The following is a 57,308-nucleotide window of genomic DNA, read 5'->3' on the forward strand; positions in this document are numbered from 1 at the left end:
GCACGCCCTCCTCCACCAGGTCTTCTCGTTCAACTCTCCCGTCTGGTTCAACGTCGGCACCAAGAGCCCGCAGCAGGTCTCGGCCTGCTTCATCCTCTCGGTCGACGACTCGATGGACTCGATCCTCAACTGGTACAAGGAGGAGGGCAAGATCTTCCAGGGTGGCTCCGGTGCGGGCCTCAACCTGTCGAGGATCCGCTCGTCCAAGGAGCTGCTCTCCTCCGGCGGCACGGCCTCCGGCCCGGTCTCCTTCATGCGCGGCGCCGACGCGTCCGCCGGCACCATCAAGTCGGGCGGCGCGACGCGTCGTGCGGCCAAGATGGTCGTGCTCGACGTCGACCACCCCGACATCGAGGAGTTCGTCGAGACCAAGGCGCGCGAGGAGGACAAGATCCGCGCGCTGCGCGACGCCGGCTTCGACATGGACCTCGGTGGCAAGGACATCGTGTCCGTCCAGTACCAGAACGCCAACAACTCGGTCCGCGTCAACGACGAGTTCATGAAGGCTGTCGAGGACGGCACCGACTTCGGTCTCCGCTCGCGCCTCGACGGCTCGGTCATCGACACCGTCGACGCCCGTGAGCTCTTCGGCAAGATCGCCAAGGCTGCGTGGGAGTGCGCCGACCCCGGCATCCAGTACGACGACACGATCAACGCCTGGCACACGAACCCCGAGACCGGCCGCATCACGGCCTCCAACCCCTGCTCGGAATACATGTCGCTCGACAACTCCTCGTGCAACCTCGCCTCTCTCAACCTGCTGAAGTTCCTGCGCGACGACGACACCTTCGACGCCGAGACCTTCCAGAAGGTGGTCGAGCTCGTCATCACGGCGATGGACATCTCGATCTGCTTCGCCGACTTCCCGACCGAGCCGATCGGCGAGACGACGCGCAACTACCGTCAGCTCGGCATCGGCTACGCCAACCTCGGCGCGCTGCTCATGGCCACCGGCCACGGCTACGACTCCGAGGGTGGCCGCTCGCTCGCTGCCTCGATCACCTCGCTGCTCACCGGAGCCGCCTACAAGCGCTCCGCCGAGATGGCGGCGGTCGTCGGGCCGTATGCCGGATACGCCCGCAACGCTGACGCCCACAAGCGCGTCATGCGCAAGCACCAGGCTGCCAACGACAACATCAAGACGCTCGACGCTATGGACGGGGACATCCACAAGCTCGCGACGAAGGCGTGGGACGACGTCATCAAGTTCGGTGAGAAGAACGGCTACCGCAACGCGCAGGCGTCGGTCCTGGCCCCCACGGGCACCATCGGCTTCATGATGGACTGCGACACGACGGGCATCGAGCCCGACTTCTCGCTCGTGAAGTTCAAGAAGCTCGTCGGCGGCGGCTCGATGCAGATCGTCAACCTGACGATCCCGCGGGCGCTGCGCAAGATGGGCTACACCGGCGAGACCGTCGAGGCGATCGTCGAGTACATCGCCGACAAGGGTCACGTCATCGACGCACCCGGCCTCAAGCCGGAGCACTACGAGGTCTTCGACACCGCCATGGGCGCGCGCTCGATCTCGGCGATGGGTCACGTGCGCATGATGGCCGCGACGCAGCCCTTCCTCTCCGGTGCGATCAGCAAGACGGTCAACCTGCCCGAGGACGCCACGGTCGAGGAGATCGAAGACGTCTACCTGCAGGGCTGGAAGCTCGGCCTCAAGGCGCTCGCCGTCTACCGCGACAACTGCAAGGTCGGCCAGCCGCTGTCCGATGGTGGCTCCACCGCCAAGGACAAGAAGGACGCCTCTGACGCCGCGGCCTCCGAGGTCAAGGTTGAGAAGGTCATCGAGTACCGCCCGGTCCGTCGCCGTCTGCCCAAGCGCCGCTCCTCGCAGACGACGTCCTTCGCCGTCGGTGGCGCCGAGGGCTACCTCACGGCCGGCACCTACGACGACGCGCAGCTGGGTGAGATCTTCCTCAAGTTCGGCAAGCAGGGCTCGACCCTGGCCGGCGTGATGGACGCGTTCTCGATCGCCGTCTCCATCGGGCTGCAGTACGGCGTGCCGCTCGAGACCTTCGTCGAGAAGTTCACGAACCTGCGCTTCGAGCCGGCCGGTCTGACCGACGACCCCGACGTGCGCATGGCGCAGTCGATCATGGACTACGTCTTCCGTCGTCTGGCTCTCGACTACCTCGACTTCGACACCCGCTCCTTCATGGGCATCCACACGGCTGCCGAGCGGGCCCGCCAGGTCGAGACCGGCTCCTACGAGGCGGAGTCCGACGACTCCGACGAGGACCTCGAGGACGAGCTCGAGTCGCTCCAGCAGTCGGCTCCCGTCGCGAAGAAGGCACCCGAGGCCAAGTCCGACGACAAGGTCGAGCTCAAGGCCTCCGAGGTGAAGTCCGGCGCCGGTGCGGCGTCAGCCCGTGAGGTCTCCAGCGAGGTGCACAGCTCGGCCGAGCTCCTCGAGAAGTTCGGCGGCATCACCGCTGACGCACCCATCTGCATGACCTGCGGCACCAAGATGCGTCCCGCCGGCTCCTGCTACGTCTGCGAGGGCTGCGGAAGCACCAGCGGCTGCAGCTGACGCCGTCAGATCGATGTCGAAGGGGTGGCCCACGAGGGCCACCCCTTCGACCGTTCACGTCACATCGTGCTGATCGCCTGTGCCAGCAACGGTGGTCACAGCGGGGTCGCGATGAAGCCGTGCGCGCGCCCGTCGGAGTCGGTCCAGGAGCCGACGACGACCCCGGTGTTGTTGATGTCGCAGACCTCGGTGTAGATGCTGCTGGGCGGGTCGACCTCGGTGGCCGTGGCGAAGGTGGTGTCACCGGCGGGGAGCAGCCACGCCAGGTCGCTCATGCCGCACCCGTTGACGGTCAGGCCTGCGATGGTGCCGCTGTCGTTGATCGAGGACGGCGTTGTCGACCAGCACCAGTTGGCCGGGAACCCCGGGTCGATGTAGGTCGTGAAGCCCTCGCCGGAGAGGAGCACCCTGAAGCCCGGTGTCACACCCACCTGCTCACTGTCGAGGTAGAGGTAGGAGCCGACCACGACGTTGTCGTTGTTGATGTCGAAGAGCCTGGTGCCGGTCCGCGGGTTGTCCTCGGTGGACACGTCCGGGGGGTCGTAGGTCGTGAAGTCGCCATTCCAGCTGAAGCCGTGAGAGACGGTCTTGTCGCATGGCTTGTCGCCGCAGGTCGCGCCCCTGGGGCTGGTCGTGAAGTAGTAGCCGACAACGACGCCGGCGTTGTTGATGCCTTCCGGCACGGTGCCCCAGTAGTCCCGCCTCTCGGTGCTCGCCGCGAGGGGCTCGTCGAGCGCGGTGAACTCGCCCGAGGCCGACTGCATGAATCCGTGTTGGATGCTGCTGCCCGCGGTCACGTAGACCCCCACGACGGTCCCTGCATCGTTGACCGACGTCAGGATGGTGCGCTTCGCCCCGGGCACATTGATGACGGAGACCGATTCACCATCCTTGACGAACCCGTGCTGCCCCTGCCTGTCCCCGTAGTCGCCGACGATCACCCCGTTGTTGTTGATCCCGTTGACGTGCGTGTACTGCACCCCCCGGCTGCCGATGTCGAATGTCTCGTAAGCGACGCTCGCGGCCGGGTAGTGCATGTCGTCCGGCGTCGCAGCCTGGGCCGTCGTGGTCAGTGCCACCCCCAGCCCCACCGCCGCGATCATGCTGAGCCCTCGTCTGATTCGGCTGCTTCGCATGGCTCCTCCTCAAGGATCCGGGGCCCACGACCCCTACATCCCGAGCCTCACCGCGGGGTCGGATCGATGCCAGAGGCGAAGGGCCCGGTGCCGACGGCAGCCACGAGAGCACGCGCCGATGCCTTGGCCGCCTCGGGAGCCTCTGGACTGGCGTCGAGGGCTCCGCTGGCCAGTCCGCCGTCGAGCAGCAGGGTGAGTGACCGGGCCAGGCCTGCCGGGTCGGGCGCACCCGCCTGCTGCGCGAGTTCGCGCACCCAGGCCAGGACTGACGCCTTGTGCGCGACGGTGCGCTCGTGGATCGGTGTCCCCGGCGACGACTCTGCTGCCGCGTTGATGAACGCGCAGCCGCGGTAGCCCTCGCGTCGGCACGCGCTGCCGAGCGCATCGAAGAGGCCGACGAGCTGGTGCGCAGGGTCGGGACCGGCGGCGGCGGCGGCATCGTGCAGCTGGCCGGACCAGATGCCGTCGACCTTGTCGAGATAGGCGAGGACGAGGTCGTCCTTCGCCGGGAAGTGCTTGTAGAACGTCGCCTTGGCAACCCCCGACTCGGCGATGATGAGGTCCACCCCGACGGCCCTGATCCCCTTGGCGTAGAAGAGGCGGAACGCGGTCGCGAGAATGCGCTCGCGCGCGGCGCTCACCCGCGGGGTCGCCGGCGTCGGGTTAGGTCCGAGGTCGACGGTCGGGAGGGGCGAAGGTGTTGCGGGGGTCACCACTCCATTACAACAAACTGGTCTGTCTGCCTACCACTCGACACGGCTTGTGAGTAGACCGAGCTGTCTGCTACGTTATGGCCATCGGGCAGACAGGTCTGTCTAGTTGCGCCCTTCCCCATCTCTCTCAGGAGTACTCACATGAAGATCGCAGTCCTCGGCACCGGCATGGTCGGCCAGGCCCTTGCGGGGCGGCTCAACGAGCTCGGTCACGAGGTCGTCGTCGGCACGCGCGACCCGCAGGCCACCCTGGCTCGAACCGAGCCCGACGGCATGGGCAACCCGCCGTTCAAGGCCTGGCACGGCCAGCATCCGGGCGTCGGACTCGCCACGTTCGCTGACGCGGCCGCAGCCAGCGAGCTGGTCATCAATGCGACAGGCGGCGCCGCCACCCTGAGCGTCCTCGAGCAGGCTGGGCCCGACAACCTCGCCGGCAAGGTGCTCGTCGACATCTCCAACCCCCTCGACTTCTCGGGCGGCTTCCCGCCTACCCTCTTCGTCAAGGACACCGACTCCCTGGGCGAGCAGGTCCAGCGGGCGTTCCCGGACACGAAGGTCGTCAAGACCCTGAACACGCTGAACGCCAACCTGATGGTCCGCCCCAAGGACCTGGGCGCCGACTCGACGGTCTTCGTCTCAGGTGACGACCCGGTCGCGAAGGCCACGGTGTCGGAGCTGCTCACGAACTTCGGTCACAGCGACGTCATCGACCTCGGCGACATCAGCACTGCCCGTGGCACCGAGATGCTGCTACCGGTGTGGCTCCGTCTCATGGGCGCGCTCGGCACCCCGATGTTCAACTTCAAGATCGTGCGTTGACGATGGCCCTCATGACCGGCAAGACGGTGCTCGTCACCGGCGGGACGGGTGGGATCGGCGGCGCGACGGCCGCTGGTCTCGCCGGTCACGGGGCTCGGGTGGGGCTCGTCGGGCGCGACCGGCAGCGTGCCGACGCCACCGCGGGGCGCATACGCGACGCTGGCGGGGAGGCCGACGTCTTCACCGCCGACATGTCATCGCTCCGTCAGGTGCGCGTGCTCGCGGAGGAGGTGCTCACGGCATACCCCAGCCTCGACGTGCTCGTGAACAACGTCGGCGGATACTGGGCGACGCGGCACGCGACGGAGGAGGGCTTTGAACGGACCTTCGCGGTGAACCATCTCGCGCCCTTCCTGCTGACCAACCTGCTTCTCGAGAGGCTCCGCGGGAGCGCCCCCGCGCGCATCGTCACCGTCTCCTCGGGCGCTCAGGCGATGGGACGGATCGACTTCGCCGACCTGATGGGCGCAGAGGACTACAACGGTCAGCGCGCGTACAACCAGTCCAAGCTGGCGAACGTCATGTTCAGCTACGAACTCGCCCGCCGCCTGGAGGGCACGGGCGTGACTGCCACCGTGCTGCACCCCGGCGTCGTCCGCACCAACTTCGGGCGTGAGGACTCCATGGGCTGGATGCGCCTGATGCTTCCCCTGGTGCGCCCCTTCATGAAGAGCCCCGAAGCCGGCGCCCGCACGTCGATCCATCTTGCCTCGGCTCCTGAGGTCGAGGGGGCCACTGGGCTGTACTACGCGAACGCGACACCGAAGCGGTCCTCGCAGGCGTCGTATGACGCGACCGCGGCGGCACGGCTGTGGGATCTCTCCGCTGAGCTCGTCGGCCTGCCGTAGGGGAACCTTCACGCAGCCCGTATGCCGCTCAACTGGCTCTCGGACGCCGGCTGAGCGGCATACCGCTCCTTCTCAGTCGATGCGCGCGATGGGCGCCCCCTGGGTCACGACGGCCTCCTCGGGCACGAGCAGATGGATGACGCCAGCCACGGGGGCGACCACGTCGGCCGACACCTTGTCGACCTGGACCTCGGCGATGAGCTGGTCGGCAGCGACGGCGGCTCCGTCGCTGACGAACCACGTGGCGAGGATGCCCTCGGTGTCGGGCTTCTCCACCGACAGTGGTGGAAAGAGAACGTCGGTCACAGCGCCAACGACCTGCGGATCGCGGCCTCGATGCGGTCGGGCCGCGGAAGGACGGCGTACTCCAGCCCGTGGGCGTAGGGGATGGGCACGTCGGGCACGGCGACCCGGTGGACGGGTGCCTTGAGCAGCATCGGGTCGTGGTCTGTGACGGTGGCGACGACCTCGCCTGACAGGCCGAACGACAGGTAGTCCTCGTCGACGACGACGAGGTGCCCGGTCTTGGCCACGGAGGTCACGATCGCCTCGCGGTCGAGCGGCACCAGACTGCGCAGGTCGATCACCTCGACCTCGACGCCCTCGCCGGCCAGCTTCTCGGCGACATCGAGCGCGTGGTGGACCGAGAGCGAGAGCGTCACGACCGTGACGTCCTTGCCCGACCGTGCCACCGCGGCCTTGCCGATGGGCACGAGGTGCTCGCCGTCCGGCACATCGCCCACCGACCGAGCGTTCTTCGCCATCCAGGGCAGTCCCATGACGCCCTTGTGGAACATGTAGACGACTGGGTTGTCATCGCGGATCGCGGAGGTCATGAGGCCCTTGGCGTCGGCCGGGTTGCTCGGCACGACGACCTTCATGCCGGGCAGGTGGGCGAACGTGCCCCAGAGGCACTGCGAGTGCTGAGCGCCGTCGGAGTAGCCGCCGCCGACCGCAGTGGTCAGCACCATGGGCACCTTGACGTTGCCGCCGGACTCGAAGTGGATCTTGGCCATGTGGTTGTAGATCTGGTCAAGGCACACGCCCATGAAGTCGGCGAACATCAGCTCGACGATCGGACGCATGCCCTCGACGGCCGCGCCGATGCCGAGCCCGATGAAGGCCGTCTCCGAGATGGGGGTGTCGATGATGCGGTCGGGCCCGAAGCGGGCGAGCAGGTCGGTGGTGGAGCTGAAGATCCCGCCGTAGGCGCCGACGTCCTCGCCGAGGTAGATGACGGAGGGGTCGCGGTCCATCTCCTGCGCGATCGCCTCGACCATGGCCTTCGAGGTGGTGAGGCGTCGACTGACCTGCGGGGCGGGGGCGGCGGGGGTGTCGGTGATAGTCATCGTCGTCTCCTCAGGCGAACACGTAGGAGGTCGCCGACGGGGGGTCGGGCAACGGGCTGGACTTCGCATAGGCGATCGCGTCCTCGACGCGCTCTGCGGCTGCGGCACGGATGCGCTGCACCGCGTCGTCGTCGAGCACTCCCGACTCGCGAAGGGTGCTCTCGTAGCGTGGAATCGGGTCATGGGAGGGCACCTCTGCGAGCTCTGGCCGGTAGCCCTGAGCGTCGCCCTCGAAGTGGCCCCACAACCGCAGCGTGTGCACCTCGATGAGCGAGGGGCCGGCGCCCGACCGCGCACGGACGACGGCCCGCTCCGCTGCGGCATACACTGCCTCGACGTCGTTGTCCTCGACGCGCTCGCCCGGAATGCCATACGCAGCAGCACGATCCGCATTCGATGGGATCGCGGTCGCGACCCCGCGCGGCACCGAGATCGCCCAGTCGTTGTCCTCGACGACGAAGACGACGGGGAGCGACCACCGGGCCGCGAGGTTGAGGGACTCGTGGAAGGCGCCCTGGTTGGCGGCGCCCTCACCGGTCACCGCGACCGCGATCCGATCGGTCTGCTTGCGCTGGAACGCGAACGCCTGACCGAGCGCGGGCGGGTAGCCCTCGGCGATGATGCCCGAGCAGGAGAAGTGCGTGGCCGGGTCGAAGAGGTGCATGTGACCACCGCGACCCCGACCGAGTCCGGTCTCCCGGCCGAAGATCTCGGCGGTCATCGCGCGCAGGTCCATGCCGTGGGCGATCGCGAGGTGGTGCGGTCGATGCGTCGCCGTGACGGCATCGTCCGTCGTGAGGTGCGCGCACACACCGGCTGCGACGGGCTCCTGGCCCGCCGAGAGGTGCATCTCACCCGGCACGAGGCCTTTGCCGATGTCGAAGCCCGGCCCCTTGTCGGCGTGGTACTCGCGAAGGATGGCCTCCTCGTACGTCCGGCAGAGCACCATCGTCTCGAAGAGCGCGGCGCGGGTGGGGGCGTCGAGCGCGCCCGACGCCGGCGGCGCACCGGTCGAGGTCGAGGGTTCGGCGTGCATCGTCATGAGGTCCTCCAGATCCCCGGGGCTGGGGCTGGACGCGTCGACCACGCAACGAGCAGCGACGCTCGTCCACAACCAGCGCGGGCGTCCCGGAGGGCCGACTGGCCACCTCCCACAGTAGGCACGCCCACGCAGATGGTCCTCGAAACCACAGACCGCGCCCCCTTTGTGCCGTATGCCGTGTCGCCCGGTGTCGCTGGCGCGCGCCGGCACCGCGCGGGTGGAGGATGGGGGAGTCGGGGACCGCACCGTTGCACCGTCGCAGGAGGACTGCTCATGGCCATGCCGAGTCCCGGCTACTCGATCACCGTCCGGGTCGAGCTGCCCGCAGGAGCCACCGCCACCGCGGCGCTCACCACGGCTGTCGCCTCCGCCGGGGGTGCCCTGACCGCGCTCGACGTCGCCGAGAGCCGCACCGACCGACTCGTCGTCGACGTCACGTGCGACACGAAGGACGAGGACCACGGCGCTCGCATCACGGATGCCATCGCGAGCATGCCCGGCGCGGCCGTGCGCAAGGTGAGCGACCAGACCTTCCTGCTCCACCTCGGCGGCAAGATCGAGGTGAACCCCAAGGTGCCGCTCAAGCACCGCGACGACCTCTCGCGCGCCTACACCCCCGGTGTTGCCCGCATCTGCCTCGCCATCGCCGAGCACCCCGAGGACGCCCGCCGCCTCACCATCAAGCGCAACACGGTGGCCGTGGTCACCGACGGGTCGGCGGTGCTCGGGCTCGGCAATATCGGCCCGCTCGCGGCGCTCCCGGTGATGGAGGGCAAGGCGGCCCTCTTCAAGCAGTTCGGCGGGGTCGATGCCTGGCCGGTCTGCCTCGACACCCAGGACTCCGACGAGATCGTCGAGATCGTGCGCGCCATCGCCCCTGTCTATGGCGGCATCAACCTCGAGGACATCTCTGCGCCAAGGTGTTTCGAGATCGAGGCACGCCTGCGCGAGATGCTCGACATCCCCGTCTTCCACGACGACCAGCACGGCACGGCCATCGTCGTGCTGGCCGCGCTCACCAATGCCCTGCGCGTCGTGGGCAAGTCGATCGAGGACGTGCGCATCGTGGTCTCCGGCGTGGGGGCCGCCGGCCACGCCATCATCCGGCTCCTGCTGACCCAGGGTGCGCGCGACATCATCGGCTGCGGCCGCGACGGTGCCGTGCACAACGGGCACGAGGGGATGGAGCCCTTCCGCCAGTGGATTGCCGATCACACCAACACGGCCCACGCGACCGGCTCGCTCACAGAGGTCCTCGCGGGCGCCGACGTCTTCATCGGGGTCTCCGCCCCCGACCTGCTCACGGGTGAGGACATCGCGACCATGGCTCCTGACGCGATCGTCTTCGCCATGGCCAACCCCGTGCCCGAGGTCGACCCCATCGCGGCGAGCCAGCACGCGACGGTGGTCGCGACCGGCCGGTCCGACTACCCGAACCAGATCAACAACGTGCTCGTCTTCCCCGGCTTCTTCCGTGGGCTGCTCGACGCCGGCGTCTCCGACATCACCGACGCGATGATGGTCGCCGCGGCAACGGCGATCGCCGATTGCGTGGAACCGGAGGAGCTCAACCCGAGCTTCATCATCCCCAGCGTCTTCGACTCCTCGGTGGCGCCGGCGGTCGCTGCTGCCGTCCGCGCAGCCTCGGGCGCGTCCTAGAGCCGAGCCATGGAAACAGGCCGGGTCAGGCGGCGCGTCGCCCCCGGCTGCTGGCGTGCACGACGGCAGCCGGACGGATGATCTCGTCACTCTCGACGCGGGCCGCGTCCCAGACGTGGGCGTCGGCGCCGATCTTGACGCGCGCACCGATCTTGGAGCCCCGGCCGACCACGGCACCGGGGCCGACGTGTGCGGCCGGACCGATCACGGCACCCTCGTGCACGATCGCTCCGCCGTCGATCCACGCTCCTGAACCGATGCGGGCATAGGCGCCGACGATGGCACCGCGGTCGACGTAGGCGGACGGGCCGACGTGGGCTGTGGCTGCCACGCGAGCGCGTGACTCGACGAAGCCGCCGCCGTTCTCGTGCCGGCTGTAGCGCAGCGCGGTGCCGTTGTCGGCGTCGAACTCCTCGTACTTCCTCTGCCTCACGATGTGCCCCCTTCAGGCCGGGCGGTGGACCTTCGTGTCCACGGTGCTCTCAGCCGACCAACGAGCGAGGCCACGTGAAGATTCCGCCGATTCGGCCAAAACCGGTAGTGCCGATGACGTTCACGCCCAGCGCCGGCGCGGCTCCGTGACGACTGTCACCTCCGCGTATGCCGGTCGCTTGGTCCGCCTCTCACCTGGGCACGCCGGGCCGGCCGAATGGGAGGGCGGTGGGGAGGCTGACACTCTGGCGAGTGCTGGTCTCAGGGGACTGCTGGCACGACGCCAGAGGGCGCGACGGAGACGTACCTCAGAAGGGCGGTGGATCGTCGTCGGTCGGCGGGAGGGATCGTCTCTCCGGAGCTCTCGACGGAGCTCTCCCGGGGCGCAAAACCTCGAGCCAGTCCTTGGGCTTGGTCTCGTAGGTGCGCCCGGCCTTGGTGCGCCAGCGGACGGTGTCGGCGCCGTCTCGCCCGACGCGCCAGTGCCCATGCGTGTGCGCGTTGTGGTGCGGACGGTGCTTGCTCGTGAGGTTGCTGACGTCGGTGGGGCCGTGTGGCCAGGGGATGTCGTGGTCGAGGTCGCAGCGTGACGCCGGCACGGTGCACCCGGGAGCCCTGCACGTGCCGTCGACGGCCTCGACGTGCTCGCGCATCGCCGCGGTGGGTCGATAGGCCTTGGTCTCGAGGCTGATGGCCCTGCCGGTGTCGGCATCGACGGCGAGCCGGTGCCACGTCGAACCGGAGTTGAGGATGATCTCGCGGGCGTGATCGGCCACCACCCAGCCGTATCCGGGCAGCTCGCACGGAGCGTCGGTGGCCCCGACGGCGGTGGTGAACGGGACGATGATGCGGACGCTGGCGGCCGGGTGCTGCCCGAGGCGGGTGAACCAGTCCTCGATGACGCGAGGCTGATCGAATCGGCCGACGGAGCCCTCCGCTCGTCCGGCTCGCCCCGCCGAAGCTCGACCGGCCCCATCGGTGCGACCTGGCTGGCCACCCGTCGTCGACGGGTCACGCGTTGTGGGCCCGGAGGTCTCTGCCGCCGACCCCTGCTCCGCGTGTAGGGTGTCTCGACCTGCCACACAGTCGGGGCTGCAGCCAAGGGATGGTTGGTCATCACCGAAGGCCGGCATCTCGGACGTGCTCGGCCAGCCGAACATGAGGATGTCGGTGATCACCTCGGCTCGCAGGGTGTCGAGGTCGCGCGAGTCGCCGCCCTGCCGGGCTGCCCGCGCGATGGCCTCGACCCGCTCCATCGCCGCGATGATCTTGTCGGCGTCGTTGGTCACGTGCAGGGAGCCCAGACCGTCGGGGTCGATCTCGGCATAGGCACCGCGGCGCCGCTGCCGGGCGGCACGGCGCCGCTCGGCCGCCTCGCGGTCTGCTGCCAGGCACGCGCGGCTGAGTCGCTGGCGGAAGAGGCTGGGCGACGGGGGAGCGCCGTCCTTCTCGCGAAGCACCGTGTCGATGATCTCGAGGCCGACGTCGTCGGGCAGGGTGCGCGTCTCGGCGTGGATGGTGGTCGCACGGTGCAGGCTGACGTAGCCGGATTGCAGGCGTGATCGCAGCTCGGCTGCCGTGGCGGTGCGGGCCGTGGCCAGGCCCAGGCGAGCGTGGATGTCGTGGCTGCCCAGCCCGGTTGCGGTGGTGACCTCCATCGCTGTGAGCTCCGCAGGGTCGAGCCAGCCCGGTGGCACCCGGCCGCCGAGCTCGGCGAAACGGGCGTGCTCACTCGACTCGATGTCGGTCTGCAGCCGTGCGAGAGCCTCGAGGCCCACGGCGTCGAGCACGGCCTTGCACCGCTCCACCGCCTCGAAGACGCGAAGGTCGGCGTTGGCTGCCGTCTCGATGTCAGTCGGGGGCGGCGAGCCGACGTCGTCGGCGGCAGCCTCGAGCAGCTCTGCCACCAGCCGGGGCAGCTGATGTGCGAGCAGGTGCTGGGCGATACCGGTGCGCACCACGCGCTCGACCAGCGTGAGGTCCTGCTGGGTGAGCGGGGCGCGTGTCGCGTCGCGTCGACGGTAGAGGTCAACGAGGTCCTGGACGTCGATCACTGCGTCCGAGGCGGGGGCCTGCGAGTGTGAGGCGCCGTCGCCATGGAGCAGCACGTGGCCTGCCGTGGTCATGCTGCACCTCCCCGACATCTATCCCCTTGACTCCCAATTAGAACATAAGTTCTAATTGGGAGTCAAGGGGATAGATGCACCAATACCGCTGTCCACCAACGGAGTTGGCGCGGTGGTGGTCGCCAGATCCCGGTCCGTCGGGCCCACGTCGAGGGGAGCAGCAGGTCAGCGACGCGCACGAGACGGGGCTCGTGAGCCGACCCAGGCGGCCAAACCGCAGACAAAGCGCCCGGCGAGGAGCAACGTGGAGTGGTCAGATCACTCGGGGCTCTCTCGAGGAGGAGAGACATGAGACACCGATTGGTGGTTGGCGCCGTCGTGTGCGCCACCACAGCCCTGCTTCCCCTGGCCTTCAGCATCCCGAGCGCCGCATCCCCGACCGTTGACTACGCGGTGACCGATGACGGCGCCTACACGCGCCATGACGGCGGCACCGACCAAGCCATCGCCCACTGCGGCGACCCAGCGACCGATTCCGCGCCCGACGACGTCGCGGGCGACGGCGACGCGGACTCGAACGACGGCGGCAACCGACGGCAGGGCAACGAGCCCACGGTGGCCATCGACCCGACCAACCCCGACGTCGTCGTCGCCGGTTGGAACGACTACTGCATGACCGACCTCGCCGCCGGGTGGATGGGACTCGGCTTCTCGACCGATGGCGGGCGTAGCTGGCTCAACTCGTCCCTGCCGGGCTACCCGCTCGACAGCTCGATCGAAGGCCTAGCCTCACCGCTCAAGGGCCGCACCGACTCCGGTGACCCGCTCGTGGCCTTCGACAACGACGGCCGCCTCTTCGTGGGCGGGATCGCGTTCAACCGGGCGATGCCGCAGAACGGCTCCGTCTTCGTCTCCACCTATGCCGCCAACCCCGGGCCCGCAGGTCCGACCGGCCAGCTGCCGAAGGACTACGTGAGGACGCGCATCATCGACAAGGCCGGCACGCCGTCGTTGGCCGGCATCTTCCAGGACAAGCCGCTGATGGAGGTCGACCGCAGCACAGCCAGCCCGTTCGAGGACAACGTCTACTTCTGCTGGACGAAGTTCCAGGGCAACGCCGGGCGCAGCAAGATCTACTTCGCGCGATCGACCGACCACGGGGCGACCTTCCAGAACGGCGAGATCGTCTCCGACGGCGCGGTGCAGGGCTGCGACATCGCCGTGGAGCACGACGGCGACGTCTACGTCTCGTGGCGTTCGTTCGCCGGCATCGGCGGCGTCCAGGTCAACGGCATGCGGGTCGTGCGGTCGTCGGACGGGGGAGCGACCTTCGGCAAGCCACGCCAGATCGCTGCCTTCACGAGCTACTTCCCCAACATCGGCGGGGCTCGTGACTGCGGCGACGGGCCATTCGTGTGCGCACCACCGAGCTACGTCTTCCCGCGAATCCCGTTGGAGCCGAGACTGACTGCTGATCAGACCGGTGCTGTCCCGGGCGTGTTCGCCACGTGGAACGCCATCGATCCGGCCAGTGTGGTGCCGAGCGAGACCGCGTTCGCATCGGCCAGCGCCGGCACGGTCGGACGATCGCTCGCCTACGTGACGACGTCGACCGACGACGCCAGCACGTGGACACAGGCGGTGCCGGTCGACCCGTCGCCCGGTGACCCCGGCCACCAGTTCTTCCCGGACGTCGACGCCTACGGTGGCAGGCTCGTCGCCATCTGGCAGGACAACCGAACCGACGACGCGTACTCCGTCCAGCGGCCCCTCGGCAACGAACTCGACACCCAGGGCAGGGCGGTCAGCAGTGGCATGGACGTCGTCGCCACCTACGGCGCGACCTCGACCAACGGCGTCACGTGGACACCGATCGGCAGGATCTCGGCCGTGACGCACCAGCCCTCCTACGAGATGTTCGGCAGTCGCGACATCCCGTTCCAGGGCGACTACAACTGGGTCGCGATCGCCGACGGCAACGGTGCCGCTCCCGGCGGTCTCTTCGCCTACGCGGCGTGGACCGACAACCGTCAGGTCGTCCCCGGCGAGGACCCGCGGGAGACCGAGGCGCAGGCCGGCTTCGTCGACGGCTTCGACGTGCAGCAGTGCCGCATCGACCTCGGTCGCACCACGGCGGAGGTCAACCGGGATGTCCCGCTCGCCCGAGCGGATGCGCCCTACACCGGCGACAACTGCGGCAACGGAGGCGGCCTCGACCAGGACATCTTCGGCGCACGCATCGCCCTCGACTGAGAGGGGACGGTGTCCCGCAGGTGACTCCCGGCTCCACGTCGAGTGGACGTGGAGCCGGGAGCGCGCCCCACGGCATACGCCGGCGGTGCCTGGGGAAAACTCGGCGGCCGGATCGCTCATCAGGGCGACGATGACCGGCATGACCTTCGAAGACCTGCCCAAGGACGTCAGGAACATCCCGCTCACCGACCGTCGCATCGCGGCCGACGTGATCGACCTGTTGATCGGCGACGGCGATCGCAGGGACGGCTGTGTGGCCCTCATGGTGTGCGACGAGGAGCACCGCGGCATCCTGCCCATCGTCCTGTCGGACGTGCCGCACGACGCCGACCTCAGTGCGCTGGTCTCGCTGCTCGACCTCCTCCTGCCGCTCGTGGTCGAGCGCGGTGGGTCGTTGCTCATGGGCCGTGGCCGGCCGGGCTGCGGTGTGCCGACCGACATCGACCGGGCCTGGCACCAGCGCGCGATCGACTCCTGCCGAGCGCACGGTGTCAGGTTGCTCGGCTTCCACGTCGCCACCCGAGACGGCGTGATCGCACTGCCGGAGCCGCTCACCGCGGCCTCGTGACGCGGCCGCGACTAGCGTGGAGCGGGTATGGGAGCAAGCGTTCTCGACACCAGCCACAAACCCAGGAGCACTCATGCGCATCGCCGTGACCGGCGGGACCGGCAAGCTCGGTCGCCACGTCGTCCGCCGTCTGACCGACAACGGGCACACCGTCGTCAACCTCGACCGCGAGGGGGAGCGGGCCGGTGGCTTCATGCGTGTCGACCTCACCGACTACGGGCAGGTCATCGATGCGCTGAGCGGTGCCCGAGACGGCGACCAGCCGGCCACCGTCGACGCGCTCGTGCACCTCGCGGCGATCCCGGCTCCCGGGCTGTCGCCCGACATAGAGACGTTCCGCAACAACATCGTGACGACGTTCAGCGTCTTCCACGCCGCGATCCGCCTCGGCATCCGCAACATCGTCTACGCCTCGTCCGAGACGGTGCTCGGGCTGCCCTTCGACACGCCGCCGCCCTACGTGCCCGTCGACGAGGAGTATGCCGCGCGGCCCGAGTCCGTCTACTCGCTCGTCAAGCACCTCGAGGAGCAGCTGGCGATCGAGCTCTGCCGCTGGCACCCGGACCTCAAGATCTTCGGGCTGCGGTTCTCCAACGTCATGGACGTCGAGGACTACGCGGACTTCCCCTTCGACTCGGACGCGCGCGACCGCAAGTGGAACCTCTGGGCCTACATCGACGGGCGCGACGGCGCGCAGGCTGTCGAGAAGGCGCTCGAGCTCGACGCCCCGGGCTTCGACCGCTTCATCATTGCGTCGCCCGACTCCGTGATGACGCGTCCCAACGCCGAGCTGCTCGACGAGGTCTTCCCCGGCGTGGAGCGCAAGGGCGAGATCGGTGAGCACACCACCCTGCTCTCGATCGACAAGGCGCGTCGGGTGCTCGGCTACGCGCCGGAGTTCTCCTGGCGCGACACGAAGACCATCAACGCCTGAGAGCCAGACAGAGGCCTCACCCGTCGGCGAGCTGGCGACCCTGCTCCAGCTCGTCGGCGCGCTTCTGCTCCTCCTTGTCGATCTTGGTCGTGTCACGCGGCGGCAGCTGGATCGAATCCTCGGCGGGCATGCCGGCCTGGAGCTCACGCGCCCTCTCGAGCTCGGCGTCGAGCTCGGCACCGAAGAGCATCGCGAGGTTGGTGATCCACAGCCACAGCAGGAAGACGACGACTCCGGCGAGCGTGCCGTAGGTCTTGTTGTAGTCGGAGAAGTTGGCGACGTAGACGCCGAAGGCAGCCGAGGCCAGCACCCACGTGAGGATCGCCACGACGGCGCCGACGCTGACCCAGCGGAACTTCGGCTGCTGGACGTTGGGGGTGGCGTAGTAGAGCAGCGCGATGATGAGGGCGACGGCGAGGATCATGACCGGCCACTTGACGATGTCCCAGACAGTGACGGCCACGCTGCCGAGCCCGATGACGTCACCCACCGCTTCGGCGACGGGGCCGGTGAGCACGAGCGCGAGGGCCACCGCTGCCGCGAGCACCACCGCGACGAGGGTGAGCAGGAGCATGAGGGGCCGCAGCTTCCAGAACGGCCGGCCCTCCGGGATCTCGTAGACCCGGTTCATCGCCCGCCCGAACGACGACACGTAGCCGGACGCCGACCAGAGGGCGGCGAGCAGGCCGAGGACGAAGGCGAGGCCCGCACCCGATGACGTGCTGAGCGACTGCAGCGTCGGCGTGATCGCCTCCGCGGCGCCGCCTGCCCCGACGCTCTCGAGGATCGAGGTCACCGTGGCAATCGTCTGGTCAGCCTGGCCGACCAGCCCGACGACCGAGAGGAGCGCGATCGCAGCGGGGAAGATCGCGAGCACCGAGTAGTAGACGAGGGCCGCGGCGAGGTCGGTGCACTGGTCCTTGGAGAACTCCCGCACCGTGCGGCGAGCGACGTATCTCCACGAGTCACGGCGGAGGTCGCCGAGCGAGTCGGGCTTGGCGGGGTCGTCGGGGTCGGCTGACTCGTCGCGCTCCACCGGTGGGGAGGGCTGCGCGTCGGCGGGGGTATGGGCGCTCATGGGGCCGGAGTACCCGTTGTCACCGCCCCGGAACCACCGAGTCCGTCAGGGTGCGGGACCGATGACGGCTCCGAGCGTCACGAAGGAGTAGCCGCGGTCGCGCAGCGCGTCGATCACCCGGGGGAGGGCGTCTGCGTCGAGGGTGGAATGGTCGGTGGGGTGGGCGCCCACGTGCATGAGCACGATCTGGCCCGGCACGAGGGAGGCAGTCACCCGAACCACCACCGTGGCGACCGACTGGCCACCCGAGGTGCCCTTCCACCCGAGTGTGTCCACGGTCCAGCGGAAGGGCACATAGCACTCTGCGTTGACGACCGAGACGGTGCGCGCGTCGACAGCTCCGAACGGGAACCGGAACCACGGGCGAGGATCCTGCCCGGTCACGGTCGTGATGCGCGCGGCTGCCGTGCGCACCTCGGTGCGGATCGCCGACGACGACAGCGTGGTCAGGTCGGGGTGGTGGTAGGTGTGGTTGCCGACCGGGTGACGCGCGGCGATCGCCTTGGCGCTCGCCGGGAACGCGTCGACGAACTCCCCCGTGAGGAAGAACGAGCCGGGCACGCCCTCGGCCGCGAGCGTGCGGAGGACGGAGGCCACGCCCTCGTTGCCGCCGCCGCCGTCGAAGGTCAGGGCGACGACCTTGCGCGTCGTGCCGAGCGTCGTCAGGTCACGGCCGAGGAGGGCGGACGGGATCGAGCACGTCGGCTTCGGCGTCGCCGTGGTCGTGACGGGTGGCGCCGTGGTCGCGACGGGTGGCGGCGAGGGCGTGACTGTCGGACGAGTGGCCGTGACCGGTGGCGGGGTGGGTCCAGGGCGCGAGCTGGTTGTCGTGGTGCTCGTCGGCGCCGTTGTGGCCGTGCTCGTGGGGATCTGGGCACGCGTCGTCGACGAGAACACCGGCGTGGGCGAGGGCGACGCCGGGGCGGCCTGCTCCGGGGAGCCCTGGCACGCTGCGACCGACAGGGCGACGGCGACGACCACCGCCCAGATGCGCTGCCGGAACCCTCCTGCGCCCTCCATGGCTCCTCCTCCCTCCATCCCACACCCGCGAGCGGGCCGCAGCAGCGAACTGTGCGAGACGAGACACCCCCCGAGCCGCGCGCGGCCGAGCGGCATACGGTGGGTGACATGGAATTCCGATACCTCGGCAACAGCGGACTCAAGATCTCAGAGATCACCTACGGCAACTGGCTCACCCATGGCTCGCAGGTCGAGAACGACGTCGCCACGCAATGCGTCCAGGCCGCGCTCGACGCCGGCATCAGCACCTTCGACACGGCCGACGTCTATGCCAACACCAAGGCCGAGTCGGTCCTCGGCGAGGCCCTCAAGGGTGAGCGTCGCGAGAGCCTCGAGATCTTCACGAAGGTCTACTGGCCCACCGGCCCCGGCGGCAAGAACGACACAGGCCTCTCGCGCAAGCACATCATGGAGTCGATCAACGGCTCGCTCGAGCGGCTCCAGACCGACTACGTCGACCTCTACCAGGCCCACCGCTACGACACCGAGACGCCGCTCGAGGAGACGATGCAGGCCTTCGCCGACATCGTCCGCCAGGGCAAGGCTCTCTACATCGGCGTCAGCGAGTGGACCGCCGAGCAGATCCGTGAGGGTGTCGCGCTCTCCAAGGAACTCGGCTTCCAGCTCATCTCGAGCCAGCCGCAGTACTCCATGCTCTGGCGCGTCATCGAGGGTGAGGTCGTGCCGACGTGTGAGGAGCTCGGCGTCAGCCAGATCGTCTGGAGCCCCATCGCGCAGGGCGTGCTGACCGGCAAGTACCAGCCCGGCCAGCAGCCGCCGGAGGGCTCGCGTGCCGCCGACGAGAAGGGCGGCGCCGACATGATCAAGCGCTTCATGAACGACGACGTGCTGACCCGCGTGCAGGGCCTCAAGCCCATCGCCGACGAGGCCGGCCTGACGATGGCGCAGCTCGCCGTCGCGTGGGTCCTCCAGAACCCCAACGTCGCTGCTGCGCTCGTCGGTGCCTCGCGCCCCGAGCAGGTGGCCGAGAACGTCAAGGCTGCCGGCGTCACGCTCGAGCCCGAGCTGATGGCCCGCATCGACGAGGTGCTCGGTGACATCGTCGAGAAGGATCCCGGCAAGACCACGGAGACCGCGCCCCAGCAGCGCGTCGCCTGAGCTCGTCGCACCCTGACGACGGGGGCCGTATGCCGTGCGGCCCCCGTCGTCCCTTGCGCTCCCCGCGTGCCCCGGAGGAACGTGCCTCCCATGACCGACGACCTGGTGCACCTGCTCACCACGGCGGCGCAGGTGGGTGCCCGCCACCGCGAGACGGTGGCAACGCGTCCCGTCCATCCGGCGCCTGATCCCACCGCGCTGGCCGCAGCCTTCGGGGGCGACCTCCCGGCCGGGAGGACCCGGCCCGACGACGTGCTCCGCCAGCTCGTCGCAGCGGCAGAGCCGGGGCTCGTGGGCACGGTGGGGCCGCGCTTCTTCGGCTTCGTCATCGGCGGGTCCTCACCGTCCGCGACGGCGGCCGACATCCTGGCCGCCGGATGGGACCAGTGCGCCTACAACGAGGTGCTCTCGCCGGCAGCGGCTGCGGCCGAGCGGGCGGCAGGCGCCTGGGCCAAGCAGCTGCTGGGCCTGCCCGCGACTGCCTCGGTCGGCTTCGTCACCGGTGCCCAGGCGGCCAACACCGTCGGTCTTGCCGTTGGGCGCCACCGCGTGCTCGCCGACGCCGGTTGGGACGTCGAGCGCGACGGGCTCTGCGGAGCACCACGCGCGGTGATCGTCGCGAGCGAGGAGCGGCACGCCACGATCGACCGCGCCGCCCGGCTGCTCGGCCTCGGCACGTCGTCCATCCGTCCCGTGGCCGCGACGGCGCAGGGTGCCATCGACGTCGACGCCCTGGGTCACATCCTCGCCACCCTCGCGGGGCAGCCGGTGATCGTCTGCCTGCAAGCGGGCAACGTCAACACCGGTGCCTGCGACGACCTGCGTCGCGCCATCTCTCTGGCGAAGCGGCACGGTGCGTGGGCGCACGTCGACGGAGCCTTCGGCCTCTGGGCCGCTGCCAGCCCCCGCACCGCTCACCTCGTCGACGGGGTCGAGGAGGCGGACTCGTGGGGCACCGACGCCCACAAGTGGCTCAACGTCCCCTACGACAGCGGGCTGGCCTTCTGCGCCGACGCCGCACTCCATGCCGAGACGATGTCGTATGCCGCGTCGTACCTCACCGGGTCAGGCGCCGGCTCCGACTTCGTGCTGGGTGATCTAACGCCCGAGTCGTCAAGGCGAGCAAGAGGATTCGCTGTCTGGGCCGCGCTGCGTGAGCTGGGCACGGAAGGCGTCGCCGACCTCGTCGACCGGTCCTGTGCCCTGACCCGTCGCATGGCCAGCCGGCTGCAGGCAGGCGGAGCGACGGTGCACAACGACGTCGTGCTCAACCAGCTCCTCGTGAGCCTCGGCGACCCCGCGCACACCGACGCGATCATCGCGGCGGTGCAGCGCGACGGCACCTGCTGGGTCGGCGGCACGACCTGGCGCGGTCAGCGGCTCATCCGGGTCTCCGTCTCCAACGCGACGACGACGGAGGACGACATCGACCTCTCCGCCGACGCCATCCTCCGCGCCGCCGCATCGGTCATGGCAGCCGCGGCGCCCTCGACGTGACGGGGAGCGCGACCGCTGGGTAGGAAGCACGAGGAGGCACACGGCATACGACAGGAGGAAGGTCATGCCCAGCAAGCGCAGGAGTGACGACGACATGCCCTCGACGATCGAGCGCTCATCGGCCAAGGCCCAGGACACCTGGCGGGCCACCCACGACGCGGCGGTGGAGCAGTACGGCGAGGGTGAGCGGGCCCACCGCACCGCCTTCGCGTCGCTCAAGCACAGCTTCGAGAAGGTCGGCGACCACTGGGAGGAGAAGGCCGAGAAGGGACCCAGCGACGCGCAGGCCGCGCGGCGCGGGGCCGACGCTCGCGCCCACCGCGACGACGGCGACTCCCAGGGCGGCGTCGACGCGTTCGCCAGCAAGGCGCACCTCTACGACATCGCGAGACGCCTCGATGTCAAAGGTCGCTCCTCGATGAGCAAGGACCAGCTCGTCGAGGCGATCCAGAAGGCGAACGACCGAGCGACCGCGGCGGCCCGAGACTCCTGAGTCCGCCTCGGGTCCGCTCCCCGGCTGTCCATCAGGTCACATGTCTGACACGTCACGACTTGCCTCCCAGCCGCCCGGAACGCGCGATGATGGGAGTGGCCGGGAGCAACGGCCCCGGCCTTCGCGAGGAGGCGTGCTCATCATGAACGGCCAGGGAACGGACCGCACGACGGTCACCACCGAGAACCCCACCGAGGCTGCCGACGCCCCGACCGCCGACGAGTCCGGCCGTCACCACACTCGCACTGCCGGTGTCGTCATCGGCTACGACGGATCGCCGGAGTCGCGGCTGGCCCTCAGCTGGGCGGCTGCCACGGCGCGTCGGCGCGGAAGCCGCCTGACCCTCCTGCACAGCGTCAACCTCAGCTTCATCCCGGGCTTCCCGGCCTTCGACACCTCCCAGGTCGAGCCGGAGCTGCAGGACGCCGCGAAGCGGCTCGTCGACGACGGTGCCATGCGCGCCGGTGACACGCTCGACGCCTCGCGCATCCAGACGCAGTACTGGCTCGGCAGCCCGGCCGCCCAGATCGTCGAGGCGTCCCACGACGCCGAGCTCGTCGTCATGGGCAGTCGCGGGCGCGGGCGCATCACCGGGGGTCTGCTCGGGTCGACGTCGTATGCCGTCGCCGCGCACGCCCACTGCCCCGTCGTCGTCGTGCGGCCGAGCCACGAGGCAGCAGCGTCCGCCGACGCCGAAGTGCCCGAGACGGCCTCCCTCAGCGAGGGGCTGCCAGAGGTCGTGCGACCTGATGCCACCCACCCGGTGGTCGTCGGTTTCGACGACTCGGAGCCGGCGCTGCGTGCCGTGCAGGCGGCAGCCGACATCGCGATGGAGGAGGGCGCCGAGCTGCGCATCGCACACGTCGTGCAGGTGCCCTCGATCGACAGCTGGGCCTACGAGGAGACGGCACACGCCGGCACGGTGCACGCGCACAGCCTTCGCGAGCACGCCGACGACGCCCTCTCGGCGGCGGTCCGGCTCGCGAAGTCCAAGCACCTCGAGCTCAAGGTGTCGACGGAGGTGCTCTACGGAGACCCTGGGCAGGCGATCGCCGATCTCGGCCGCACCGCCGGTCTCGTCGTCGTCGGCTCACGTGGTCGGGGCGGCTTCAAGGGTCTGTTGCTCGGCTCGGTCAGCCACAACGTGATCCACAACGCCGAGTGCCCCGTGATGGTCGTCCGGTGACGGCCCTGCGCTGATCGTCCCTGCGAGCCCGTCAGCTCTTGACGGGCTCGCCGGCCACCCAGACGCCGGCGACGTCGGCCGGCCCGGCGAGGGCGAACGTCCGTGCCAACGCCTCCGAGGCAGAGTCGGCGTGACGCAGCGCGAGGGCGAGGGGTGAGGTCTCGGCCGGCCGCAGCCACAGGGCATCGAAGGCCTTGCCCACCGACAGGTCACCCACCTCGTCGTCGAGGCCGAGGGCGAGGGCGCCCGAGCGCGTCGCGAGGTGCAACAGGTCGGCTGGCCCGAGAGGGAGGCCCGCCTCGCCGAGCAGCTGCTGGACGAAGTAGGCCTGCAGGCCCTCCTTGAAGAGCGAGAAGCCGGTGCCGGCCCCCACGTCCGACCCGAGCGCGACATGCACCCCGTGGTCGACGTGCGCCCGGAGGGGGAAGAGCCCGCTGCCCAGGGCGGCGTTGCTCGTCGGGCAGTGCGCGACGGTGGCGCCCTGGCCGGCGAGCAGGCGCAGCTCTCGATCGGTCGGGTGCACGTTGTGGGCGAGGACGGAGGACGCGCCCACGAGACCGTGCCGGTCGTAGGTGTCGACGTAGTCCGTGGCATCGGGGAAGAGCCTTGCCACTGCAGCGATCTCGGCTTGACTCTCGTTGACGTGCGAGGTGAACCACGAGCCGGGCACGTCCTTGAGCACGGCTTGGCAGGATTCGAGCAGCGCGTCGGTCGCGCCGTAGGAGAAGCGCGGTGTCACGGCATACCTCGTGCGGGGGGACGAGCCCGCGCCGGCGGATTGATGCCATCGCCGGGCGAGGGCGATGGACTCCGCGTAGGCGCGCTCGGGCGTCGTCAGCAGCGCCTCGGGCAGGCCGCGGTCGCCGACGACGAGCCCCGCAGTGACCCGCAGCCCCACCCGCTGCGCTTCGTCGAAGAGCGCGTCGACGGCGGTCGCGAAATGGGATCCGAAGACGAGGGCCGTCGTCGTGCCGGCGCCCGCGAGCCCTCCGATGAACTCCCTCGCCACCGCTCGCGCGTAGTCGGGGGACGCCAGCCTGGCCTCCTCCGGCAGCGCGACCGCGTCGAGCCACTCGAGCAGCGGCATGCCGAGCGCACCCGTCACCCGCACCTGCGGGTAGTGCACGTGGGTGTCGACGAGCCCCGGGAGCACGAGCCCGTCGCGCAGGTCGAGCACGTCGTCGTCCGTGTGCCGCCCCCCGAGGTCGGCCCACGCGCCGCGTTCGACGATCGTGCCGTCCACGACACGCAGGGCGGCGTCGGTGGCAGCCCGCAGCTCGGCTCCCATGGCCGTCTCACCGGTCGGGGTGTCGAGGAACGTGGCCCTGACGATCGTCATGACGGTCGCCCCGATCCGCTTGCGGCAGAGCGGGACTCGACTCGAGCCAACAGCTCGGCGGCGACGGAGAGCGCGATGGTCGCGGGCTCCTTGCCGGCGAGGCCGCGCTGCCCGATGGGGCTGCGGATGCGTCCCACCGCTGTTTCGTCATGGCCCTCGCGGCGCAGGAGCGCCTCGAACCGAGACCACTTCGCCGACGATCCGATGAGACCGATCGAGCCGAGGTGACCGCACCGCAGCGCCGCGTCGCACAGGGCAGCGTCCTCAGCGTGGTCGTGCGTCATGACGAGGACGTGGGTGCCGGCCGGCACCTGGCCCAGCGCGACCTCGGGCACGGGGGAGTGGTGCACGTGGACCCGGGCGACGGCGTCGTCGAGGACGGCGAGGCGTGACGGCTCGAGGGCGACCGCGCGCGAGTCGACCAGGTGCAGCTCGAGGTCGTGCCGGGCCAGGATCCGGGCGAGCTCGAGACCCACGTGCCCGACGCCGAAGATCGCGACGGCTGGGACGACGCGCAGCGGCTCCAGCAGGACGACGACCTCGCCGCCGCAGCACTGCTGGCCGTGCTCGCTGAGAGCCTTGTCGCTGAGGGACACCGTGAGGGTGGCGGGCTCCACGACGTCGGCGGCGAGCATGGCTCGTGCGCGCTCGAGGGCGGTCGCCTCGAGGTTGCCTCCGCCGATCGTGCCCCAGGTGTCGTCCGAGGCGACGACCATCTTGGCGCCGGCGTCTCGGGGTGCGTGACCACGCACTGCGGTGATGGTGACGAGGACTCCGGGACGACGTCGTTGGCGCAGCGCCTGCACGGCGCTGAGCCAGCTCACGGTGCCGCCCCCGTCTCTGCGAGGCGCTCCGACTCCGGGTCGAGGGGCGGCGCGTCTGCGTCGGGCTGGTCCGGCTCGTCCACGACGCGCGCCCGGCGGCCCACGGTCACGCGGGCATGCTCGGCCCGTCGGGCGTCCGCATCGTCGGAGGACTGCGACCGGGCCGACTCGATGGCCCACCACACCGCCTCCGGGGTGGCCGGGATGGCGAGGTCGACGGCTGCACGGTCGGGTCCGAAGGCCGCCGCCGCCTGGCGCAGTGCCTCGCGCACCGAGAAGGCCAGCATGAGCGGTGGCTCGCCGACCGCCTTGGAGCCGTAGACGGCTCCGTCCTCGTGCGCGTGCTCGAGGAGGGAGACGTTGAAGACCTCGGGCATCTCGGACATCGACGGCAGCTTGTAGGTGCTCGCCGACTGCGTCGCGAGCCGGCCTCGAGTCGGGCCGTCACTCTCGTCCCATCGCAGGTCCTCGAGCGTGAGCCAGCCTGCACCCTGGACGAACCCACCCTCGATCTGCCCGATGTCGACGAGCGGAGAGAGGCTGTCGCCGACGTCGTGCACGATGTCGACGCGGCGGGTGCGATAGGCGCCGGTGAAGCCGTCGACCTCGACCTCGGCCGCTGCCACGCCATAGGCGAAGTACTTGAAGGGCGAGCCCTGCATGGCCGTCGAGTCCCAGTGCAGGCCCTCGGTGCGATAGAAGCCGGCCGCCCACAGCTGCACGCGCTGGGCGTAGGCGAGGGCGACGAGCGCCTCCCACGTCAGAGGCTCACCGCTGCCGCCCGACACGATGCCGTCCGTGATCGTCACGGCTGCGGGCTCGACGCCGAGGTGCTCGGCCGCCACCGCGAGAAGCCGTCCGATGATCTGCTCGCAGGCGTGCTTGACGGCGCCGCCGTTGAGGTCGGCGCCCGAGCTCGCCGCAGTCGCAGAGGTGTTGGGCACCTTGTCGGTGCGCGTGGGCGCGAGCCGGATCCGCGACAGGGGGAGCCCGAGGCTCGTGGCGGCGACCTGCAGCATCTTCGTGTGCAGGCCCTGCCCCATCTCGGTGCCGCCGTGGTTGATGAGCACGGAGCCGTCCGTGTAGACGTGCACGAGCGCGCCGGCCTGGTTGAACGTCGTGAAGTTGAAGGAGATGCCGAACTTCACCGGGGTGATCGCGAGGCCGCGCTTGGCGTGGGGGTGGCTGGCGTTGAAGTCGGCCACCTCGCCGCGCCGCCTCGCCAGGTCGGCGCGGGCGGTGAGGTCGTCCCAGGCGTGTCCGAGGCGCTCTGCGTGGCGCACCGGCTGGCCGTAGGGAGTGGACTGCCCGTCGACATAGAAGTTGCGACGTCGCAGCTCGGCCGGGTCGATGCCGAGCAGCGGCGCGCAACGGCCGAGGATGTCCTCGATGACGAGCATCCCCTGCGGCCCGCCGAAGCCGCGGAAGGCGGTCTGGGAGGTCTTGTTGGTGCGGGCTATCCGCCCGTTGACCCGCACGTCGGGGATCCAGTAGGCGTTGTCGACGTGGCACAGGGCGCGTGCCAGCACCGGCTCGGAGAGGTCGAGGCTCCAGCCGCCGTCGGAGGTCAGGGTGGCATCGAGGGCCTGCAGCCGTCCGTCGTCGTCGAAGCCCACGCGCCACTGGGCGTGGAAGCCGTGACGCTTGCCGGTCATCGTCATGTCCTGCGTGCGGTTGAGACGCAGTCGCACCGGTCGACCCGTGACAGTCGCGCCCAGGGCGGCGACGGCGGCGAGCCCGTGCGGCTGCATCTCCTTGCCCCCGAAGCCTCCTCCCATCCGCAGGCACTGCACCGTCACGGCGTTGTTGGGGAGCCCCATCACGTGGGCGACGATCGCCTGGGTCTCGCTCGGGTGCTGGGTGCTCGACTGCACGAAGACCTGACCTGCCTCGTCGACGAGCGCGAGCGACGAGTGGGTCTCGAGGTAGAAGTGCTCCTGCCCGGCGATGTCGAGCTCGCCGGCGAAAACCCTTGCGGACCGGTCCAGCCCGAGGTCGACATCACCACGGTGCAGTGTGGGCTGGCCACCCTGGAAGGCGTCTGCGGCGATCGCCTCGCGCACCGTGATGATCGCCGGTAAGGGCGCGTAGTCCACCTCGATGGCCTCCGCGCCGAGTCGGGCCGCCTCCAGCGTCTCGCCGAGCACCCAGCAGACCGCGTGACCGACGTAGCAGACCTCGCTGGGGAAGAGCGGCTCGTCGCCCTTGACCCCCGCGTCGTTGACTCCGGGCACATCGGCAGCCGTGAGCACGCGCACGACACCGTCGACGGCGTATGCCGCCTCGACCCGGAGCGCTGTCACGCTGGCTCGCGCGTGTCGGGACTGGACGGGCCACGCGTGGAGGACACCGGCTGTGCGACCTACGAGGTCGTCGGTGTAGAGGGCGGCACCGGACACGTGCAGAGCGGCGGACTCGTGCGGGATGGACTGCCCCACAACGGCATCCGAGGGACGGTGGGAGAGCGAGCTCATGCGCGGCCTCCGTCGCTCGGCGCTGGCTGAGGGTGATCTGCATGGAGCCGCAGCAGGGAGGTGCCGAGCATCGCCCGGCGGTAGGCCGCGGACGCGCGGTGGTCGTCCAGCGGCGTGCCCTCCTCGCGTAGGGCTGCAGCCGCGTCGTGCGCGGTCGACTCGGACCACGGCCGACCCTCGAGGCGTCGCTCGGTGGCCAGCGCGCGGATGGGCGTGGCGGCGACGCCTCCGAGACCGATGCGTGCTTTCGTGACCACGCCGTCGCGGACGTCGATCGCGCAGGCGACAGCCACCCCGCTGATGTCGTCGAAGCGTCGCTTCGCGATCTTGTGAAAGGCCGCGATCGGACTGAGCGGCAAGGGGATCCGGACGTGACGGATGATCTCGTCCGGCCGTCGCACCGTCTGTCGGTAGCCGGTGAAGAACTCGCTGAGCGGCACGCAACGCTCGCCGGACTTCGAGGCGAGGGTCACGTCGGCCTCGAGGGCGAGCAGCGCGGGGGCGGCATCCCCGATGGATGAGGCGGTGGCGAGGTTGCCGCCGAGGGTGGCTCCGTTGCGGATAAGCCTTGAGGCGAACTGGGGGAGCAGGTCAGCGAGCAGGGGCACCCGGTTGCCGAGTCGCTGCTCGATCTCCGAGAGCGTCAGCGCGGCTCCGACGACGACGCAGTCGTCGTGCTCCTCGAGGGTGCGCAGCTCGTCGACGCGGTCGATGCCGATGACGAAGGGGGAGCGGGCGGCGCGGAGGTTGACCTCGACGCCCCAGTCGGTCGAGCCGGCGACGAGCACGCCCTCAGGGTGCTCAGCGACCAGGGCGAGCGCGTCGGACAGGTCGGCGGCCCGCGCGTAGGTGCCGGTCGCACCCGTCAGCCGGGTCGGCACGGCGTCGGGGGCCGCAGCCTCACGGCGCCGGGCGTGCGGGTCGTCACCGGACGGCATACCGAGGGCGTCGGCGGCATCCTTGATCGGGCGGTAGCCGGTGCAGCGGCACAGGTTGCCCGAGAGGGCGTGCGGGTCGCACCCGGGTGTCGTGCGGTCGGCGCGGTAGAACTCGGCGGCGAGGCTGCAGACGAAGCCGGGCGTGCAGTATCCGCACTGCGACCCACCCCGCACGGCAAGCTCGCGCTGCACGGGGTGGAGGTCGTCGGGTGAGCCGAGACCCTCGGCGGTGACGATCTCCTGACCGTCGAGCGACGCGGCCGGCACGAGACAGGCGTTGATCGCGGTCCACTCGGTGGGTTGGCCCGTGCCGGTGGCGCTGGGCCGGGCGACGAGCACCGCGCAGGCGCCGCACTCGCCCTCGGCGCAGCCCTCCTTGGCGCCCGTCAGGCCGCTCGAGCGCAACCAGTCGAGGGCGTTGGTCGCCGAGGTCACCCCCTCGAGAGCGAGGGGGGCACCGTTGACGAAGGCGGACGGCATACGCGATGACATGGTGAGAGATCTACCCGATCAGGGAGTGGCACCGCGACGGGGGGTGCCCCGAGCGGTCCGCGGTCAGGGCAGCGTCGACACGAACCGGCCGAGGGCGTCGTCCCAGCGGCGCTTGTCACCCGCGCCGTCGGCGGCGATGCCCTCACCTTCGTGGTAGAGGTCGAGGCGGGTGCCGTCGGCGTCTCCCTTGAGCTGGAGGTCGACGATGCTGAGGGGCCCGTCCTCGTGGGGGTGCCACGAGACGCGGATCTGCTCGAGCGGGTGCCAGCTGCGCACGACGCCGTGGGGACCGTCCGCGCTGTGCCACGACTCGCCCTTGCTGCCGAGCGTGACGCCGGGTCCGAGAAGCGCTTCGGTGCCGCGGGCGCTGATGAGGTGCTGCCACACCTCGTCGACGGGCGCGGGGACGGTCGTGGTGGCGTGCACGCCTGCAGGCGCCCCCTCGAGCTCGGCGTCCTCTGCCTGCTCGGGGACCGACTGGGTTGAACTGCTCATGGGCACCTCCGGTTCGCTCGGACCGGCCCCGGATGGGCCGGACCCACCACTCACAGTCGATCAAAGGTTGGGCCCGAGCACAATGGCCCGAACGGGTGATCTCCGTCTGGTCCCGGACTGTCGGCGGCGGGGCCTACGGTGCGGGGATGATCGATCACTTCGGCATCAACTGCTCCGACCTGGAGGCCAGCGCCCGTTTCTATGACGAGGTGCTGGGGGTCCTCGGCTACTCCCGCCAGATGGACGTGGGTGTGGCCATCGGCTACGGCAGCGACGGGCATCCGGAGTTCTGGATCTCGTCCTTCAGCGGGCAGGGGCCCGCCCGCGAGATGCACTGCGCCTTTGCGGCCGACAGCGTCGAGGCGGTGCGTGCCTTCCACGACACCGCGGTCGGGCTGGGTGCCGAGTCGCTGCACGCGCCGCGACTGTGGCCCGAATACCACCCTGCCTACTACGGGGCGTTCGTGCGCGACCCCGACGGCAACAACGTCGAGGCGGTCTGCCACCGCGGCACGCCCGAGGGCTGACACCCCCTGAGGGTGAGCCGGGGGTGAGCCGAAGGGTCAGGGGATGGGCCACCGGGGCTGTGCGCTCTCGGGGCGATGCTGCTCGAACCAGTGCAGGGCCGCCAGCACGCCCACGTCGTCGAACCGGCGTCCGGAGACCTGCAGTCCCACCGTGCGCCCGTCGGCGGTGAAGCCGGCGTTGACGGTGCCTGCCGGCTGGCCCGAGAGGTTGAACGGGGCGGTGAAGCCGATGTGCGACATCGCCTCGTCTGCGTCACCCCACGGCATCGGCCACTCGGCGGGGAAGGCCGCCATCGGCGCCACGGGCGAGATCACAAGGTCGTAGGGCTCGGTGGCGGCCACCGTCGCCTGCTGGATGGCGAGGATCGCGGCGTAGTCACGCATCAGCTCGCGGCCGTCGACGTCGCGCGAGGCCTCGGCCCAGCGCCGGACGAAGGGCAGCACGCGGTCCTGGGCAGCGGCACCGAGCGTCTCGAGCTCGACGAGGGAGCGGACCCGCCAGAACTCGTCGAGCCTGCGCAGCAGCTCGGGCGTCATGAACGGCTCGAGCGGAACGACCTCGGCGCCCGCGCTCGCGAAGACACCAGCCGCTGCCTCGACGACCGCCCGCACCTCCGGGTCGAGCGGAGTGCCGCAGCCCGCATCGAGGAGCAGGCCTACGCGGGTGGCTGACAGGGTGGTCGGCAGAGCGGGTGGGTCGGTGTGGAGGACCTCAAGGTCGAGGCGCTCGGGCGGCAGCGCCGTCCAGTCACGGGGATCGGGGCGGCTTGTCACCGACAGCAGCAGGGCTGCGTCGGCCGCGGTGCGCGTCATCGGTCCGGCGACCCGGCCCAGATAGGGAGTGTCGAGCGGCACGCGACCGGCGCTCGGCTTGAGGGTCGTGAGCCCGAGCCAGGTGCCCGGGAGGCGGATGGAGCCGCCGATGTCGGTGCCGACGTGAAGTGGACCGTAGCCTGCGGCTGCGGCGGCGCCGGCACCTGCGGACGAGCCCCCTGTCGTCAGCCGGTGGTCCCACGGGGAGCGGGTGGTGCCGTGCAGGCTCGAGACACCCGAGCTGAGCATGCCCCAGTCGGGCATGACGGTCGAGCCGATGATGAGGCCACCCGCCTCCTCGACACGCTCGACGACGGGGGAGCTCCGGGTGGGGAGCACGGGCGTCACCCCGGCGTTGCCCGAGGGCATCGACACCCCTGCCCGAGCGAGGTTCTCCTTGACCGTGACGGGGACGCCGTCGAGGGGCCCCACGGGCGCCCCGGTGGCCCAGCGACGCTCGCTGGCCTGGGCGGCATCCAGCAGGGCCTGGGGACGGGTCTCGAGGTCGTTGACCCACAGGGCGTTGAGCGTGGGCTCTCGCGTGCTGACGATGTCTGCCACGTCGCGGAAGACCTCGACGGGCGAGAGGGTGCGCGCGGCGTAGGCCGACAGCAGCTCGGTCGCCGACAGCGCTGCGGGGCGGCGGTCCTTCATCGTGCGAGCCTCCTTCCACAGCGGGCCTATGCCTCGCTCCTCTCACGATAACCGTGTGGATATCGCCGGCTGACTGTCACTGGCGCCGGGCATGCTCGAGCACATGAGCTTCCAGGACCTGCCCGCCGACTGGGCCCAGCGACCGATCACCGACCCTGACGTCTTCGAGGGCGTCGTCGACCTCATCGTCGCCGACCAAGCCCGACGCGAAGGCTCGACCTACGTGCTGCTCTGCCACGAGGGAGGACGATTGATGCAGCCGCTCTGCCTCCCCGACGATCCCCGCACTGCCGACGTGGGCCGGGTGCAGAGCGGTCTGAGACGGCTCTTCACCGAGGCCGCCAGCGAGGGCGTGCGCGACGTGGTCGTCGTCATCGGACGGCCGGGCCATCCGGCCCCCACGCCTCGCGACCACGACCTGCGCGCTGCCTTCGAGAGCGCGTGCCGATCGGCCGGTGTGCGGCTGCTGGGGGTGGCCATCGCGGCGCCCGAAGCAGTGGCCGCCTTCCCGTCCGACGGTCCGGTGGCTGCCTGAGGCTCAGCGCGCGGCTCTGGCTGCCCCCGTCGCCGGAGCGACGGGGGTAGCGTCGCCTGTGCTGGATGCCGCGGGGCGTCCTCAACGACGTGGGAGGCGCAGGGTGACGGCGATGCAGCAGGATCCTCACGGTGATTCCGAGCAGGACCCGGCCGAGGGATTCGGGGGAGAGGCGACGAGCGTGACCCCGGATGGCACGCCGTCGTCGCGATGGGACCGGGACGCCGCGGACGAGGACGCCCTGATCGGCGGAGTGTCGGGGCAGCCAGAGCAGCCGGGGCAGCCGGCGCAGGACGACCTCATTCCCGACGTGCCGGACATCCCGCCCGTGGAGGATGCTCGGCCGAACGGTGACGTGGCCGGACTGTGAGCACGCTGGAGGGCGTCAGCGGCTGACGAGGACGCCCTTGGCCTCGCGGACGGTGATGGTGGTGGACGGGCCGGGCACGGTGACGGTGGAGGGGATCTCGTCCCAGGCGGCGCCGTCCAGGCTGAAGTCGGCTCCGAACGTCGTCTCGACCCGCACCGGGAACTCGCCCTTGGCCCGGTAGACATGGGTGACGTCGCCGTTGGGATAGACGCCACCGGTCGAGGTCGTGGGCCCGAGCGTCGTCCCGTCGCCGAAGACGTAGGTGAAGCCGACGAGCTTGGGGCGGATGCGGACGGGTATGCCGCGAAGGACGGAGCGGTCGACCTCACCGGGTGCGAAGCCGGCCGGCGCCCAGTTGACCTGGTAGAAGGTCGGAAGGTTGACGAGCGTCGTGTTGCCGGCAGGCTGGCTCGAGATCTGCGGCTTCGACCACGGGGTGCGCATGAACTGCGCCTTGATATCCGCCATCGACAACGTCGGCCGCGCCCCAGGAGCCACATCCGCCGCGCACGTCAGTCCTTCCAACGTCCACGGCTGGGTAACCACCTCGCCCTCCACGGTGCGTCGCCAGATCCGCAGGAGCGGGCCGACTTCTCCCTCCGGACACGCGCGGAGTGCATGCGCGCATGAAACCTGTTCCGTCGGAGAGTCCGGTCGGGCCTGAGGGCAGTCATTGAGCGACCGATAGGCATATCGCGGCGCATCATCGGGCCGCGGAGCCACAATGGTCGATCCATCGTCCTTGGGGTATTTGGGCAGAGCCAACACTTGACTGCGACTCAGCAGGCCGACTGTGACCACCTCTACGTCGGTCTCGCATATGTCGAGTTGGGTGCAGCCCCCGCTCGCGGATGCAGGGACGGCGCCGAGCACAAGCGCCGCGACGGCAATCGCCAGTGTGCTTATCGCGATGCGGTGAAGAGTCACGACGCTGCCTTCTGGAGGCGTGTGATGACCCACCGCTCGTCGTAGTCCATCGTGGCTACGAAAGACAGGTTCGCTGCTCGAGTCGTATCGACTTTGTCTCCAGCCGAGTTCACGATGGGAATCCGGCGTTGACTCAAGCTGATGAGAACTTTTCGCGACGTAGGGGTGAACTCGCTCGTGGAGGCGTAGTTCACCTTTGCGAGATCGCCGTCGTAGCGATTGCCTGCTGCGCGTACATCAGCCACGCCTTGGGCTAGTGACGTGCACATCGTGCAGGAGGTAGTGGCAAGGCCCTGCAGGACGGCGGGGTCGGCTGTGCGAAAGGCATCGTTAAGACTTTTAAAGTAGAACGTGGCGAAGGCGGCTGCACCTTCGATGGTCTCGGGGCGGGCAGCGGCAGGGATCTTGGCGATCACCGGGTCGACCGTGGGGGTGGGCTTCGCGGTCGTCGTGGGAGTTGCCGTCGCTGTCGTCGTCGCGCTGCTCGACGTCGTCGTCGGCACCGCCGTGGAGGCGTTCGGGGTGGGCGTCCCGGCCGTGCACCCGGCGGCGATGAGCAGCGCTGCCAGGCTCGCGGCATACAGCAGCGGTCGTCGGGTGGCGGTGCCACGGTCGGCGAAGGTCATCGGCATCCCCTCATGCAGATCTGAGACGTTCGACAGTGCTGGTGACTGCTGGTGACTGCTGGTCGGTGCTGGTCGTTCGGTGACGGTGCGTCCTGATTCGTTCCGCACGGTCTCATGATCTTTGCGCAGTCGCACCTCGAGCGATCCCCGTCATCCACAGGCTCACCGCCCACCCAACAGGGCCCGCGCGTGCCCGGCGAGCAGCCCGCGACCCGGTTCGGACCACGGGCGACCGACAGGTAACCTTTGGCCCGGTCCTGCGCGACCTCCACGCGCGCAGCAACTGAGAACGCCCGAGAACTGTGGCGTGTGCAAGGGAGCCCCATGACCCGCAGCGACAGCGTCGACGTCAAGCGTTGGCGTGCGAAGTACGCGCTCATCGAGCGTGCAGCAGAGTCGGACAAGGACGCCCAGGCCCTCTTCGCCGAGCTCGACTCCGGGCGTGCTGCCCGCAACGGCGAGCTGCGCGAGATCCTCGCCGACCTCGTCGCCAGCGGCGACCTGCTCGCCTTCAAGGAGGCGATGAACCACTGGGCCCGCAAGGACGGTCCCTACGTCGGCTTCGGCCCGATCGGCAGCCCCTGGCTCGCGGCCGTCGTGCGGCGCGCCGAGGACGACCACACCGAGGTCGTCGACCTGCTCAAGGTCACCCTGCAGACCCCGGCCTCGCCGCAGGACGCCGCCGACAAGCTGCAGTCCGTCGACGCGTTCTTCGCCCGCGGCGGCTCGCGAGGCCAGCGTGCCCCCGGACCGGCTCACACGGCATACGTGCTCTCCCTCTTCTGGTCGACCGACGACGCGGGGGCCTGGCCCCTGATGTGGGAGAACGCACCCCACATGCTCCAGCGGCTCGGCTGGCTCGAGCGCGGCCTCAGCCATGCCGAGCGCTACGTCGCCTTCGCGGACCTGTGCCACGCGCTGCGTCCCGACGACCCCCGGTATGCCGCCCGGATCCTCTGGCACTTCAAGGAGACCGAGGGCTTCGTCGGCATCGCACCCAAGGTCCTCGACGTGTGCGTCGAGGCTGCCGAGCTCGCCTCCGACTTCCGGCCCTCCTCCGGCTACGCGAAGCCCGCCCAGGAGGAGCGCGCCGCCGACCTGGCCCGGCAGCTGCGCGGCGAGGCCGACCACATCAGCGACAGCCTCATCGAGCGGCTCTCGGCCGAGACCGGCCTCTACCTCGAGGCGCCCACCCTCGCGCTGCAGCAGCACGTGGGGGAGGACAGCGCCTACCGCGCTGACCTGTATGCCGCGTGGATCCTCGTCGGAGGCGCCGGCGCCCCCGGCTTCCGCCTCTGGGTGACGCCCTCGGGCGTCGCGTTCGGCGTGCACGGCGGCTGGGAGGGCGAGAGCGACCAGCAGCACCGCGAGGTCGGCGCCCTCGTGCAGGAGCACCTGCCTCGTGGGCTCAACTTCTTCCGGGTGCACGAGGACGCCCGTGCCGACCCGCTCGAGCTGGCCGGCCGTGACTACCCGTCGGGCGAGACCTTCGTGGGCAGGTGGTGGAAGGGCGAGGAGGCCCTCGGGAGAGCCGATTTCGCTGATGACATCGTCTCCACGGCGCGTGCCTTGACCCCGTTGCTGCGCTTCCTCAGCTCGAGCCAGCGGGGCGACGACCCGACCCTGGAGCTCGCCTCGATGGTCGACCTCGCGAGCGAGGTCGAGATCTTCCGCACCGAGCGGCCCTACCCGACCGAGCGGGACGCGTGGCACCAGGAGCAGCGGCGCGTCTTCGCGGCCTGCCTGTCGCGTGACGGGCTCGAGGACTTCGACCTGCCGACCTTCAAGCGCATCGTGTCGACCCGCGGTTACGGCGATATCGGCGCCCAGTCGGTGCTCATCAGCTCGATCAACGCCCTCGACGCGAGTGGCATCGAGCAGCTGCGCAACATGGTGCGCGAGCTGCTGTGGGGAGAGGGGCGCGACGAGGAGCGCATCAACCGGGTCCTCTCGACCGACGACGTCCCCGTGCAGGGCTTCGGCGAGACGGTGGTGCTCAAGCTCTTCGCCATCGCCCACCCGGAGCACTGGCTGCCGCTCTTCAGCCTGGGTGGCGACTCGGGCAAGGTCGCGATGCTCGCTCGTCTCGGAGGCCCGGCCCGCTGGACCGAGGGCAAGTCACGCGGCCGCATGCACGTCGAGACCAATGCCCTGCTGCGCCAGACCCTCGACCCGCTGCTCGCCGACGACCCCTGGGGCCAGGCGCAGCTCGCCCACTGGCTCATGCGTCGCTCCGACAAGGCGCTGACGCCCGACAAGGACGCGCTCGGCGACGCGGCCGGCGACCTGCTCATCGACGAGTCCTTCCTCCGCGAGATCAAGGGCCTGCTCGAGGAGAAGAAGCAGGTCATCTTCTACGGTCCGCCCGGCACCGGCAAGACCTACCTCGCCCAGCGGTTCGCGACCGCCCTGCAGCCCGACCCGGCGAAGCGCGACATCGTCCAGTTCCACCCGAGCAGCAGCTATGAGGACTTCTTCGAGGGTTTCCGCCCGCAGATCGACCACCAGGGACAGATGGTCTACGAGCTGCGCAAGGGGCCACTGGCCCTGCTCGCCGAGGCGGCCGAGGCCGACCCCCTGACTCCGCACATCATGATCATCGACGAGATCAACCGCGCCAACCTGCCGCGTGTCTTCGGTGAGCTGCTCTTCCTGCTCGAATACCGGTCGCACTCCGTCAAGACGTCCTACCGTCCCGACGAGGGCTTCGAGCTGCCGCCCAACCTCTACTTCATCGGCACGATGAACACCGCCGACCGCTCCATCGCCCTCGTCGACGCGGCGCTGCGACGGCGCTTCGACTTCGTGCCCTTCATGCCGCACGACGGGCCCATGCAGGGCCTGCTGCGGCGCTGGCTGGAGGCGCACGACGGGCCGGTCTGGGTCGCCGACCTGGTCGACCGTGTCAACGAGGACCTGCGTCGGGCCCTGCGCGGGCCGCACCTGCAGATCGGTCACTCCTACTTCATGCGGCCCGGGCTCGACGACGAGGCGACGTTGCGCCGCATCTGGGACTACAACGTCTATCCGTTCATCGAGGACCAGCTCTACGGCCGGGAGCACGAGCTCGCACAGTTCCGGTGGGAGAACGTGCGCGCCCGCTACGGCCAGATCGACGTCGTCCGGCCGTAGGGGCACCACCGGTGCGGGGGCAGCGCCCTCCGCACCGGGCCATGATGAGGCGTCAGTCCGGGCAGGCCGGGCAGTTGGGCGGGGTCTCCGCGACCACGATGCGCGTGGTGACGGGAGGATGGTTGTCGGGGTCGGGCGGCGTGGGGTTGTGACCCCAGGTGACGGTGACGTCGGCCGAGAAGCCCTGCTGCGCACTGTTGCCCGACGACGCGACGAACTCGGCGATGACCGAGCCGCCCGCGGGGACGGCCACCGGCAGCCCGGGCACGGAGAACGCGAAGGTCAGCGGAGTGCCCGTGACGCTCGTGATCGACACCGTGTAGATGTAGATGGTCTTGCCGGTCGGGTTGTCGATCCTGAAGAAGAGGGAGTACCCCTTGGGTCGCGAGCTGCAGCTGCCGCCCGGATACTTGCAGGCCGACTGCAACGTCAGCACGGGCGGTGCGCCCGACGCCGCGAACGCGGGTGCTGCCGAGGCCACCGCCACGGCGGGCACGGACCACGCGAGTCCCTTGGCGACGGATCGACGGGACACGCCCGACGGCGGGCGTGACGGATCAGCATTCATGGTTTTGCCCCCGAGAAGTAGAAATCCAGCACCAGATGGTGTCAATCGTCACTCTAGTTCACAGGACCGGTGCGCTGCCCCGACTATGCTCTAGCCCGTCCCTCCACCCCTTGCCGGATCGTCGTCGATGCCCCCTGCCGCGAGCGCCATGCCCCCCTCCACCATCGAGCTCCCCGCCATCCCCGAGCACGGCCGCTCGGGTGCCGTGCGGCTTCCCCGCGACACCCGCGCCGCCCTCGTCGCCGCGGCGGGGGAGCGCCTCGTCATCCACGCGACCGCCGACCCCGACGTCATCACGATCGGCGCCACGAGCTGGGTCGGGGCCCTCGCGGTGCCCGGGCTCGTCGTGCGGGTCATGCCCAAGGTCTCGGTCACCAACTTCTTCGCGATGCTGGGCGCCGGAGTCGCGCCAGAGGCCTTCGAGCACGAGCAGGTCACGTGGAGCGACACCGATGAGCTCATCGACGGCGTGGCCTACTTCGCGATCCGGCTCATCGACAGCGCGACCATGCGCGGACTCGTGCACGGCTACGTCGCCCGTGACGAGCGGATGCGGACGATCCGCGGGCGTCTGCTCGTCGAGGAGTTCGCCCGGCGGCCGTGGGCCGCTGCGGAGCCCCAGTGCCGCTACGACGACTTCACCGCCGACATCGTCGAGAACCAGCTCTTCCGCTGCACGCTCCAGGCCATGCTCTCCTGGCCGCAGCTAGCCCCTCAGGTGCGTCGGGAGGCGCTGCGTGTCATGGGCCGCTTCGAGGGTGTCTCGGACACCCCGGCCACGCGGCACACCGCCCCCGTCGCCGTGACCCGCCTCAACGAGCACTACGAGGACGCAATGCGTCTCTCTCGCCTTGTCCTGCAAGCGATGTCGCTGAGCCACGAGGCGGGGGACCAGCAGGCCAACAGCCTGATGGTCGACATGGACGACCTGTTCCGGCGGTGGATCGTGCAGGAGCTCGACCTGCGCCTCGCGCTCGACCTGCGCATCGACGGCGAGGACGTCTGGCTCGACGAGGCGCGCGCAGTCACGATGGCTCCCGACCTCGTCGTTCGCCGGGGGAGCGAGGTCGTCCTCGTGGGCGACGCGAAGTACTCGGTCGGCGCCGACGGCTACCTCGCCTCGCGCGACTACCTCGAGCTCATCGCCTACACGACCGCGATGGGGCAGCCCACCGGACTGCTCGTGCACTGCAACAGTGCTCGCTCCCCGGAGTCCGAGATCGTCATCCGCAACGCCGGCACCCGCATCCTGTGTCGTCCGATCCGGCTCGACGGGTCGTATGCCGCCGTGTGTCGTTCGCTGGACAGGCTCGCTGACCTGGTGCGTGAACTTGCTGAAACACCAAGTGAATTCGAGGTCCCCACACTCCTGAGTGTCCGCCAGTGAAGTGCGGTCGGCTGACGGCTGTCGAATCCTGACGTGGCGCAATGCGTTTGGTCGGTGACAGCGGGCGACTCCGAGTCCTACGCTGTGTAGTGCCGACAGGGATCTGCCGGAGACCACTCGACGTCGGGAGCTGATCACATGAGCACCACCCATCGAGACATCGCAGAGCCCGGATACGGCAGTGCCGACGGATCCGGTGTCATCTACCAGGAGGACGTCGTCCGGTCGGTGTGGGCCCGCCGGCTCCTCGCCGCATTCCGGCTCGTCCTGGGCTTCACCTTCCTGTGGCCCTTCCTCGACAAGCTCTTCGGCCTCGGCTATGCCACGCCGAGCGCCCGGGCCTGGATCAACGGCGGCACCCCCGCCCAGGGCTTCATGAAGAACGCCGAGGGCCCGTTCGCCGAGCTCTTCAAGAGCATGGCCGCCCCGTGGGCGGACTGGCTCTTCATGGCGGGTCTGCTCGGGATCGGGGTCGCCCTGCTCGCCGGGGCGGGCCTCAAGCTCGCTGCGATCGCCGGCGCGGTGCTCCTCTTCATGATGTATCTGGCGGAGTTCCCCCTCGGTCAGGAGGGCATGACCAACCCACTCATCGACAGCCACTGGATCGAGGCTCTCGGCATCGCCGTGTGTGCCGCCACCTACGCCGGCGACACGTGGGGTCTGGGCCGGTGGTGGGGTCGGATCGTCGGCAACGGCATCCTGCGCTGACCCACGAGTCGCCAACACCGACCCACCATTGACCCAACACCGACAAGGGCATTCCCGGACCACACGGTCCGGGGATGCCCTTCAGTCGTCGGGAGTGAAGGCGCAGAACTCGTTGCCGGCCGGGTCGACCATGACCGTCCAGCCGATGCCGTCCTCGCCCTTCTCGCGCAGCGGCATGGCGCCCTCGGCGACGAGCGCGCCGAGGTCATCGGTCGAGACGTCGATGTGGATGCGGTTCTTGGTCGTCTTGTCCTCGGGCACGGGCTGGAAGACGATCGACTCGAACGGCAGCCCTTCGATGCCGTCGACGTAGCTCCACTGCTCCTCGCGCACCGCCTTGCCACCCAGGACGGTGGCCCACCACTGCGCGACCCGGTGCGCGGCGTCGACGTCGCCGGTGACGTCCCAGACGAGCTCGTAGAAGCGGTCGCCGACGGGCCCGTCACTCTCGAAGACGCAGAACTCCTGGCCGTCCGGGTCGCTCAGCACCGTCCATCGCGGCTGCTGGTCGACGACGACGGCCCCGGTCGCGAGCGCCGCGTCGAGTGACTCGGCGCGGATGTCGAGGTGGAGCCGGTTCTTGACGTGCTTGGGCTCGCTCACCTCGTTGACCCACACGATCACCCGGTCACCGGCGCTGAGGCGCGCTGAGCCGTCGTCGTCCAAGTGGGCGTCGAAACCGAGCCGGTCTGCCCAGAAGCGGGCGAGAGCGTGGGCGTCGCAGGCGTCGATGCACAGGTCCTTGTACGTCGCGAGGGGCATGGCCCGAAGGTAGCGCCGGGCACTGTCCGAGGCCAACGGCATACTCGCTTGCATGCAGCGCATCGACGGCCACCTCGTGCTCAGTCCGACCGACCTGACCAAGCACGTGGCCTGCGCGCACATCACGACGCTCGACCTCGAGGCCCTCGACGCCGGGGCGGCGCGTGCGTCCGGCGTCGACGACTCGCTCAACCTCGTCTTCACCAAGGGCCTCGCCCACGAGCGCGACTACCTCGACCGGCTGCGCGCCGACGGGCGTCACGTGGAAGACATCGCCGCACTGGGTCTCAAAGGTGCAGCGGCCGAGGCTGCGACGGTCGACGCCATGCGCCGCGGCGTCGACGTCGTCTACCAAGCCACCTTCTTCGACGGGCACTGGGTCGGGCTCGCCGACTTCCTGCTGCGCGTCGATCTGCCCGCGGGCGAGCGCAGCGCCTTCGGCGCCTGGCGCTACGACATCGCCGACACCAAGCTCGCCCGTCGGCTCAAGGTGCCGGCGCTGCTCCAGATGGCCACGTATGCCGCCCGCCTCGAGACGCTCCAAGGCGTGCCGCCGCAGTGGCTGACCGTCGTCACCGGCGACCAGGAGCAGCACCCCTGGCGCCTCGTCGACGTCGCGCCCTATGCCAGGCGTCGTCGGGCCGAGCTGCTCGATGCGATAGCCAGCCCGCGCGAGACCGAGTCGTCCCGCGTCCAGCACTGCGGGCAGTGCCGGTGGAAGGACCGGTGCGCGCAGGAGTGGCTCGATCGTGACGACCTGATCCAGGTGGCGGGCATGCGCTCGGATCATCGCGCCGCCCTCATCGACCTCGGTGTGCCGACGCTGCGAGCCCTTGCCGAGTCGAGCGAGGACGAGCTCGCTGGGGCGCTGTCGCTCGCGACCCGTCGACGCCTGCACCAGCAGGCTCGTCTCCAGCTCGCCGAGCGACAGACCGGCATCGCCCAGCACGAGCTGCTCGACCCGGAGCCGGGGCGCGGTCTGCAGATGCTTCCCGAGCCCGACGAGGGCGATGTCTACCTCGACTTCGAGGGCGACCCCTGGGCCGAGGGCGGCGCCGGCCGCGAATACCTCGCCGGCATCTGGACCCGGCAGGGCGAGTTCGTCGAGTTCTGGGCGCACGACTTCGAGCAGGAGGGTCGTCTGACGACCGAGCTGCTCGACTGGCTCACCGACCGCTGGTCGCGCTTCCCGGGGATGCACGTCTACCACTACGCGCCCTACGAGACGACGGCGCTCAAGCGACTCGTCGGTCAGCACGCCACGCGCGAGGCCGAGCTCGACCAGCTGCTGCGGCACGAGATCTTCGTCGACCTCTATGCCGTCGTGCGACAGGGCGTGCGCATCAGCAAGGGCTCCTACTCCATCAAGAAGCTCGAGGAGTTCTACTGGGGTCACGCGCGGTCCAGTGACGGCGCCGGAGTCGCCGACGGTCTCTCCTCCGTGGTCGAGTACGAACGCTGGCTCGCCGGCCGCGACGACGGCGGCGCCGACCAGACGATCCTCGACGACATCCGGCGCTACAACGAGGAGGACGTGCGCTCGACCCTCGCCCTGCACGTCTGGCTGGAGCAGCGTCGCGCCGACCTCGAGGCTCGCGGCCACGTGCTCTCGCGTCCCCTTCCGGAGCAGCCCAAGGATATCGGCGACGCGGAGCGCGCCGAGATCGAGCTCGCCGAGCGGCTGGTCGCGAGCGGACACGAGCTGCTCGCCGGCCTGGTGGGCTGGCACCGGCGCGAGAAGCGGCCCGAGTGGTGGGACTTCTTCCGCTACAAGGAGCTCGAGACGGCTGAGCTCGTCGAGGACGGCACCGCCATCGGCGACCTCGGGGAGCCGCAGGAGGTCCGGCTCGTCAAACTGTCGAAGGTCTGGCGCTACCCGTTCCCGCCGCAGGACTGCAAGGTGTCGATCGGCAAGTACGTCCCCGATGTCGACACCCACCAGCCGGTCGGCAAGGTGGTGGCCCTCGATGCCGTCGACGGGTGGGTCGAGCTGTCGATGAAGAAGTCGCTCGACCCGCCACGACCGCGGGGGCTCGGAGGGCCGGGGCCGGTCATGGACCAGGTCCTGCGCGAGAGCATCGCCCGCACGGGCCGGCTGGCGCTCGCCGGTGCGGGCAACCTCGCGACGCGGCTCATCGACCGGGTGGTCCCACCGGCTGCCGCGCTGGCCCCCGGGGAGGACGAGACGCCCAAGGACGTCGTGGTGCGGGTGGGGGCCGGCCTCGATGGAGAGGTGCTCGCGGTGCAGGGTCCGCCCGGCACCGGCAAGACCTTCGCCGGCTCCGCGCTGATCCGCGAGCTGCTCGACTCCGGACTGCGGGTCGGCGTCACCGCGCAGTCCCACGCCGTCGTGCTCAACCTGCTCGACGAGGTGGCGCGGCCCGCCTGGCACAAGGACGGCACCAACGCCGAGGAGGCCGGTGACGAGCCACCTGACCCCAACGCCCTCATCCACCACACGACCGACAACACCGCGATCGCCGAGGCCCTCCGGTCCGGGACGGCCACCCTCGTCGGAGGCACGGCGTGGCTCTGGTCGCGTGACGACATGGTCGACGCCGTCGACGTGCTCGTCATCGACGAGGCCGGCCAGTTCTCGCTGGCCAACGCTGTCGCCGTGGCACCGGCCGCGAGATCCCTGGTCCTCCTGGGCGATCCACAGCAGCTGACGCAACCCACCAAGGCCGTGCACCCCTACGGCTCCGGTGTCTCCGCCCTCGACCACCTCCGGGTCACGGTCGAGAGCGGTCAGGAGGTCGTCCACGACGTCATCCCGTCCGATCGCGGCGTCTTCCTCGATCGCACCCACCGCATGCACCCGAGTCTCACGGCCTTCGTGTCCGAGCTCGCCTACGAAGGTCGCCTCGAGTCCGCTCCCGGACGAGAGCGGCTCGCCATCGACGCACCCGGAGCGCTCTCGGGGGATGGCCTGCGATGGGTGCCGGTCGAGCACACCCGCGTCTGCGATCAGGGGAGCGCCGAGGAGGCGGCTGTCGTCCGCGCGCTGGTCGACGACCTGCTCCGGGGGGAGTGGACCGACGCAGCCGGTGTCACGTCACCGATGACGCTCGACGACATCCTCGTCGTCGCCCCCTACAACGCCCACGTCGCGGCCCTGCTGCACGCACTGCCGAGCGGCGCTCGGGTGGGCACGGTCGACAAGTTCCAGGGCCAGCAGGGTGCCGTCGTCATCTACACGATGGGCAGCACGAGCGCCGCCGTGGCGCCGCGGGGAGTGGGCTTCCTCTACGACCTGCACCGGCTCAACGTCGCGGTCTCCCGGGCCAAGGCTCTCGCCGTCGTCGTCGGGAGCCCGCTGCTGCTCGACGCCGAGGTGCACACGCCGGAGGAGCTGCGCGCCGTCAACGCCCTGTGCCGCTACGTCGACGAGGCCAAGACGGTCTGAGCAACAGCCGAGGGTGAGTCAGGGTCGCTGCGGCAGGGTCTCGAGGTCTGACTCGATCACTCCGCGGTCCTCGTCCTCGGCGATGGCGGCACAGGCCGCCCGCGCCCGTGCGGCGAAGTCCTCGGCTGCATCCCAGTCGCCGGCGACCGCGGCGGCGCGCGCCGAGGCCTCGAGAGCCGCCGCCAGGTCCCAGTCGCCCACCGGCTGCGACCGGGCGATCGTCATGTAGCGGTCGGCGTGGTAGGCCGCGGCGTCCGGCTGGGCCATCACGGCATGCACGCGGGAGCAGAGCCAGTGGCCGCGCCCGAGGTTCTCGGGCTGCACGCCGTCGACCTGGCTCCAGTGGTGCATCGAGGCGTGCGCGGCGGCGATCATCGCGTCGTCGTCCTCCGTAGTGCGGTCGTCCCGGTCGAGCAGGGACCACGTCGCGTTGTAGAGGTCGACGGCGAGCCGCCGGTGGTCCACGTGACTCGTCTCGGTCTCGCCCATGGACGGCACGGTAGACCTCTGCAGCCGCCGGGTGGAGGTGATCGCGGAGGTGAGGTGGGGTGCGGGATCACCTCGAATCGGGGGAGGTTGACGTGCTCAGGCGCCGTGACCGGCCACGTGCCAGAGGCGGCCCTCACCGCGGATGTGGGGCATCGCCTGACGGATGGACCGCTCGGCGAGCTCGGGAGCGACACCGAGGTCGACGGCATACCGCAGGGCGACGGCGGGGGTGCGCTGACCGCCCTGACGGCAGTGGACGAGCACCCGCTTGCCCTCGGCGCGGAACTGGCGCAGCGCCGACGACACGTCGTCGAGCACGAAGTCGAGGTGGGGGTTGGACTCCTCCTCGTCGTCGTCGTTGATCCAGAACTCGATGTGGTCGCGTGAGCTCATGCCGTCGGCTGGGATGTCGTGCAGTCCGAGCGGGCACAGCGAGACCACGGCCTGCACCTCGAGCTCGCGCACCCGCGACAGGTCGGAGATCGTGCCGAGCACGATGTCGGGGTCGATCGGGTGGGCCAGCCCGAGCATGGGGATCTCGGTGTCGCTCATCGACGCCACCGACGGCCACTCGCCATGACGGCGCCCACCGGCATAGGTCGACACGGCGAGCTCGACGAGGTCGTGCGCGCGCAGCCCGGGCCAGCCGTGGACCATGCGGCGCCACTGCGTGGGCACCGCCGAGGCGCCGTAGCGCGCCCCGAGCAGGGCGCCGGCGATGGCGGCCACCGTGTCGGTGTCGTGCCCCGCCCGCACCGCCGCCTGCAGGCCACGCTGGAGGTGCATGGCGGAGGCGTCGCCTCGGTCGGTCGAGGTGATCGCCGCCCACGCGGCCTGCAGCGCGGTGACGGTGTAGCCGTTGTTGGGGAACTGCCCCGGCTCGGCGGCCGTGGCCTCCTCGATCCAGTCGCCCCACCGGCCGGCATACGTCGGGGTGACGAGGTCGAGCCCGGCCGCGAGGTCGAGGCGTCCCTCGGTCACGGCCAGGCGGATGGCCTCGGACCACAGCACCGACGAGTCCCCGGCCAGGGGGTCGGTGTGCGTGAGCTCTGCGACGGCGCGCGCCGCCCGGGCCGTCGCCTGCCGGTCGTGCACCCGCGCGAGCCCGACGATCGAGGTGCGCATGAGGGCGCCGTTGCCGGCCGTGCGGCCCGTGCTGGCATGGAGGTCCTCGCTGGCCCGCGACAGCCTCTCGTGCGCGCGGCCGGGCAGCCGCTCCGCCTCCGTCAGCACCGCCCGCGTCTGCGTGCCGACGTCGGTCGCGCCGCCGGCGAGCCAGGACGTGAACGCCTCGGCGACCTGGTCGAGCGCGTCGGGCGCGGTGAGATCGCCGCCCTGAGCGGCGACCTGGGCCACACAGAGCGTCATCTGGGTGTCGTCGCTCCACTCGCCCGGGTCGTAGGGGCCCAGGCCGCCGCCCTTCATGACCGCCTCGCCGACGGGCGGCGCCGCCATCTCGTAGGGCACTCCGAGCGCGTCGCCGCAGGCCTGACCGAGCAGCACCCCGGCGGCGCGGTCGACGGTGATCGAGCGGATCGGCACTGCGGCTCCTGCGTGGTCGTGACGTGGGATGACGTGGCTTGACGCGTCGAGACGTGTCGGCACGGTTTGTGACGTGTCGTGACGTCGGGGCTGGCTGGGGCCCGGTCGTGGCTCGCGACCGGCGCCTGCTGCAAACTACCGCGTGCTGCTGACGCGCCGGGCGGGCATCCTCGCCCAAGGTGCGCGACGTAGGATTCGCGGGTGCTCCAACCGCTGACCGTGGTCGTGCTCGTGGCGACCGGATTGCTCGCGCTGCTGGCGGGCCACCACCTGCTGCGGCGCCGGCTCGTGGACGACCCGATCGTGCTGCTCGGCGCTGCCATCGAGGTGGCGCTGCTCGTGCAGCTCGTCGTCGGCCTCACCAACGCCTCGGCGATCGCCGACGGCGCGGAGCGCGCGACCTTCATCGCCTACCTCTTCACCGTGCTCGTCGTCATCCCGGTCACCGTCGTCATCGCCATCAAGGAGAAGACGCAGTGGGCGATGGCGGTGGTGCTCGGTGGGGCGGTCGTCGTGGCCATCCTCGTCGCCCGGCTGCAGCAGGTCTGGAGCCTCCATGGCTGAGCAGCAGCACACCGGCCACGGCTTCGGCCGCGTGCTCGTCGCCGTCTATGGGCTGCTCGCGCTCGCCGCCACGGGGCGCTCGATCCTGCAGATCAGCGAGTACTTCGACCGCGCCCCGGTCTCCTACGTGCTCTCGGCGCTCGCAGCCGTCATCTACCTCGTCGCGACGGTCGGGCTCGCGCGCGGGGACCGCAGCTCCGTGCGCCTCGCCAGGGCCGCGCTCGTCGTCGAGCTCGCCGGTGTCCTCGTCGTCGGCGCCATCTCGTATGCCGTGCCGTCGGCCTTCCCGGACCGGACCGTCTGGTCGCACTTCGGGTCGGGCTACGGCTTCGTGCCGCTGCTGCTGCCGCTCGTCGGGCTGTGGTGGATCCGGCACACGAGTCGCGCGTCCGACAGTGCGCCGTCAGCGGTCGCTTCAGCCGCCGAATCGGAGTCCTGAGCTCGCGTCGATAGGGTGGCCGCCATGACTGAGCAGACCCCGGGATCGGGGCCGAGCACGACGGCGGGCGCGTCGTCCGCCACCATCCGCCTGCCGCTGACGGTGCGACCCGTCACCGCCGACGAGGCGACCGAGACGCTCCTCGAGCTGGGCGGCAGCTTCCTGCAGACGCCCAACTGGGCCCGCTCCAAGCAGGGCTGGCGGCGGGCCCACCTCGGCTGGTTCGACGCCGACGGCCGCCGTGTCGGCGCCGGTCTCGTGCTCTCCCGGAGCATCCCGCGCCTCAAGCGGTCCTACGCCTACCTGCCCGAGGGCCCGGCCCTGCCGTGGGAGGCCGTCGCGAGCGACCCGAAGGCGTGGCTCGACCCGCTCGTCGCCTGGGCGAAGCAGGACGGCGCGTTCGCGCTGCGGCTCGGCTTCCCCATCGTGTCGCGGGTCTGGGACCGCGAGCCGGTCAAGAAGCAGGTCGCCGAGGGTGGCCTGCTGAGCTTCACGACGATGCCGAGCGCCGTCGACAACCCCGTCGCAAGGAGCATGGAGGCCTGGCTCGACGCGAACCAGTGGCTTTCCATCGGCGGTGACGGGGTCGCCGTGGGCCAGCCCCGCCTGCTCTGCGTCGTCGACCTGCGCGGCCGGGCCGTGCCTGAGCTGCTGCGGTCGATGAACCAGCAGTGGCGGCGCAACGTCAAGAAGGCCGAGAAGTCCGGGGTCGAGGTGCGCACGGCGCTCGCCGAGGGCCTCGACACGTTCTACGACCTCTACGTCGAGTCGGCGGAGCGCGACAACTTCCTGCCGCGACCCAAGGCCTACTTCGACCTGATGGCCCGCTCCTTCATGACGGAGGGCGCTGACAGCCCTGTGCAGGCGCGCTTCTACGAGGCGCATGTCGACGGCGACGTGCTCGCCTCGGCGCTGATGATCCGCTTCGGCCGCACCTTCTCCTACCTCTACGGCGGCTCCACCGAGCGCAACCGCGACGCCCGGGCCTCCAACGCGTTGCAGTGGAAGGCGATGCAGGATGCCGCCCTGGCAGGGTGTGAGGCCTACGACTTCCGCGGCTTCAACACCTCGCTCGGTGCGACGAGCCCCCTGACCGGGCTGCTGCTCTTCAAGCTCGGCGCCGGGGCCGACGTCGTCGAGATGGTGGGGGAGCGCGAGCTCGTCATCAGCCGCTTCTGGCACTTCGCGTTCGAGAAGGCGATGGCGGCACGGATCGCGATCAACAAGCGTCGCAAGGCTTCTCGCGCCGCCGAGGAAGCCGCCGACATCTGACGTGAGTCCCCGGAAGGCCCCGGTGTCGGGTCACCAGGAGACGGTGCAGGCCACCTTGCCGGTGGTCGATGTGTCGAGCGCGACGAGCGTCTCGCCGGCGTAGACGCGGCACTGCAGCGACGCGGTGCTCTCGGTTGGGCTCGAGACGGTGACGTCGAGTGATCGCGACTCCGGGCCGGTGTGGACCTCTCTGAGGATGGGCGTGCTCGCCGGGGTCTCCTCGTAGAGCCCTGCTCCGGTGGAGATCTGGGTGAGGACGTCCTCGGGGGTGGGAGCCGTGACCTCGACGCGGAGCACGCTCACGCTGGCCGGAACCGGTGAGACCCGGCTGTCGGCGGGGATGGGCGGTTTGACCGTGCTGGGGTCGGCGGAGGAGCTGATCCACCCCACCTGTGACGGATCGGGCGGGTCGGCCCACGGGTCCTGGGACACACCCCACTGCTGCTCGGAGTAGCCGCCGTCGCCATAGAGGCTCGGATCGTCGTGGCCGGTGCTGACGTTGCTCATCACGAGGAAGACCCCGACGATCGCGGCGTAGGGGAGCCACCCAGGCCGGCGCTGACCCGCCCGGTGCGCCGGCCGTGTCGGTGGCGTGCTGAGGATCGTGGGTGGCGGCAGGGTCGGCGCCGGGCCCGTCGTCGGCTCGGGACGCGCCCAGGCGTCGGGCGGCAGACCGGGCACCGGCGGCGGCTGCGCGTCGGAGCTGGTCGGGGGCGTCAGCTCCGGGAAGGCGACATGGCGGTCCTGCTGGGGGTCGGGGAGGGCCGGGCGCTCTGGATCGGACACGACGATCCTCAGCCTCCCGTGTTCCAGGCGGAGTCCGTGACGTTGCACTGGACGCTGCGGATGCCCACCGACGTCGTCAGCACGACGTCGCCGGCATAGACGGTGCAGCGCATGGCGCGCGGTCCTCGGTAGCCGTAGTCGTTCGCCGAGATCGACACGTAGGCGTCGTTGCTCGTCACCGGGATCGTCGCGCCGAAGGGCAGCGGCGTGTCCTCGAGGCGCGTCACCGCCGTGTCGCTGTAGAGGCGCACGTCGGCGATGCGCTCCGACCCCTGGATCTCCACGCGCAACTCGGTGACGGTCGAGGGGAGGGAGGGCACCACGCTGGGCTCGCCCGTCAGGGGGGTGTAGGCCACCTGCTCTCGCTCCTCTCGCTCCACCGACGCGCGGTCGGAGCTGTTGCTCACCAGGGCGATGCCGATGGCGAGCACCATGGGGATGCCGACGAGCGCGACGAACACGGCGGTGAAGGCGATGGTGGCCTTGCGACGCGCCGACCTCGGCGGCTTGGAGCCACCCGTGGCCCGAAGGGGGACGGAGGTCTTGGCCGTCGAAGGAGTCGTCGCTGTGGACGCGCGATTCGGCGAGGGGCGGCTGGAGGCGGGCTTCGACCGGTTGCGACCGCGACTGCGGCCCGCCTTCTTCTTCGGCGCCGTGGGCGGGGGCGGCCCGTCCGGCTGGTCGAAGGCAGAGAACCGGTCGACCGTCGGGTCGGGCGCGACGGGTCGGGCCCCCGCGGCGGCGGTCCCGGAGGAGCCGTAGTCGGGTGCGAGCGGGTCGGGTCGCGATGGCGCGTCGGTCACAAATCCCCCTGAGTCGGTCACGGTGCGCCCATCCAACCACCGTGGCATGGTCGAGATCGGGCGGAGGTGCACCCGTCTGAGGGCGTCGGGCACCGGGCGGTTCCAGCCACCCCGACATCCGGCCTGCGAGCGCCGAGGAAACCCGTGCGACCAGCCGGCGGGAAGCCACCTATCCTGACGGGCATGCCCGACGAGACCTCGCCCCCCCGCGCCCGCGGGGGCGGTCGACGCTCTCGGGGCAGACGACCACCAGCGGGGCAGGGCGGTCAGCCACCGCGCCCCGAGCATGGCCGGCGACGCGCCGAGCCGACCCCGGAGCAGCGCGAGGCCCGCCGGGCAGCGCGGGCCGCCACCCTCCCGCCCATCACCTATCCGGAGCACCTGCCCGTCGTCGAGCGACGCGACGACATCGCGGCCGCCATCCGAGACCACCAGGTCGTCGTCATCGCCGGCGAGACCGGCTCGGGCAAGACGACCCAGATCCCGAAGATCTGCCTCGAGCTCGGGCGCGGACTCGACGGGGTCATCGGGCACACCCAGCCGCGCCGCATCGCGGCACGAGCCGTGGCCGAGCGACTCTCCGAGGAGCTCGGCGTCGAGCTCGGCACCGCCGTCGGCTACCAGGTGCGCTTCACCGACCAGAGCAGCCGCGACACGCTCGTCAAGGTGATGACCGACGGCATCCTGCTCGCCGAGATGCAGCGTGACCGTGAGCTGCGCCGCTACGACACGATCATCATCGACGAGGCGCACGAGCGGAGCCTCAACATCGACTTCATCCTCGGCTACCTCAAGCAGCTGCTGCCGCGCCGACCCGACCTCAAGGTCATCATCACCTCGGCGACGATCGACCCGCAGCGCTTCGCGGAGCACTTCGCCACCCCCGACGGCACGCCCGCGCCGATCATCGAGGTGTCGGGGCGCACCTTCCCCGTCGAGATCCGCTACCGCCCGCTCGTCGACCCCGACCGCCCCGAGGCGGAGGAGCGCGACATGGTCACGGGTGTCTGCGAGGCCGTCGAGGAGCTCTGGACCGAGCGGCACTCGGGCACGAGCAGCGACATCCTCGTCTTCTTCTCCGGGGAGCGCGAGATCCGTGACGCTGCGGATGCGCTGAACGGCATGAAGCTGCCGGTCACCGAAGTCGTCCCGCTCTACGGCCGGCTCTCCGCCGCCGAGCAGCACCGCGTCTTCGCATCACACACCGGCCGGCGAATCGTCTTGGCCACCAACGTCGCCGAGACCTCACTGACCGTCCCGGGCATCCGCTACGTCATCGACACCGGCACCGCCCGCATCAGCCGCTACAGCCAGCGCACCAAGGTGCAGCGCCTCCCGATCGAGCCGGTGAGCCAGGCCAGCGCCAACCAGCGCTCGGGCCGCTGCGGCCGCGTCTCCGACGGCATCGCGATCCGGCTCTACTCCGAGGACGACTACGACAGCCGCCCGGAGTTCACCGACCCCGAGATCCTGCGCACCAACCTCGCGTCGGTCATCCTCCAGATGACGAGCCTCGGCCTCGGCGACATCGCGCGCTTCCCCTTCGTCGACCCGCCCGACTCGCGCCAGATCGCCGACGGCGTGCGGCTCCTCGAGGAGCTGCAGGCCTTCGCGCCGGAGGAGGAGACCCCACCGAGCGGACGAGGGCAGCGACGCCCGGGACGCCGCCTCACGGCATACGGCCGCACCATCGCCACGCTGCCGATCGACCCACGGCACGCTCGCATGGTCATCGAGGCCGACCGGCGCGGCGTGCTGCGCGAGGTGCTCGTCATCGTGTCCGCCCTGTCGATCCAGGACCCCCGCGAGCGACCGCAGGACAAGCAGGAGCTCGCAGCCGCCTCGCACAAGCGCTTAGCCGACGAGACGAGCGACTTCCTCGGCTGGCTCAACCTGTGGGCCTACCTCAAGGAGCAGCAGCGAGAGCTGAGCTCGTCCGCCTTCCGACGCCTGTGCAAGGCGGAGTACCTCCACTACCTGCGCGTGCGTGAGTGGCAGGACCTCCACAGCCAGGTCCGCCAGGCGGCCAAGCAGGCAGGGCTCGACGTCAACCGCGGTGACGCCACCACGGCGCTGGGCGAGATCGACGCCGACGCCGTCCACCAGTCGCTGCTCGCGGGGCTCCTCTCGCACATCGGCGTCCGGGACGAGCAGAAGCGGGAGTATGCCGGCGCGCGGGGCACGCGCTTCGGCATCAGTCCCGGGTCGGCGCTCTTCCGCAAGCAACCGCAGTTCGTCATGGCCGAGGAGCTCGTCGAGACGAGTCGCCTGTGGGCCCGGATGAACGCCCGCATCGACCCCGTGTGGGCCGAGCAGCTCGGCGAGCACCTCGTGAAGCGGCAGTACTCCGAGCCGCGCTGGTCGGGCAAGCGGGGGTCGGCCGTCGCGACCGAGCGCGTGACGCTCTACGGCGTGCCGCTGGTCGTCGGGCGGGTCGTGGGGCTGGGCAAGCTCGACCCCGAGCTCGCCCGTGACCTCTTCATCCGGCACGCCCTCGTCGAAGGGGACTGGCCGACCGAGCACACCTTCCTGCGCGACAACGCCGCGCTCATCGAACGGCTCGGCGAGCTCGAGGCCCGCACCCGGCGTCGCGACATCGTCGTCGACGACAGCACCCTGATCGCCTTCTACGACAAGCGGATCCCCGCGGACGTGGTCTCCGGTCGACACTTCGACTCGTGGTGGAAGAAGGCGCGCCGGCAGACCCCGGAGCTGCTCACCTTCACCGAGGAGCTGCTGCTGCGCGAGAGCGCCGGCAGCATCGCCGACAAGGACCACCCCACGACGTGGACGCAGGGCGAGAACGTGCTGCCCATCACCTACCAGTTCGAGCCCGGGTCGGAGCAGGACGGCGTGACCGTGCACATCCCGGTCGACCGGCTCAACCAGGTGACGCCCGACGGCTTCGACTGGCAGGTGCCCGGCTTCCGCGAGGAGCTCGTCACCGCGCTGATCCGCTCGCTGCCCAAGGGAATCCGCCGCAACCTCGTGCCGGCCCCCGACCACGCCCGAGCGGTGCTGCCCGAGCTCGACCCGACGAGCGGACCGCTGCTCCCGGCGCTCGCCCGGGTCCTCCAGCGTCGAGCCGGCGCGCCCGTCGCCCCGTCGGACTTCGACGTCGAGCGGGTGCCACCGCACCTGCAGGTCACCTTCAGCGTCGATGGTCAGGGTGGCCGGCCGGTCGCCACGGGCAAGGACCTCGAGGCCGTGCGTGACGTGGCGACGCCGCAGCTGCGGCGGCAGGTGAGCCGCGCCGGGGCCCGCATCGAGCGCGCCGGGCTCACCGCCTTCCCCGACGAAGGGGTGGCCGAGACCTTCGCGAGCTCCGCGGGGGTGCAGGGCTACCCGGCTCTCGTCGACACCGGGTCCGGCGTCGACCTCCGGGTGCTGCCGACGCGGGCCGAGGCCGAGGCGGAGCACCGACTGGGCGTGCGCCGACTGCTCCTGCTCGGCATCACCCCGCCGTGGAAGCAGATCCTGGCGCGCCTCACCAACACCCAGAAGCTGGCCCTCGGCCACAACCCGCACGGCAGCGTGCCGGCCCTGCTCGACGACTGCCTCGCCGCGGCCATCGACGCCATCCGCGACGACGCCGTCATCGACCGGGCCGACCACGCCGTGCGCACCCGCGAGGACTTCGAGTGGGCGCTCTCCGCCGTGCGCGCGCACACGACGGCCAAGGTCGTGCAGGTCGTCGGTCTCGTCGAGCCGATCCTCGCGAAGCACCTCGCGCTGACCAACCGCCTCGCCGACCTCGACCGCTCGAGCAGTGCCGCGATCCGTCCGATGCTCGCCGACGTGCGGGCACAGCTGCGCGAGCTCGTGCGCCCGGGCTTCGTCGCCGACACCGGACTGCGGCGCCTGCCCGACCTCGACCGCTACCTCCGTGCCATCGCGCACCGCATCGACAAGGCGCCCGCCAACCTGGCTCGCGACGCGCAGGCCCTCGAGCAGGTCGACCTCGTCGAGGGTCGCTATGCCGACCTGCTCGACTCGCTCCGGCCCACCCAGCGCGGCGCCGCCGACGTCGTCGACATCGGCTGGATGATCGAGGAGCTGCGGGTCTCGCTCTTCGCGCAGACGGTGGGCACGGCCTACAGCGTCTCGCCCCAGCGCGTGCTCAAGGCGATCACCAAGGTGGGTGCCTGACCCCGATCGCTCCCGTTCTCGCGTGAGCGGCACGTGGGGCCCCCGGAGTGGGAATCTTGACGTGGAGCAGGGCGTTGCACGAAGCGATCCCTGACGACGAAAGGCCAGACCCGTGCAGGACCCGACCGAGCTCTTCCAGTTCGAGAGCGACACCTCACCGAGCATGCTGCAGGAACTGCAGGCCTCGGTGCTCGTCGTCGCCCTCGGTGGATTCATCGACGCCGGCAACACGCAGCGCCTGATGGCCGACCACCTCCTCGAGCACCACGAGTCGCGTGTCATCGCCTCCTTCGACGTCGACCAGCTGCTCGACTACCGCGGACGCCGCCCGGTCATGGTCTTCGACCGCGACCACTGGAGCAGCTACGACGACCCGAGCCTGCTGCTCCATCGCGTCGTCGACAAGGAGGGCGTGCCCTTCCTGCTCCTCGTCGGACCCGAGCCCGACTACCAGTGGGCCCGCATGGTCGAGGCGACGACCCAGCTCGTGCGCACCTTCGGCGTCGGTCTCACCGTCAGCGTCCACGGCATCCCGATGGCGGTGCCCCACACCCGTCCGCTCGGGGTGACCGCCCACGGCACCAACCCCCGCCTCATCACCGGCAACGACCCGGCCTTCGGCACCGTGCAGGTGCCCGCGAGCTTCTCTTCACTCCTCGAGCTGCGGCTCGGCGAGGCCGGCCACGACGCGATCGGCTTCGCGGTGCACGTGCCGCACTACCTCGGCCAGACGGAGTTCGGCGACGCCGCGGTCATCGGGCTCGAGCGCGTGCGGGCCGCGACCGGTCTCGACCTCGACGTCAGCGCGCTGATCGCGACGGCAGGGCTCAACCGCGCCGAGATCACCCGGCAGATGGAGGAGTCCGACGAGATCACGGCGGTCGTGCACGCCCTCGAGCAGCAGTACGACACCTTCCTCGAGGGCCGGCAGCAGCGCAACCTGCTCGCCACCGACCTCTCCGACCTGCCGACCGCCGACGAGATCGGCGCGGAGTTCGAGGCCTTCCTCAAGGACGTCACGGACGACGACCAGTCGTAGCGGCTGTCTGACGGCCTCACGGCCCACGGGCGGGCACGTTGTGCCACAGCGCTCGCGGGGCGCGACGGTGCTCGCGGCGTGGAGCGTCGGCGGCCGTCCTCGCGCTACACCACTGTCGTATGCCGGTCGGCCGCCGCCGATGCCGCTCGCGCCGTCGCGCCCCGCTCCCTTGCCTGCCCCAGCACCGCTGCGCCCGCTCACGGATGCCGCTCGGCTGGCGACGATGCCGGTCCACGGCCGCGAACCGCTCCTTTCGGTCAAGGGGGAGGGGTGGTGGTCAGGGCTTGGCTTCGCTCCAGCGGCGGACGACGGAGGTGTCGGCGACGAAGCGCACCTGGTCGGTGCCGGCCCAGGTGCGGGCGGCGCTCGTCAGGGAGCCCTCGACCGCCGCCACGGCGGCGTGGGCCTGCTGCTCGGGCACGTGGACGAGCAGCTCGTCATGGAGGCAGAGCACGATCTGGCCGCCCAGCGGGCGCACCGCGTGGCGCACGGTCGCGGCCCAGGCCTTGAAGAGCTCTGCGGCCGACCCCTGGATGATGGCGTTGCGCGCGTAGCGCCCGCGTGAGCCGTCGGTGCCGGCCGACCTCTCGGGGCTGCCGGCCGGCGCGTCCGGCTCCGCGCCCTCGCCGAGCTGCGGGGGAGCCGCCCCGAAGCGGATGAGGCGACCGCCCCAGGTGCGCACGGCCCGGCGTGCGACGCCGTCGTCGTAGGCGCGGTCGAGCAGCCCCATGGCGACGGGGTAGGCGCGTTCGAGGTCCTTGAGCGCCTCACCGGCCGCGCCGGAGCGCTGGCCGTACATCGCGGCGAGCACCGCGATCTTGGCCGTCGGCCGGTCGGCGCCCAGCTTGGCGGCCACGGGGGCGTAGAGATCGTCGCTGCGCGTCGCCTCGGCGAAGGCGCGGTCGGCGCTCACGACGGCGAGCACGCGCGGCTCGATCTGCCCGAGGTCGGCCCGCACGAAGACGTGGCCCGGGGCGGCGCAGATGGCAGGGCGCAGGGGAGCAGGCAGGTTGTGCAGGCCGTTCTGCGCCGTCATGCGCCCCGCCGCGCCGTCGCACGCCGTCCACGCCCCACGGAGCCGGTCGTCGACGCCCACGTGCTCGTCGAGCCACCGGTAGCCGTAGGTCGTGGCGATGCGCTCGTCCTTGCGCCAGCGCAGCAGCGCGTCGACGAGCGGGTGGGTGAGGCGGTAGGGCTCGAGCACCCAGGCGCGTGTGTTGGGCACGTCGACGCCGACCGACGCGAGCAGCTCGCGCACCTGGGCCGGGTTGCGCAGGTCGAGGCGCTCGCGGCCCGGCGCGTGCCGCAGCACGGCGCGGTCGCGCTCGACGCGGATGCGGGCGGCATCGCCCTCGTCGCGGGCCCGCGGACCGGCCGAGGCGGCGATGAGGTCCTCTGCGGCGAGCCGGTCGACGGGGAGTCCGTCGCGCTCGAGCTCGAGGCAGAGCACGGCCGCTGCGGACTCGGACCACACGGTGCGCTCGAGGCGCGCGACGTGCTCGCCGCCCAGGCGGCCGAGCGCCTCGAGCTGCGACGTCTGGCACTCGAGCGCGAGCACCGCGAGCTCACGCAGCCGGGGGGCGTCCGTGGCCCGCAGCAGCGCGTCGGCCCGCAGGTGACCCCCCGCCGTGAGCAGCGTCTCGTCGCCCCCCTCGGCGACGTCGAAGAGGTCCCCGTCGAAGCCGTGCAGCCGCTGCGCTCGCGGCCTGGGGACGTCAGCCTCGTCGAGCCCGCGGCAGCCGGCGACGACATGGCCCGGGGTCGCCGCCCAGCCGCCGTGGATGATGCGGTGCGTCTCGGCGAGGTCCCAGGTGCGCGCGACGTCGATGCCGGCCCCGACGACGCCCCGCAGCGCGGCAGCGGACGACCACACGACCCAGCGCGGCCCCAGCCGGGCTGACGCGTCGACGAAGCGCCGGCCCACCTCGGCGAGAGCCCACGCCTCGTCGATGCCCGGCCCGACGGCATACGCCCCCTGCGGGCCGACGACGAGCGCGACGAGGGGGGCGCCGGATGCCTTGTCAGTCAAAGGAGCTCGCGATGCGGGCCACGGCCTCGCGCAGGATGTCGGGCGACGTGGCGACGTTGACCCGCACGTGACCGGCGCCCACGCTGCCGAACGTCGTGCCGTCGGAGACGGCGACGCGCCCGCGGCGCAGCAGCGTGGCGCCGGGATGGTCGCCGAGACCGAGCGGGCGCAGATCGAGCCACGCGAGGTAGGTCGACTCCGGGAGCAGCAGCCGGGCGCCGGGCAGCTGCTCGCGCACGAGCTCGGCGAGCAGCCTGCGGTTGGCGTCCAGCTCGTCGACGAGCTGGTGAACCCACGTGCGCCCGTCGCGGTAGGCCGCCGTCTGCGCGATGACGCCGAAGTGACTCGCGCCGAAGGTGACGAACGGGTGGAGACGAGCGACATCGGTGCGCGCCTCGCCACCGGGCACGACGAGAGCGGCCTTGAGCCCGGCGAGGTTCCACGCCTTGGAGGCCGACGTCACCG

At 70.6% G+C, this 57,308-nt stretch carries 48 protein-coding genes (2 of these 48 only partly in view); 23 read left to right on the forward strand and 25 right to left on the reverse strand.

Going from position 1 to position 57,308, the window contains the following annotated elements; all coding sequences use genetic code 11:
- A protein-coding gene (locus tag LG278_RS08890; protein ID WP_404392967.1) for a vitamin B12-dependent ribonucleotide reductase crosses the window boundary here: on the forward strand, nt 1–2,542 show its 3' portion. It extends 377 nt beyond the left edge of the window; 2,542 of the gene's 2,919 nt are visible here — the last part of the coding sequence; the start codon falls outside the window, past its left edge; its stop codon occupies nt 2,540–2,542.
- A gap of 95 nt (nt 2,543–2,637) precedes the next feature.
- Here the strand turns inward: LG278_RS08890 and LG278_RS08895 are convergent, their stop codons facing one another.
- Nucleotides 2,638–3,678, reverse strand: a complete 1,041-nt coding sequence (locus LG278_RS08895) for a hypothetical protein (protein ID WP_404392969.1) — start codon at nt 3,676–3,678, stop codon at nt 2,638–2,640.
- 47 nt (nt 3,679–3,725) lie between these two features.
- A complete protein-coding gene (locus LG278_RS08900) occupies nt 3,726–4,319 on the reverse strand; it encodes a TetR/AcrR family transcriptional regulator (protein ID WP_404392971.1) in 594 nt (197 codons plus the stop codon).
- Nucleotides 4,320–4,532: 213 nt separating this feature from the next.
- Between LG278_RS08900 and LG278_RS08905 the strand changes: the two genes are divergently transcribed.
- The gene (locus LG278_RS08905) at nt 4,533–5,210 is read left to right on the forward strand and encodes an NADPH-dependent F420 reductase (protein WP_404392973.1); all 678 of its coding nucleotides are present in this window, start codon (nt 4,533–4,535) and stop codon (nt 5,208–5,210) included.
- 11 nt (nt 5,211–5,221) lie between these two features.
- On the forward strand, nt 5,222–6,058 hold the full coding sequence (locus LG278_RS08910) for an SDR family NAD(P)-dependent oxidoreductase (protein WP_404392975.1): 837 nt from the start codon (nt 5,222–5,224) through the stop codon (nt 6,056–6,058).
- A gap of 72 nt (nt 6,059–6,130) precedes the next feature.
- On the opposite strand, the gene LG278_RS08915 is transcribed toward LG278_RS08910, so the two are convergent.
- The 3 genes from LG278_RS08915 to LG278_RS08925 are packed head-to-tail and all read right to left on the reverse strand — an operon-like array spanning nt 6,131 to nt 8,449.
- Complete coding sequence (locus LG278_RS08915) at nt 6,131–6,334, reverse strand: lipoyl domain-containing protein (protein ID WP_404392977.1); 204 nt, start codon at nt 6,332–6,334, stop codon at nt 6,131–6,133.
- Between the two features lie 26 nt (nt 6,335–6,360).
- On the reverse strand, nt 6,361–7,407 hold the full coding sequence (locus tag LG278_RS08920) for an alpha-ketoacid dehydrogenase subunit beta (protein ID WP_404392979.1): 1,047 nt from the start codon (nt 7,405–7,407) through the stop codon (nt 6,361–6,363).
- Between the two features lie 10 nt (nt 7,408–7,417).
- A complete protein-coding gene (locus LG278_RS08925) occupies nt 7,418–8,449 on the reverse strand; it encodes a thiamine pyrophosphate-dependent dehydrogenase E1 component subunit alpha (protein ID WP_404392981.1) in 1,032 nt (343 codons plus the stop codon).
- Between the two features lie 273 nt (nt 8,450–8,722).
- Here LG278_RS08925 and LG278_RS08930 point away from each other — a divergent pair, with 273 nt between their 5' ends.
- On the forward strand, nt 8,723–10,108 hold the full coding sequence (locus tag LG278_RS08930) for an NAD-dependent malic enzyme (RefSeq protein ID WP_404392983.1): 1,386 nt from the start codon (nt 8,723–8,725) through the stop codon (nt 10,106–10,108).
- A 25-nt stretch (nt 10,109–10,133) separates the two neighbouring features.
- Here the strand turns inward: LG278_RS08930 and LG278_RS08935 are convergent, their stop codons facing one another.
- Nucleotides 10,134–10,541: a transferase gene (locus LG278_RS08935; protein ID WP_404392985.1), complete on the reverse strand. Its 408-nt coding sequence runs from the start codon at nt 10,539–10,541 to the stop codon at nt 10,134–10,136.
- A gap of 307 nt (nt 10,542–10,848) precedes the next feature.
- On the reverse strand, nt 10,849–12,666 hold the full coding sequence (locus LG278_RS08940) for an HNH endonuclease signature motif containing protein (protein WP_404392987.1): 1,818 nt from the start codon (nt 12,664–12,666) through the stop codon (nt 10,849–10,851).
- Nucleotides 12,667–12,954: 288 nt separating this feature from the next.
- Here LG278_RS08940 and LG278_RS08945 point away from each other — a divergent pair, with 288 nt between their 5' ends.
- The 3 genes from LG278_RS08945 to LG278_RS08955 all read left to right on the forward strand — a co-directional run bounded on the left by LG278_RS08945 (nt 12,955) and on the right by LG278_RS08955 (nt 16,361).
- A complete protein-coding gene (locus LG278_RS08945) occupies nt 12,955–14,859 on the forward strand; it encodes a hypothetical protein (RefSeq protein WP_404392989.1) in 1,905 nt (634 codons plus the stop codon).
- A gap of 139 nt (nt 14,860–14,998) precedes the next feature.
- Nucleotides 14,999–15,427 (forward strand): hypothetical protein, encoded by a 429-nt coding sequence (locus tag LG278_RS08950; protein ID WP_404392991.1) that lies wholly within the window; start codon nt 14,999–15,001, stop codon nt 15,425–15,427.
- A 73-nt stretch (nt 15,428–15,500) separates the two neighbouring features.
- Nucleotides 15,501–16,361 carry an NAD-dependent epimerase/dehydratase family protein gene (locus LG278_RS08955; RefSeq protein WP_404392993.1) on the forward strand — a complete coding sequence of 287 codons (861 nt, stop codon included), beginning with the start codon at nt 15,501–15,503 and terminating at the stop codon, nt 16,359–16,361.
- Between the two features lie 16 nt (nt 16,362–16,377).
- Here the strand turns inward: LG278_RS08955 and LG278_RS08960 are convergent, their stop codons facing one another.
- Both LG278_RS08960 and LG278_RS08965 read right to left on the reverse strand, forming a co-directional pair.
- Nucleotides 16,378–17,439: a YihY/virulence factor BrkB family protein gene (locus LG278_RS08960; RefSeq protein WP_404392995.1), complete on the reverse strand. Its 1,062-nt coding sequence runs from the start codon at nt 17,437–17,439 to the stop codon at nt 16,378–16,380.
- A 45-nt stretch (nt 17,440–17,484) separates the two neighbouring features.
- A complete protein-coding gene (locus LG278_RS08965) occupies nt 17,485–18,459 on the reverse strand; it encodes a polysaccharide deacetylase family protein (protein ID WP_404392997.1) in 975 nt (324 codons plus the stop codon).
- 108 nt (nt 18,460–18,567) lie between these two features.
- Between LG278_RS08965 and LG278_RS08970 the strand changes: the two genes are divergently transcribed.
- From LG278_RS08970 to LG278_RS08985, 4 genes are all read left to right on the forward strand, one after another.
- Nucleotides 18,568–19,578, forward strand: coding sequence for an aldo/keto reductase family protein (locus tag LG278_RS08970; RefSeq protein ID WP_404392999.1), 1,011 nt, complete (start codon nt 18,568–18,570; stop codon nt 19,576–19,578).
- A gap of 90 nt (nt 19,579–19,668) precedes the next feature.
- A complete protein-coding gene (locus LG278_RS08975) occupies nt 19,669–21,075 on the forward strand; it encodes a pyridoxal phosphate-dependent decarboxylase family protein (RefSeq protein ID WP_404393001.1) in 1,407 nt (468 codons plus the stop codon).
- Nucleotides 21,076–21,139: 64 nt separating this feature from the next.
- Nucleotides 21,140–21,568, forward strand: a complete 429-nt coding sequence (locus LG278_RS08980; protein WP_404393003.1) for a ChaB family protein — start codon at nt 21,140–21,142, stop codon at nt 21,566–21,568.
- Between the two features lie 142 nt (nt 21,569–21,710).
- Nucleotides 21,711–22,754, forward strand: coding sequence for a universal stress protein (locus LG278_RS08985; protein ID WP_404393005.1), 1,044 nt, complete (start codon nt 21,711–21,713; stop codon nt 22,752–22,754).
- Nucleotides 22,755–22,785: 31 nt separating this feature from the next.
- Here LG278_RS08985 and guaD read toward each other — a convergent pair whose 3' ends face one another.
- The 5 genes from guaD to LG278_RS09010 all read right to left on the reverse strand — a co-directional run bounded on the left by guaD (nt 22,786) and on the right by LG278_RS09010 (nt 29,316).
- Complete coding sequence (gene guaD, locus LG278_RS08990) at nt 22,786–24,093, reverse strand: guanine deaminase (RefSeq protein WP_404393007.1); 1,308 nt, start codon at nt 24,091–24,093, stop codon at nt 22,786–22,788.
- Entirely contained in the window at nt 24,090–24,917 is an 828-nt protein-coding gene (xdhC, locus tag LG278_RS08995; RefSeq protein ID WP_404393009.1) for a xanthine dehydrogenase accessory protein XdhC, read from the reverse strand. Before xdhC ends, guaD begins: the two co-directional genes overlap by 4 nt.
- Complete coding sequence (gene xdhB / locus LG278_RS09000; protein ID WP_404393011.1) at nt 24,914–27,391, reverse strand: xanthine dehydrogenase molybdopterin binding subunit; 2,478 nt, start codon at nt 27,389–27,391, stop codon at nt 24,914–24,916. The genes xdhC and xdhB overlap by 4 nt, the downstream gene beginning before the upstream one ends.
- Nucleotides 27,388–28,821, reverse strand: a complete 1,434-nt coding sequence (locus LG278_RS09005; RefSeq protein WP_404393013.1) for a xanthine dehydrogenase small subunit — start codon at nt 28,819–28,821, stop codon at nt 27,388–27,390. Before LG278_RS09005 ends, xdhB begins: the two co-directional genes overlap by 4 nt.
- 63 nt (nt 28,822–28,884) lie before the next feature.
- Nucleotides 28,885–29,316 carry an SRPBCC domain-containing protein gene (locus tag LG278_RS09010; RefSeq protein ID WP_404393015.1) on the reverse strand — a complete coding sequence of 144 codons (432 nt, stop codon included), beginning with the start codon at nt 29,314–29,316 and terminating at the stop codon, nt 28,885–28,887.
- Between the two features lie 146 nt (nt 29,317–29,462).
- On the opposite strand from LG278_RS09010, the gene LG278_RS09015 reads away from it, so the two are divergent.
- A complete protein-coding gene (locus tag LG278_RS09015) occupies nt 29,463–29,843 on the forward strand; it encodes a VOC family protein (protein WP_404393017.1) in 381 nt (126 codons plus the stop codon).
- Between the two features lie 36 nt (nt 29,844–29,879).
- Here the strand turns inward: LG278_RS09015 and LG278_RS09020 are convergent, their stop codons facing one another.
- A complete protein-coding gene (locus LG278_RS09020; protein WP_404393019.1) occupies nt 29,880–31,310 on the reverse strand; it encodes an amidase in 1,431 nt (476 codons plus the stop codon).
- 103 nt (nt 31,311–31,413) lie between these two features.
- Between LG278_RS09020 and LG278_RS09025 the strand changes: the two genes are divergently transcribed.
- Both LG278_RS09025 and LG278_RS09030 read left to right on the forward strand, forming a co-directional pair.
- On the forward strand, nt 31,414–31,845 hold the full coding sequence (locus LG278_RS09025) for a hypothetical protein (RefSeq protein ID WP_404393021.1): 432 nt from the start codon (nt 31,414–31,416) through the stop codon (nt 31,843–31,845).
- 103 nt (nt 31,846–31,948) lie between these two features.
- Nucleotides 31,949–32,215, forward strand: a complete 267-nt coding sequence (locus LG278_RS09030; protein WP_404393022.1) for a hypothetical protein — start codon at nt 31,949–31,951, stop codon at nt 32,213–32,215.
- A 15-nt stretch (nt 32,216–32,230) separates the two neighbouring features.
- Here LG278_RS09030 and LG278_RS09035 read toward each other — a convergent pair whose 3' ends face one another.
- Entirely contained in the window at nt 32,231–32,683 is a 453-nt protein-coding gene (locus tag LG278_RS09035) for a hypothetical protein (RefSeq protein ID WP_404393024.1), read from the reverse strand.
- A gap of 455 nt (nt 32,684–33,138) precedes the next feature.
- Complete coding sequence (locus tag LG278_RS09040; RefSeq protein ID WP_404393026.1) at nt 33,139–33,768, reverse strand: DUF6318 family protein; 630 nt, start codon at nt 33,766–33,768, stop codon at nt 33,139–33,141.
- 324 nt (nt 33,769–34,092) lie between these two features.
- On the opposite strand from LG278_RS09040, the gene LG278_RS09045 reads away from it, so the two are divergent.
- Nucleotides 34,093–36,900, forward strand: coding sequence for an McrB family protein (locus tag LG278_RS09045; RefSeq protein WP_404393028.1), 2,808 nt, complete (start codon nt 34,093–34,095; stop codon nt 36,898–36,900).
- A 52-nt stretch (nt 36,901–36,952) separates the two neighbouring features.
- Here LG278_RS09045 and LG278_RS09050 read toward each other — a convergent pair whose 3' ends face one another.
- Nucleotides 36,953–37,435 (reverse strand): hypothetical protein, encoded by a 483-nt coding sequence (locus LG278_RS09050; protein WP_404393030.1) that lies wholly within the window; start codon nt 37,433–37,435, stop codon nt 36,953–36,955.
- A gap of 181 nt (nt 37,436–37,616) precedes the next feature.
- Here LG278_RS09050 and LG278_RS09055 point away from each other — a divergent pair, with 181 nt between their 5' ends.
- Together LG278_RS09055 and LG278_RS09060 are read left to right on the forward strand one after the other, a co-directional pair.
- Nucleotides 37,617–38,855: an McrC family protein gene (locus LG278_RS09055; protein WP_404393032.1), complete on the forward strand. Its 1,239-nt coding sequence runs from the start codon at nt 37,617–37,619 to the stop codon at nt 38,853–38,855.
- A gap of 138 nt (nt 38,856–38,993) precedes the next feature.
- Nucleotides 38,994–39,563, forward strand: a complete 570-nt coding sequence (locus LG278_RS09060) for a DoxX family protein (RefSeq protein WP_404393034.1) — start codon at nt 38,994–38,996, stop codon at nt 39,561–39,563.
- A gap of 81 nt (nt 39,564–39,644) precedes the next feature.
- On the opposite strand, the gene LG278_RS09065 is transcribed toward LG278_RS09060, so the two are convergent.
- The gene (locus tag LG278_RS09065) at nt 39,645–40,325 is read right to left on the reverse strand and encodes a VOC family protein (protein WP_404393036.1); all 681 of its coding nucleotides are present in this window, start codon (nt 40,323–40,325) and stop codon (nt 39,645–39,647) included.
- A 52-nt stretch (nt 40,326–40,377) separates the two neighbouring features.
- On the opposite strand from LG278_RS09065, the gene LG278_RS09070 reads away from it, so the two are divergent.
- Entirely contained in the window at nt 40,378–43,731 is a 3,354-nt protein-coding gene (locus tag LG278_RS09070; protein ID WP_404393038.1) for a TM0106 family RecB-like putative nuclease, read from the forward strand.
- Nucleotides 43,732–43,749: 18 nt separating this feature from the next.
- Here the strand turns inward: LG278_RS09070 and LG278_RS09075 are convergent, their stop codons facing one another.
- Together LG278_RS09075 and LG278_RS09080 are read right to left on the reverse strand one after the other, a co-directional pair.
- Nucleotides 43,750–44,220, reverse strand: a complete 471-nt coding sequence (locus LG278_RS09075; RefSeq protein WP_404393040.1) for a hypothetical protein — start codon at nt 44,218–44,220, stop codon at nt 43,750–43,752.
- A gap of 96 nt (nt 44,221–44,316) precedes the next feature.
- A complete protein-coding gene (locus LG278_RS09080) occupies nt 44,317–45,762 on the reverse strand; it encodes an ADP-ribosylglycohydrolase family protein (RefSeq protein ID WP_404393042.1) in 1,446 nt (481 codons plus the stop codon).
- Between the two features lie 201 nt (nt 45,763–45,963).
- Between LG278_RS09080 and LG278_RS09085 the strand changes: the two genes are divergently transcribed.
- Genes LG278_RS09085 through LG278_RS09095 form a run of 3 tightly spaced genes read left to right on the forward strand, consistent with a single transcriptional unit; the run spans nt 45,964 to nt 48,037 of the window.
- Nucleotides 45,964–46,326 carry a hypothetical protein gene (locus LG278_RS09085; RefSeq protein ID WP_404393044.1) on the forward strand — a complete coding sequence of 121 codons (363 nt, stop codon included), beginning with the start codon at nt 45,964–45,966 and terminating at the stop codon, nt 46,324–46,326.
- The gene (locus LG278_RS09090) at nt 46,319–46,765 is read left to right on the forward strand and encodes a hypothetical protein (protein WP_404393046.1); all 447 of its coding nucleotides are present in this window, start codon (nt 46,319–46,321) and stop codon (nt 46,763–46,765) included. The genes LG278_RS09085 and LG278_RS09090 overlap by 8 nt, the downstream gene beginning before the upstream one ends.
- 24 nt (nt 46,766–46,789) lie before the next feature.
- Nucleotides 46,790–48,037 carry a lipid II:glycine glycyltransferase FemX gene (locus tag LG278_RS09095; protein WP_404393048.1) on the forward strand — a complete coding sequence of 416 codons (1,248 nt, stop codon included), beginning with the start codon at nt 46,790–46,792 and terminating at the stop codon, nt 48,035–48,037.
- 30 nt (nt 48,038–48,067) lie between these two features.
- On the opposite strand, the gene LG278_RS09100 is transcribed toward LG278_RS09095, so the two are convergent.
- Nucleotides 48,068–48,823, reverse strand: coding sequence for a hypothetical protein (locus tag LG278_RS09100; protein WP_404393050.1), 756 nt, complete (start codon nt 48,821–48,823; stop codon nt 48,068–48,070).
- An 8-nt stretch (nt 48,824–48,831) separates the two neighbouring features.
- Nucleotides 48,832–49,626 carry a hypothetical protein gene (locus LG278_RS09105; protein ID WP_404393052.1) on the reverse strand — a complete coding sequence of 265 codons (795 nt, stop codon included), beginning with the start codon at nt 49,624–49,626 and terminating at the stop codon, nt 48,832–48,834.
- A 183-nt stretch (nt 49,627–49,809) separates the two neighbouring features.
- Here LG278_RS09105 and hrpA point away from each other — a divergent pair, with 183 nt between their 5' ends.
- Complete coding sequence (gene hrpA, locus LG278_RS09110) at nt 49,810–53,775, forward strand: ATP-dependent RNA helicase HrpA (RefSeq protein WP_404393054.1); 3,966 nt, start codon at nt 49,810–49,812, stop codon at nt 53,773–53,775.
- Nucleotides 53,776–53,887: 112 nt separating this feature from the next.
- The gene (locus tag LG278_RS09115) at nt 53,888–54,814 is read left to right on the forward strand and encodes a PAC2 family protein (RefSeq protein WP_404393056.1); all 927 of its coding nucleotides are present in this window, start codon (nt 53,888–53,890) and stop codon (nt 54,812–54,814) included.
- Between the two features lie 277 nt (nt 54,815–55,091).
- Here LG278_RS09115 and LG278_RS09120 read toward each other — a convergent pair whose 3' ends face one another.
- Nucleotides 55,092–56,843, reverse strand: a complete 1,752-nt coding sequence (locus LG278_RS09120; protein ID WP_404393058.1) for a DNA polymerase — start codon at nt 56,841–56,843, stop codon at nt 55,092–55,094.
- Nucleotides 56,836–57,308, reverse strand: the 3' end of a protein-coding gene (locus LG278_RS09125) for a MalY/PatB family protein (RefSeq protein WP_404393060.1). It continues 676 nt past the right edge of the window; 473 of the gene's 1,149 nt are visible here — the last part of the coding sequence; its start codon lies beyond the right edge, outside the window — the gene reads right to left on this strand; its stop codon occupies nt 56,836–56,838. Before LG278_RS09125 ends, LG278_RS09120 begins: the two co-directional genes overlap by 8 nt.

It is taken from the genome of Humibacillus xanthopallidus (genome assembly GCF_044793955.1).
In the GTDB taxonomy this organism is placed as follows: Bacteria; Actinomycetota; Actinomycetes; order Actinomycetales; family Dermatophilaceae; genus Humibacillus; species Humibacillus xanthopallidus_C.

What these genes read in the sequence shown, in the direction of transcription:
- LG278_RS08895 (WP_404392969.1), bottom strand. Translation starts at nt 3,678, where the DNA reads ATGCGAAGCAGCCGAATCAGACGAGGGCTCAGCATGATCGCGGCGGTG.
- LG278_RS08905 (WP_404392973.1), top strand. Translation starts at nt 4,533, where the DNA reads ATGAAGATCGCAGTCCTCGGCACCGGCATGGTCGGCCAGGCCCTTGCG.
- LG278_RS08910 (WP_404392975.1), top strand. Translation starts at nt 5,222, where the DNA reads ATGACCGGCAAGACGGTGCTCGTCACCGGCGGGACGGGTGGGATCGGC.
- LG278_RS08920 (WP_404392979.1), bottom strand. Translation starts at nt 7,407, where the DNA reads ATGACTATCACCGACACCCCCGCCGCCCCCGCCCCGCAGGTCAGTCGA.
- LG278_RS08925 (WP_404392981.1), bottom strand. Translation starts at nt 8,449, where the DNA reads ATGACGATGCACGCCGAACCCTCGACCTCGACCGGTGCGCCGCCGGCG.
- LG278_RS08930 (WP_404392983.1), top strand. Translation starts at nt 8,723, where the DNA reads ATGGCCATGCCGAGTCCCGGCTACTCGATCACCGTCCGGGTCGAGCTG.
- LG278_RS08940 (WP_404392987.1), bottom strand. Translation starts at nt 12,666, where the DNA reads ATGACCACGGCAGGCCACGTGCTGCTCCATGGCGACGGCGCCTCACAC.
- LG278_RS08945 (WP_404392989.1), top strand. Translation starts at nt 12,955, where the DNA reads ATGAGACACCGATTGGTGGTTGGCGCCGTCGTGTGCGCCACCACAGCC.
- LG278_RS08950 (WP_404392991.1), top strand. Translation starts at nt 14,999, where the DNA reads ATGACCTTCGAAGACCTGCCCAAGGACGTCAGGAACATCCCGCTCACC.
- LG278_RS08955 (WP_404392993.1), top strand. Translation starts at nt 15,501, where the DNA reads ATGCGCATCGCCGTGACCGGCGGGACCGGCAAGCTCGGTCGCCACGTC.
- LG278_RS08960 (WP_404392995.1), bottom strand. Translation starts at nt 17,439, where the DNA reads ATGAGCGCCCATACCCCCGCCGACGCGCAGCCCTCCCCACCGGTGGAG.
- LG278_RS08965 (WP_404392997.1), bottom strand. Translation starts at nt 18,459, where the DNA reads ATGGAGGGCGCAGGAGGGTTCCGGCAGCGCATCTGGGCGGTGGTCGTC.
- LG278_RS08970 (WP_404392999.1), top strand. Translation starts at nt 18,568, where the DNA reads ATGGAATTCCGATACCTCGGCAACAGCGGACTCAAGATCTCAGAGATC.
- LG278_RS08975 (WP_404393001.1), top strand. Translation starts at nt 19,669, where the DNA reads ATGACCGACGACCTGGTGCACCTGCTCACCACGGCGGCGCAGGTGGGT.
- LG278_RS08980 (WP_404393003.1), top strand. Translation starts at nt 21,140, where the DNA reads ATGCCCAGCAAGCGCAGGAGTGACGACGACATGCCCTCGACGATCGAG.
- LG278_RS08985 (WP_404393005.1), top strand. Translation starts at nt 21,711, where the DNA reads ATGAACGGCCAGGGAACGGACCGCACGACGGTCACCACCGAGAACCCC.
- guaD (WP_404393007.1), bottom strand. Translation starts at nt 24,093, where the DNA reads ATGACGATCGTCAGGGCCACGTTCCTCGACACCCCGACCGGTGAGACG.
- xdhB (WP_404393011.1), bottom strand. Translation starts at nt 27,391, where the DNA reads ATGAGCTCGCTCTCCCACCGTCCCTCGGATGCCGTTGTGGGGCAGTCC.
- LG278_RS09005 (WP_404393013.1), bottom strand. Translation starts at nt 28,821, where the DNA reads ATGTCATCGCGTATGCCGTCCGCCTTCGTCAACGGTGCCCCCCTCGCT.
- LG278_RS09010 (WP_404393015.1), bottom strand. Translation starts at nt 29,316, where the DNA reads ATGAGCAGTTCAACCCAGTCGGTCCCCGAGCAGGCAGAGGACGCCGAG.
- LG278_RS09015 (WP_404393017.1), top strand. Translation starts at nt 29,463, where the DNA reads ATGATCGATCACTTCGGCATCAACTGCTCCGACCTGGAGGCCAGCGCC.
- LG278_RS09020 (WP_404393019.1), bottom strand. Translation starts at nt 31,310, where the DNA reads ATGAAGGACCGCCGCCCCGCAGCGCTGTCGGCGACCGAGCTGCTGTCG.
- LG278_RS09025 (WP_404393021.1), top strand. Translation starts at nt 31,414, where the DNA reads ATGAGCTTCCAGGACCTGCCCGCCGACTGGGCCCAGCGACCGATCACC.
- LG278_RS09035 (WP_404393024.1), bottom strand. Translation starts at nt 32,683, where the DNA reads ATGGCGGATATCAAGGCGCAGTTCATGCGCACCCCGTGGTCGAAGCCG.
- LG278_RS09040 (WP_404393026.1), bottom strand. Translation starts at nt 33,768, where the DNA reads ATGACCTTCGCCGACCGTGGCACCGCCACCCGACGACCGCTGCTGTAT.
- LG278_RS09045 (WP_404393028.1), top strand. Translation starts at nt 34,093, where the DNA reads ATGACCCGCAGCGACAGCGTCGACGTCAAGCGTTGGCGTGCGAAGTAC.
- LG278_RS09055 (WP_404393032.1), top strand. Translation starts at nt 37,617, where the DNA reads ATGCCCCCCTCCACCATCGAGCTCCCCGCCATCCCCGAGCACGGCCGC.
- LG278_RS09060 (WP_404393034.1), top strand. Translation starts at nt 38,994, where the DNA reads ATGAGCACCACCCATCGAGACATCGCAGAGCCCGGATACGGCAGTGCC.
- LG278_RS09065 (WP_404393036.1), bottom strand. Translation starts at nt 40,325, where the DNA reads ATGCCCCTCGCGACGTACAAGGACCTGTGCATCGACGCCTGCGACGCC.
- LG278_RS09070 (WP_404393038.1), top strand. Translation starts at nt 40,378, where the DNA reads ATGCAGCGCATCGACGGCCACCTCGTGCTCAGTCCGACCGACCTGACC.
- LG278_RS09075 (WP_404393040.1), bottom strand. Translation starts at nt 44,220, where the DNA reads ATGGGCGAGACCGAGACGAGTCACGTGGACCACCGGCGGCTCGCCGTC.
- LG278_RS09090 (WP_404393046.1), top strand. Translation starts at nt 46,319, where the DNA reads ATGGCTGAGCAGCAGCACACCGGCCACGGCTTCGGCCGCGTGCTCGTC.
- LG278_RS09095 (WP_404393048.1), top strand. Translation starts at nt 46,790, where the DNA reads ATGACTGAGCAGACCCCGGGATCGGGGCCGAGCACGACGGCGGGCGCG.
- hrpA (WP_404393054.1), top strand. Translation starts at nt 49,810, where the DNA reads ATGCCCGACGAGACCTCGCCCCCCCGCGCCCGCGGGGGCGGTCGACGC.